54 protein-coding genes and 5 tRNA genes (1 of these 59 running past the window's edge) are annotated in these 56,255 nt (G+C 70.9%); 36 read left to right on the forward strand and 23 right to left on the reverse strand.

Translation table 11 applies throughout. From position 1 onward, the window contains the following. Together IG54_RS40430 and IG54_RS0122685 are read left to right on the forward strand one after the other, a co-directional pair. The coding region (locus IG54_RS40430; RefSeq protein ID WP_078594384.1) for a carboxyl transferase domain-containing protein at positions 1-151 on the forward strand (151 nt) is incomplete at its 5' end. Between the two features lie 21 nt (positions 152-172). Next, positions 173-367: an acyl-CoA carboxylase subunit epsilon gene (locus tag IG54_RS0122685; RefSeq protein WP_030787407.1), complete on the forward strand. Its 195-nt coding sequence runs from the start codon at positions 173-175 to the stop codon at positions 365-367. Between the two features lie 96 nt (positions 368-463). Here IG54_RS0122685 and IG54_RS0122690 read toward each other — a convergent pair whose 3' ends face one another. Further along, positions 464-1,348, reverse strand: coding sequence for a LysR family transcriptional regulator (locus IG54_RS0122690; RefSeq protein ID WP_030787410.1), 885 nt, complete (start codon positions 1,346-1,348; stop codon positions 464-466). 103 nt (positions 1,349-1,451) lie between these two features. On the opposite strand from IG54_RS0122690, the gene IG54_RS0122695 reads away from it, so the two are divergent. Continuing rightward, entirely contained in the window at positions 1,452-1,841 is a 390-nt protein-coding gene (locus tag IG54_RS0122695; RefSeq protein ID WP_051819809.1) for a tautomerase family protein, read from the forward strand. Between the two features lie 89 nt (positions 1,842-1,930). Here the strand turns inward: IG54_RS0122695 and IG54_RS0122700 are convergent, their stop codons facing one another. The 8 genes from IG54_RS0122700 to IG54_RS0122735 form a co-directional block, all read right to left on the reverse strand. After that, the gene (locus IG54_RS0122700) at positions 1,931-2,515 is read right to left on the reverse strand and encodes a GTP-binding protein (protein ID WP_030361923.1); all 585 of its coding nucleotides are present in this window, start codon (positions 2,513-2,515) and stop codon (positions 1,931-1,933) included. Next, positions 2,496-3,083: a DUF742 domain-containing protein gene (locus IG54_RS39685; RefSeq protein WP_063756250.1), complete on the reverse strand. Its 588-nt coding sequence runs from the start codon at positions 3,081-3,083 to the stop codon at positions 2,496-2,498. Before IG54_RS39685 ends, IG54_RS0122700 begins: the two co-directional genes overlap by 20 nt. Positions 3,084-3,178: 95 nt before the next feature. Then, positions 3,179-3,592, reverse strand: a complete 414-nt coding sequence (locus IG54_RS0122710; RefSeq protein WP_030787419.1) for a roadblock/LC7 domain-containing protein — start codon at positions 3,590-3,592, stop codon at positions 3,179-3,181. Positions 3,593-3,602: 10 nt separating this feature from the next. Next, positions 3,603-6,806 (reverse strand): nitrate- and nitrite sensing domain-containing protein, encoded by a 3,204-nt coding sequence (locus tag IG54_RS0122715; RefSeq protein ID WP_030787422.1) that lies wholly within the window; start codon positions 6,804-6,806, stop codon positions 3,603-3,605. A gap of 339 nt (positions 6,807-7,145) precedes the next feature. After that, entirely contained in the window at positions 7,146-7,736 is a 591-nt protein-coding gene (locus IG54_RS0122720; RefSeq protein ID WP_030787425.1) for a GTP-binding protein, read from the reverse strand. Continuing rightward, positions 7,717-8,118, reverse strand: a complete 402-nt coding sequence (locus IG54_RS0122725) for a DUF742 domain-containing protein (protein ID WP_030787427.1) — start codon at positions 8,116-8,118, stop codon at positions 7,717-7,719. Before IG54_RS0122725 ends, IG54_RS0122720 begins: the two co-directional genes overlap by 20 nt. 140 nt (positions 8,119-8,258) lie before the next feature. Continuing rightward, the gene (locus tag IG54_RS0122730; protein WP_030787430.1) at positions 8,259-8,672 is read right to left on the reverse strand and encodes a roadblock/LC7 domain-containing protein; all 414 of its coding nucleotides are present in this window, start codon (positions 8,670-8,672) and stop codon (positions 8,259-8,261) included. A 9-nt stretch (positions 8,673-8,681) separates the two neighbouring features. Further along, on the reverse strand, positions 8,682-12,656 hold the full coding sequence (locus tag IG54_RS0122735) for a nitrate- and nitrite sensing domain-containing protein (protein WP_030787433.1): 3,975 nt from the start codon (positions 12,654-12,656) through the stop codon (positions 8,682-8,684). 575 nt (positions 12,657-13,231) lie between these two features. On the opposite strand from IG54_RS0122735, the gene IG54_RS0122740 reads away from it, so the two are divergent. The 8 genes from IG54_RS0122740 (at position 13,232) to IG54_RS0122775 (ending at position 16,619) form a co-directional block, all read left to right on the forward strand. Next, positions 13,232-13,432: a hypothetical protein gene (locus IG54_RS0122740; RefSeq protein WP_030787436.1), complete on the forward strand. Its 201-nt coding sequence runs from the start codon at positions 13,232-13,234 to the stop codon at positions 13,430-13,432. A gap of 160 nt (positions 13,433-13,592) precedes the next feature. Further along, entirely contained in the window at positions 13,593-14,390 is a 798-nt protein-coding gene (locus IG54_RS0122745) for a fumarylacetoacetate hydrolase family protein (protein ID WP_030787439.1), read from the forward strand. Next, entirely contained in the window at positions 14,383-15,858 is a 1,476-nt protein-coding gene (gltX, locus tag IG54_RS0122750) for a glutamate--tRNA ligase (RefSeq protein ID WP_030787442.1), read from the forward strand. The genes IG54_RS0122745 and gltX overlap by 8 nt, the downstream gene beginning before the upstream one ends. Positions 15,859-16,095: 237 nt before the next feature. Next, positions 16,096-16,167, forward strand: a tRNA-Gln gene (locus IG54_RS0122755). 41 nt (positions 16,168-16,208) lie between these two features. Then, positions 16,209-16,281 (forward strand) — tRNA-Glu (locus tag IG54_RS0122760). A 62-nt stretch (positions 16,282-16,343) separates the two neighbouring features. Next, a tRNA-Glu gene (locus IG54_RS0122765) sits at positions 16,344-16,416 on the forward strand. A 31-nt stretch (positions 16,417-16,447) separates the two neighbouring features. Then, positions 16,448-16,519 (forward strand) — tRNA-Gln (locus IG54_RS0122770). A 27-nt stretch (positions 16,520-16,546) separates the two neighbouring features. Next, a tRNA-Glu gene (locus tag IG54_RS0122775) sits at positions 16,547-16,619 on the forward strand. A gap of 41 nt (positions 16,620-16,660) precedes the next feature. On the opposite strand, the gene IG54_RS0122780 is transcribed toward IG54_RS0122775, so the two are convergent. Next, positions 16,661-17,326, reverse strand: coding sequence for a MerR family transcriptional regulator (locus IG54_RS0122780; RefSeq protein ID WP_030787445.1), 666 nt, complete (start codon positions 17,324-17,326; stop codon positions 16,661-16,663). Positions 17,327-17,442: 116 nt separating this feature from the next. Between IG54_RS0122780 and IG54_RS0122785 the strand changes: the two genes are divergently transcribed. After that, complete coding sequence (locus IG54_RS0122785; RefSeq protein WP_030787448.1) at positions 17,443-17,928, forward strand: DUF4188 domain-containing protein; 486 nt, start codon at positions 17,443-17,445, stop codon at positions 17,926-17,928. Between the two features lie 67 nt (positions 17,929-17,995). On the opposite strand, the gene ndgR is transcribed toward IG54_RS0122785, so the two are convergent. Beyond that, positions 17,996-18,712, reverse strand: a complete 717-nt coding sequence (gene ndgR / locus IG54_RS0122790; protein ID WP_030787455.1) for an IclR family transcriptional regulator NdgR — start codon at positions 18,710-18,712, stop codon at positions 17,996-17,998. Positions 18,713-18,893: 181 nt separating this feature from the next. Here ndgR and leuC point away from each other — a divergent pair, with 181 nt between their 5' ends. The 4 genes from leuC to IG54_RS0122810 all read left to right on the forward strand — a co-directional run bounded on the left by leuC (position 18,894) and on the right by IG54_RS0122810 (position 22,242). Next, a complete protein-coding gene (gene leuC / locus IG54_RS0122795; protein WP_030787457.1) occupies positions 18,894-20,318 on the forward strand; it encodes a 3-isopropylmalate dehydratase large subunit in 1,425 nt (474 codons plus the stop codon). 5 nt (positions 20,319-20,323) lie between these two features. After that, positions 20,324-20,917: a 3-isopropylmalate dehydratase small subunit gene (gene leuD, locus IG54_RS0122800; protein WP_030787462.1), complete on the forward strand. Its 594-nt coding sequence runs from the start codon at positions 20,324-20,326 to the stop codon at positions 20,915-20,917. A 248-nt stretch (positions 20,918-21,165) separates the two neighbouring features. Further along, the gene (locus IG54_RS0122805) at positions 21,166-21,402 is read left to right on the forward strand and encodes a hypothetical protein (protein WP_030787464.1); all 237 of its coding nucleotides are present in this window, start codon (positions 21,166-21,168) and stop codon (positions 21,400-21,402) included. A 162-nt stretch (positions 21,403-21,564) separates the two neighbouring features. Next, the gene (locus IG54_RS0122810) at positions 21,565-22,242 is read left to right on the forward strand and encodes an HU family DNA-binding protein (protein WP_030787466.1); all 678 of its coding nucleotides are present in this window, start codon (positions 21,565-21,567) and stop codon (positions 22,240-22,242) included. Positions 22,243-22,378: 136 nt separating this feature from the next. Here IG54_RS0122810 and IG54_RS42995 read toward each other — a convergent pair whose 3' ends face one another. Further along, complete coding sequence (locus IG54_RS42995; RefSeq protein ID WP_030787468.1) at positions 22,379-22,582, reverse strand: hypothetical protein; 204 nt, start codon at positions 22,580-22,582, stop codon at positions 22,379-22,381. A 13-nt stretch (positions 22,583-22,595) separates the two neighbouring features. Continuing rightward, on the reverse strand, positions 22,596-23,231 hold the full coding sequence (gene cofC, locus IG54_RS43000; protein ID WP_030787470.1) for a 2-phospho-L-lactate guanylyltransferase: 636 nt from the start codon (positions 23,229-23,231) through the stop codon (positions 22,596-22,598). 142 nt (positions 23,232-23,373) lie between these two features. Between cofC and IG54_RS0122825 the strand changes: the two genes are divergently transcribed. Genes IG54_RS0122825 through IG54_RS0122835 form a run of 3 tightly spaced genes read left to right on the forward strand, consistent with a single transcriptional unit; the run spans position 23,374 to position 26,433 of the window. Continuing rightward, positions 23,374-24,192: a lysophospholipid acyltransferase family protein gene (locus IG54_RS0122825; RefSeq protein ID WP_030787474.1), complete on the forward strand. Its 819-nt coding sequence runs from the start codon at positions 23,374-23,376 to the stop codon at positions 24,190-24,192. Next, on the forward strand, positions 24,189-25,217 hold the full coding sequence (locus tag IG54_RS0122830) for an NAD(P)H-dependent glycerol-3-phosphate dehydrogenase (RefSeq protein WP_267883661.1): 1,029 nt from the start codon (positions 24,189-24,191) through the stop codon (positions 25,215-25,217). Before IG54_RS0122825 ends, IG54_RS0122830 begins: the two co-directional genes overlap by 4 nt. 34 nt (positions 25,218-25,251) lie before the next feature. Next, the gene (locus tag IG54_RS0122835; RefSeq protein ID WP_030787482.1) at positions 25,252-26,433 is read left to right on the forward strand and encodes a D-alanine--D-alanine ligase family protein; all 1,182 of its coding nucleotides are present in this window, start codon (positions 25,252-25,254) and stop codon (positions 26,431-26,433) included. A gap of 15 nt (positions 26,434-26,448) precedes the next feature. Here the strand turns inward: IG54_RS0122835 and IG54_RS0122840 are convergent, their stop codons facing one another. Both IG54_RS0122840 and IG54_RS0122845 read right to left on the reverse strand, forming a co-directional pair. Then, on the reverse strand, positions 26,449-26,946 hold the full coding sequence (locus IG54_RS0122840) for a DUF3515 domain-containing protein (protein ID WP_030787484.1): 498 nt from the start codon (positions 26,944-26,946) through the stop codon (positions 26,449-26,451). Positions 26,947-26,966: 20 nt separating this feature from the next. Then, positions 26,967-27,200, reverse strand: a complete 234-nt coding sequence (locus IG54_RS0122845) for an Lrp/AsnC family transcriptional regulator (RefSeq protein ID WP_030787487.1) — start codon at positions 27,198-27,200, stop codon at positions 26,967-26,969. A 209-nt stretch (positions 27,201-27,409) separates the two neighbouring features. Here IG54_RS0122845 and IG54_RS0122850 point away from each other — a divergent pair, with 209 nt between their 5' ends. Together IG54_RS0122850 and thiD are read left to right on the forward strand one after the other, a co-directional pair. Further along, positions 27,410-28,402, forward strand: a complete 993-nt coding sequence (locus IG54_RS0122850; protein ID WP_037897577.1) for a thiamine-phosphate kinase — start codon at positions 27,410-27,412, stop codon at positions 28,400-28,402. Next, a complete protein-coding gene (thiD, locus tag IG54_RS0122855) occupies positions 28,399-29,193 on the forward strand; it encodes a bifunctional hydroxymethylpyrimidine kinase/phosphomethylpyrimidine kinase (RefSeq protein WP_030787493.1) in 795 nt (264 codons plus the stop codon). Before IG54_RS0122850 ends, thiD begins: the two co-directional genes overlap by 4 nt. On the opposite strand, the gene IG54_RS0122860 is transcribed toward thiD, so the two are convergent. The 3 genes from IG54_RS0122860 to rpmB all read right to left on the reverse strand — a co-directional run bounded on the left by IG54_RS0122860 (position 29,166) and on the right by rpmB (position 33,786). Next, a complete protein-coding gene (locus IG54_RS0122860) occupies positions 29,166-30,434 on the reverse strand; it encodes an FAD-dependent monooxygenase (RefSeq protein ID WP_030787496.1) in 1,269 nt (422 codons plus the stop codon). The genes thiD and IG54_RS0122860 overlap by 28 nt on opposite strands. Before the next feature lie 35 nt (positions 30,435-30,469). Next, a complete protein-coding gene (locus IG54_RS0122865) occupies positions 30,470-33,496 on the reverse strand; it encodes a BTAD domain-containing putative transcriptional regulator (RefSeq protein WP_030787499.1) in 3,027 nt (1,008 codons plus the stop codon). A 104-nt stretch (positions 33,497-33,600) separates the two neighbouring features. After that, on the reverse strand, positions 33,601-33,786 hold the full coding sequence (rpmB, locus tag IG54_RS0122870; RefSeq protein ID WP_016642993.1) for a 50S ribosomal protein L28: 186 nt from the start codon (positions 33,784-33,786) through the stop codon (positions 33,601-33,603). A 239-nt stretch (positions 33,787-34,025) separates the two neighbouring features. Here rpmB and IG54_RS0122875 point away from each other — a divergent pair, with 239 nt between their 5' ends. From IG54_RS0122875 to mutM, 9 genes are all read left to right on the forward strand, one after another. After that, positions 34,026-35,717, forward strand: coding sequence for a DAK2 domain-containing protein (locus IG54_RS0122875; RefSeq protein ID WP_030787502.1), 1,692 nt, complete (start codon positions 34,026-34,028; stop codon positions 35,715-35,717). Between the two features lie 57 nt (positions 35,718-35,774). After that, a complete protein-coding gene (gene recG / locus IG54_RS0122880) occupies positions 35,775-37,982 on the forward strand; it encodes an ATP-dependent DNA helicase RecG (protein ID WP_030787505.1) in 2,208 nt (735 codons plus the stop codon). 52 nt (positions 37,983-38,034) lie between these two features. After that, complete coding sequence (rsmD, locus tag IG54_RS0122885) at positions 38,035-38,628, forward strand: 16S rRNA (guanine(966)-N(2))-methyltransferase RsmD (RefSeq protein WP_030787510.1); 594 nt, start codon at positions 38,035-38,037, stop codon at positions 38,626-38,628. Between the two features lie 26 nt (positions 38,629-38,654). Next, positions 38,655-39,134 (forward strand): pantetheine-phosphate adenylyltransferase, encoded by a 480-nt coding sequence (gene coaD / locus IG54_RS0122890; protein ID WP_199809577.1) that lies wholly within the window; start codon positions 38,655-38,657, stop codon positions 39,132-39,134. Positions 39,135-39,245: 111 nt separating this feature from the next. Beyond that, complete coding sequence (locus tag IG54_RS0122895) at positions 39,246-40,316, forward strand: hypothetical protein (protein ID WP_030787517.1); 1,071 nt, start codon at positions 39,246-39,248, stop codon at positions 40,314-40,316. Positions 40,317-40,450: 134 nt separating this feature from the next. Next, positions 40,451-41,131 (forward strand): YceD family protein, encoded by a 681-nt coding sequence (locus IG54_RS0122900; protein WP_030787519.1) that lies wholly within the window; start codon positions 40,451-40,453, stop codon positions 41,129-41,131. Between the two features lie 2 nt (positions 41,132-41,133). Beyond that, the gene (gene rpmF / locus IG54_RS0122905; protein WP_026165248.1) at positions 41,134-41,307 is read left to right on the forward strand and encodes a 50S ribosomal protein L32; all 174 of its coding nucleotides are present in this window, start codon (positions 41,134-41,136) and stop codon (positions 41,305-41,307) included. Positions 41,308-41,314: 7 nt separating this feature from the next. Beyond that, a complete protein-coding gene (gene rnc / locus IG54_RS0122910) occupies positions 41,315-42,136 on the forward strand; it encodes a ribonuclease III (protein WP_051819815.1) in 822 nt (273 codons plus the stop codon). A gap of 66 nt (positions 42,137-42,202) precedes the next feature. After that, entirely contained in the window at positions 42,203-43,063 is an 861-nt protein-coding gene (gene mutM, locus IG54_RS0122915; protein ID WP_030787531.1) for a bifunctional DNA-formamidopyrimidine glycosylase/DNA-(apurinic or apyrimidinic site) lyase, read from the forward strand. On the opposite strand, the gene IG54_RS0122920 is transcribed toward mutM, so the two are convergent. Continuing rightward, positions 43,036-43,416, reverse strand: coding sequence for a winged helix-turn-helix transcriptional regulator (locus IG54_RS0122920; RefSeq protein ID WP_030787534.1), 381 nt, complete (start codon positions 43,414-43,416; stop codon positions 43,036-43,038). The two genes, mutM and IG54_RS0122920, sit on opposite strands and share 28 nt — an antisense overlap. Positions 43,417-43,475: 59 nt before the next feature. Then, positions 43,476-44,378: a CAP domain-containing protein gene (locus tag IG54_RS0122925; RefSeq protein WP_030787536.1), complete on the reverse strand. Its 903-nt coding sequence runs from the start codon at positions 44,376-44,378 to the stop codon at positions 43,476-43,478. A gap of 151 nt (positions 44,379-44,529) precedes the next feature. On the opposite strand from IG54_RS0122925, the gene IG54_RS0122930 reads away from it, so the two are divergent. The 4 genes from IG54_RS0122930 to IG54_RS0122945 all read left to right on the forward strand — a co-directional run bounded on the left by IG54_RS0122930 (position 44,530) and on the right by IG54_RS0122945 (position 50,861). After that, positions 44,530-44,811: an acylphosphatase gene (locus IG54_RS0122930; protein WP_030787541.1), complete on the forward strand. Its 282-nt coding sequence runs from the start codon at positions 44,530-44,532 to the stop codon at positions 44,809-44,811. A 406-nt stretch (positions 44,812-45,217) separates the two neighbouring features. Further along, on the forward strand, positions 45,218-45,421 hold the full coding sequence (locus tag IG54_RS0122935) for a hypothetical protein (protein WP_030787543.1): 204 nt from the start codon (positions 45,218-45,220) through the stop codon (positions 45,419-45,421). 239 nt (positions 45,422-45,660) lie between these two features. Then, complete coding sequence (smc, locus tag IG54_RS0122940) at positions 45,661-49,227, forward strand: chromosome segregation protein SMC (RefSeq protein ID WP_030787546.1); 3,567 nt, start codon at positions 45,661-45,663, stop codon at positions 49,225-49,227. Positions 49,228-49,436: 209 nt separating this feature from the next. Beyond that, positions 49,437-50,861, forward strand: a complete 1,425-nt coding sequence (locus IG54_RS0122945) for a sugar porter family MFS transporter (RefSeq protein ID WP_030787549.1) — start codon at positions 49,437-49,439, stop codon at positions 50,859-50,861. Between the two features lie 53 nt (positions 50,862-50,914). Here IG54_RS0122945 and IG54_RS0122950 read toward each other — a convergent pair whose 3' ends face one another. Together IG54_RS0122950 and IG54_RS0122955 are read right to left on the reverse strand one after the other, a co-directional pair. Continuing rightward, positions 50,915-51,898, reverse strand: coding sequence for an LLM class flavin-dependent oxidoreductase (locus IG54_RS0122950; RefSeq protein WP_030787552.1), 984 nt, complete (start codon positions 51,896-51,898; stop codon positions 50,915-50,917). A gap of 141 nt (positions 51,899-52,039) precedes the next feature. Further along, the gene (locus tag IG54_RS0122955; RefSeq protein ID WP_030787554.1) at positions 52,040-53,494 is read right to left on the reverse strand and encodes a cytosine permease; all 1,455 of its coding nucleotides are present in this window, start codon (positions 53,492-53,494) and stop codon (positions 52,040-52,042) included. 198 nt (positions 53,495-53,692) lie between these two features. Here IG54_RS0122955 and ftsY point away from each other — a divergent pair, with 198 nt between their 5' ends. After that, positions 53,693-54,928: a signal recognition particle-docking protein FtsY gene (ftsY, locus tag IG54_RS0122960; RefSeq protein ID WP_030787557.1), complete on the forward strand. Its 1,236-nt coding sequence runs from the start codon at positions 53,693-53,695 to the stop codon at positions 54,926-54,928. A 148-nt stretch (positions 54,929-55,076) separates the two neighbouring features. Here ftsY and IG54_RS0122965 read toward each other — a convergent pair whose 3' ends face one another. After that, positions 55,077-55,739, reverse strand: coding sequence for a bifunctional DNA primase/polymerase (locus tag IG54_RS0122965; protein WP_030787560.1), 663 nt, complete (start codon positions 55,737-55,739; stop codon positions 55,077-55,079). Positions 55,740-56,178: 439 nt separating this feature from the next. Here IG54_RS0122965 and IG54_RS0122970 point away from each other — a divergent pair, with 439 nt between their 5' ends. Continuing rightward, a protein-coding gene (locus IG54_RS0122970) for a hypothetical protein (protein ID WP_030787563.1) crosses the window boundary here: on the forward strand, positions 56,179-56,255 show its start. 1,396 nt of this gene lie beyond the right edge of the window; 77 of the gene's 1,473 nt are visible here — the first part of the coding sequence; it begins with the start codon at positions 56,179-56,181; its stop codon lies beyond the right edge, outside the window.

The raw sequence follows: 56,255 nt of genomic DNA on the forward strand, positions 1-56,255 counted from the left end.
GATGCACCCCTACTACGCCGCCGAACGCGGCCTGGTCGACGACGTCATCGACCCCGCCGAGACCCGCGAGACCCTCATCAACTCCCTCGCGATGCTCGCCAACAAGCACGCCGACCTGCCCTCGCGCAAGCACGGCAACCCTCCGCAGTAGCCCACAAGGAGCACGCTACAGATGACTCCCCCCGACATTCGCGTAGAAAAGGGCCACGCCGAGCCCGAGGAAGTCGCGGCCATCACCGCGATCCTGCTGGCCCGCGCCGCCGCCCGGCCCGCCGCCGCCCCGGCCCGCCGGGGCCGCGACAAGGCCGGCTGGCGCCGCCTGGAGCGCACCCCGGGCTTCCGCGCCCCGCACAGCTGGCAGGGCTGAGACCCACTGCTTCGCCAAGGCCCCGCTCTCCTTCGGGAGGGCGGGGCCTTACGCGTCAGGGCCCCGGGGCCCCCACCGCGGAGCACCCGGCGCCGGTCACGACGGCGCGAGGACGCCTCCTGCCAGATACGCGGCGGCCGACTCCGCCAGCGGCCGCACCGCCGGATGCCAGGGCCGCGCGCGCGGGCCGCTCAGGACCAGGCGGCGCGCGGCCGGCGGTGTCACCGGCAGCAGGGTCAGGTCGGGCGGGATCAGCGAGCGGGAGGCCTCGGACAGGACCGTCACGCCCAGGCCGGCCTGCACCATGCTGATCAGGGTGGCCAGGTCCCGCACCCGCCGCGCGGGGGTCATGCGCGCCCCGGCCAGGCGGTGCAGCTCCCGCACCCGGGCCTCACAGCCCCCGGGCGAGATCAGGAACGCGTCGTCCTCCAGGTCGCGGACGTCGACGGCCGCCTCGCCCGCGAGCGGGTGGTCGCGGGGGAGTAGCGCGCGATAGCCGTCCAGGGCGAGCTGGACGCCCGGGCCGGGCGGCGGATCGACGAGGACGGCGGCGTCGGCCGTCCCGTCCTCCAACCAGCCCGCGACCTCGGCGCTGTCGCCCTCGAAGAGCCGCACGGTGATCCGCGGCCGGTCCTCGCGCCAGTGCCGCAGCAGCCCCGGCAGGAGGCCCTGGCAGACCGTCGGGGTCGAGGCGAGCCGCACAGTGCCCGCCAGGGCCCCGGCGGCGTCGGCCGCGACCTCCTCCAGCGAGCGGACCGCCGACAACGCGGTACGGGCGTACGGCAGCACGCTCTCCCCGAGCACGGTGGCCCGCACCGGGGAGGTCCGGATCAACAGTGGGCCGCCCAGCTCGCGTTCGAGGGAGGCCACGGCGTGCGAGACCGCGGACTGGCTCATGCCGAGCCCGTCGGCCGCCGCGCTGAAACCACCCGCGTCCACGACGGCGAGAAAGGCCCTGAGCTGCGGGAAGTTCACGGTCATGCGGCGGCCTCATACGTCTATGACAGAGATGCGTTGGATCAATCGTGCCGACGGGGGCGAGGCTTTCCCCAGGCAAGCGAATGCGACCGCACCAAGGAGAGCCATGCCGCACATCAGGGCCACCGTCACCGACCCCGACCTGCCCGCCGACGTCCGCCGCGGCCTCGCCGAGGGCCTGACCGCGCTGGCCGTCTCGGCCCTCGGCAAGTCGAGCGCGCGCACCATCGTGCACCTCGACCTGCTCCCCGCCGACCGCTACTACGTCGGAGGGAAGCCGCTGACCGGCGCCGCCCGCGACGCGCACATCGAGGTCAGCATCACGGCCGGCACCAACAGCGCCGCCCAGAAGGCGGCCTTCATCACCGGGGCGGCCGCGCTCCTCACGGACCTCCTCGGCCCGCTCGCCCGAGGCGGCGTCGCCCTGCACGAACTGCACCCCGAGAGCTACGGCTACCAGGGCGTCACCCAGTTCGACCACTACAGCCGGAACTGACAGCGGCCCGCACGCCGAAGCGTGCGGGCCCTCATCCGCGTACAGGCAATCGCGTACAGGCAACCGCGTACAGGCAACAAAGGAGAGCGTTAACGGAGCCGCGCCATCAGGGCGTGCTCGACCAGCGTGATCAGCGCGCTCTTCGCGTCCGCACGGTGTCGCGCGTCGGTGGTGATGATCGGCGTGTCCGGGCCGATCTGGAGCGCCTCGCGGACCTCGTCGGGCGTGTACGGCTGGTGGCCGTCGAAGCCGTTGAGGGCGATCACGAAGGGCAGCCCGGAGTTCTCGAAGTAGTCGACGGCGGGGAAGCAGTCGGCGAGCCGCCTCGTGTCGACCAGGACGACCGCGCCGATGGCGCCACGGACCAGGTCGTCCCACATGAACCAGAAGCGGTCCTGACCGGGCGTACCGAAGAGGTACAGGATCAGGTCCTGGTCCAGGGTGATGCGACCGAAGTCCATGGCCACCGTCGTGGTGGTCTTGTCTCCGGTGTGGGTGAGGTCGTCGATGCCCGCGGACGCGGACGTCATGACGGCCTCGGTGCGCAGCGGGTTGATCTCAGAGACCGCCCCGACGAACGTGGTCTTGCCCACGCCGAAGCCGCCCGCCACCACGATTTTCGCGCTGGTGGTGGAGCGGGCTGTTGCTCCGCCGCTAGAGCTTGCGAAGTCCACTGAGCACCCTTTCGAGCAGTGTCACGTCTGGCTGGCCGCCGGCGGACTCGTCGCCGCCGGGCTGGTGGATGGCGACGAGTCCGGCCTCCGCCAGGTCGGCTACGAGGATTCGGGCGACGCCGAGGGGGATGGAGAGCAGTGCCGAGATCTCAGCGACTGACTTGATCTCGCGGCACAGGTTGCAGATCCGCTGATGCTCGGGCAACTGGCCCTGCAACTGGTGCGGTTGCGCGGTGGTGTGCACCAGCGCCTCGATGGCGAGCTGGTAGCGCGGCCTGGTGCGGCCGCCCGTCATGGCGTACGGGCGCACCAGCGGGTTGTGCGCCGACCCGGCGGGCGACGGCTGCGGGGCGCGCCGCTGGGACTGTACGGGCTGGACGCGGGGCGCCTGCGCCGGTGTGCCCTGGTCGTAGGGGCGCGGGCCCGGCTGCTGGGGCTGCGCGTACGGCTGGCGGCGGTGGCTCGGCGCGGAGGGGAAGTTGTACCGGTTCGCGCCGTCGTGCTGACCACCCTGGCCATGACCAGGGGACCAGTTCGCCGATGACGAACCGTCTGGGGGTGTTGCCACGTTGCTTCCTCCTCCAACTGTGCCGGGCACCATCACTGTGGAGCCGCGTCCCGAAACCTTACGGGCACGGGACGCGAAATCGCACCGTCTGTCTGTTAGTTGAGAAGGCTCCCCTGGAGCTCCGCGCGCAGGTCCGGCGTGAGAACGGTGCCCGCGCGGTCGACGAGAAGTGCCATCTCGTACCCAATGAGACCGATGTCCGCATCCGGGTGGGCGAGTACGGCGAGCGAGGAGCCGTCGGAGATGGACATGATGAAGAGAAATCCTCGCTCCATCTCCACAACGGTCTGGGTCACGGAGCCGCCCTCGAAGATCCGGGAGGCCCCGGCCGTGAGGGAGGTCAGTCCCGAGGCGACGGCCGCGAGCTGGTCGGCACGGTCGCGCGGGAAGCCTTCGGACATCGCCAGAAGGAGTCCGTCGGCGGAGACCACCACCGTGTGGGACACCCCGGGGGTGTTGTCCACGAAGTTGGTGATCAACCAGTTCAGGTTCTGCGCCGCCTGGCTCATCGGGCTCACACTAACGCTCCTGGTTGTAGGTGCTATCAGGGCTGAAGCCCTGGCCATTCGTGTCACTGCTGTTGTTGCGGCCCCGCTGGACGCCACGGCGCAGGTTGCTCAGCCTGCCCCGCACTTCCTCGGGGTCGCGGGAGACCTGGGGGCCGCCCTGTGGGGTCTGTTCCGCGGTGCCCTCGACCAGATTGGCCTTGGGCACCCGCCGCGGGAGCCCGGACGGGGTGACCCCGCCCGCCTTCGGCTCCTTGAGCCGCTCGGCCCGCTGCCAGCGCTCGTCGTTGGACGAACGCCAGTCGGGACCGTCCTGGCCGCCCTGGCTCTCGTTGACGGCGGGGACGTTCCCGTTCCCGCTCGAAGCCGAGGAGCCCCGGCGGGGGAGACCCGCGTCGGTCATGTCGTGCACGACGGACGGAGTCGGTCCGGGACGGTCGAAGCCTACGCGCTCGGCGTCCCCTGCGGGGGCCACCGGAGCGGATTCCGCTTGCTGCTCGTACTCGGGCTGATAGCCGTCACCGCTGGGCCAGTCGTCCTGGCGGGACCGCTCCGGATAGGAGATCTGGGGGTCCTGGTAGCCGTCCTGCGCCGGGTAGTACTGCTCGTCGTAGGCGGGGGCCTGCGGCTCGTCGTACGCGGGGGCCTGCTGCTCGCCTGCGTAACCGCCCTCGGCGTACTGTCCGTTGCCGTACGGGTCGGTGGCGTACTGCTCCTCGGCGTACTGCCCGTCGGTGTACTGCCCGTCGGCGGCCCGCCCGTTCTCGTAGGCGGGCTGCTGCCCCTGGTCGTACGAGACCTGCTGCTGCTCGTCGTAGGCGGGCGCGTGCTGGTCGTACGAGGCCTGCTGCGGGGCCTGCCGGCCCTGCTGCGGGTCGACCTCGTCGCGGAAGAGCGGGCGGTTGCCGCCCGGCTGCTGGGAGGCCTGGGCCTCCAGCGCGGCGCGGCGCTCCTCGCGCATCAGCGAGCGGCCCACCGGGTCGAGACCCTGCGCCTCGGCGCCGTCACCGTGGTAGCGGCTGTCGTCGAAGCCCAGCTCCGCGGCCGTGCGCAGCGGCTCGGCCTCCAGGACCTGCTGCTCCGGAATGATCGAGGAGACGGTGAACTCGGGGTCCTGCGCGTGCTGTTCGCCACCGCCACCGTGCGTGATCCCGTCCGGCAGCATGACCAGCGAGGTCGTGCCCGCCTGCTCGCCCGAGGGGCGCAGCTGGACGCGGATGCCGTGCCGGTCGGCGAGGCGCCCGACCACGAACAGGCCCATGCGCTGGGAGATCGCGGCGTCCACGGTCGGCGGGTTGGCCAGCTTGTGGTTGATGTCCGCGAAGTCCTCGGCGGTGAGGCCGATGCCCTTGTCGTGGATCTCGACCATGACGCGGCCGTCGGGAAGGCGGGTCGCGGTGACGCGGACCTTGGTCTGCGGCGAGGAGAACGTGGTGGCGTTCTCCAGCAGCTCGGCGAGCAGGTGCACGAGGTCGGTCACGGCCAGGCCGTGGATCTCGGCCTCGGGGACGCCGGACAGCTCGATGCGCTCGTACTGCTCCACCTCGGAGGAGGCGGCGCGCAGGACGTCGACCAGCGGGACCGGCTGGTCCCAGCGGCGGCCGGGCTCCTCGCCGGAGAGGACCAGGAGGTTCTCGCCGTTGCGGCGCATACGGGTCGCCAGGTGGTCCAGGCGGAAGAGCGACTCCAGCTGGTCCGGGTCGGCCTCGTTGTTCTCCAGGTCCGTGATCAGGGTCAGCTGGCCCTCGATCAGCGACTGGTTGCGGCGCGAGAGGTTGGTGAAGATCGCGTTGATGTTGCCCCGCAGCAGGGCCTGCTCGGCGGCGAGCCGCACGGCCTCCCGGTGCACCTGGTCGAAGGCGCGGGCGACCTCGCCGATCTCGTCCGTGGAGGTGATCGGGATCGGCTGGACGCGGGTGTCGACGCGGCCCGGGTCGGTGCGCGAGAGCTGGTCGACGAGCATCGGCAGGCGCTGCTCGGCGATGCCGAAGGCGGCGGTGCGCAGCTGGCGCATCGAGCGGGACATCTGGCGGGCCATCATCCCGGCCAGGATGAAGGCGGCGAGCAGCGCGACGACCACGATGGCGCCGGTGATGTACGCGTTCTGCTGGGCGTCCGCCGCGATGTCGGACGCCTCGTCCACGGCCTTGTCGGCGAGGTCCGACTCGATCGTGCGGTAGGCGTCGAACTTGGCGCTGGTGGTGTCCCACCAGGCCTGCCGGGTGATGCCCTTGTCGGCGAGAGCGACCCGCACGCTCGGCTGCGTGTTCTCCATGGTGGCGATGGCCGCGACCATCTGGTCCTGCGTGGGCGGCGGGTTGGCCTGCTTCTCGGCGGCCGCGGCCAGCTTCTTCTTCGCCTCCTCCAGCTTGGCGACATCCTGGGGGGTGCCACCGCCGGTGTACTCCTCGATGGCGATGCGCTCCAGGTAGGCGTACGAGGAGAACGAGGTGCGCTGGAGGGTGAAGGAGCCGGTGCCGGGGCCCGGCTTGACGAGCAGGTGCGTGCCGATGGACCGCTCCAGCGACAGCGCGGCCTTGGAGAGCGAGATCGCGTAGACGGTACGGCCGTAGCTGGTGATGTTGCCGGTGCCCAGACCGAGTTCGTTGGCGAACTCCATCAGGGGGTGCTGGATGGCGACGTAGCCCTCTTCGGTCTTCACACCGGGGAGCTTGGTGGTGTACGCGGCCGCACGCAGCGGGGCCAGTTTCGGCTCGACCTTGCGGAAGGCCTCGAGACGACGGGTGAGGCCTTCCTTGTCCGGCACGTCCTCGGCGGCGTCCTTGAACGCGGCGGCGGCCCGGTCGGTGGCCTTGCGGGCCTTGACGACGGCCGGGGCGCTGCGCTTGCCGGACAGCAGCGGGGCGGCCGTGAGGTCGCGCTCCTCGATGAGGCGGTTGCCGTAGTCGAGGGAGGCCCGCACCAGGCGGGCGGTGCTCTCGGCGTCCTGGGCCTCGTTCCAGGTGTCGATGGAGCCCTTCACCTGGAAGCCGCCCATGACCAGGCCGACGAGCACGGGTATGAGCAGGATCGCGTTCAGCCTGGTCGGTACACGCCAGTTGCGGGGGGACATGCGTCCGCCGGAGGGGGCCGGGGGTTCGTTGCCGGGAGCGGCGCTCACGTCAACGGGGGACGCCGCTGTGCGCGGCGGCGGGGTGAAGTTGCCCCGCGCGTCCCCGGTGGGGGGTGCCGCGGGGCTCGTCTTGCTTCGCCTCACTCGACCAACAACCTCTCGGCGGCGGCACTCACGTCGTGCCGCTGTCGTCTCCAAGGCCCGTGCTACTGGGCAGTTCAGCGCATTCCAGCACGTCAGGCACCGCTCTTCCAAACAGTGGGAAGCGGAAGTTCCGAGTGGTGTAAGCCTCAGATAAAACGGTCAAAAAGAGCGAGCCCCGCCAAAAGGCGGGGCTCTTGTGAGCACAGCGACACCAGGCGACCGCGACGCGTGGCGGTCACCGGGCAATTCTCTGTCGAAACGTTATGAACACGGCGCGCGCTCGTGTCAAAGGACACAGGACACTCCGTACGGTCTACGACAACTGCCGTATACACCTGCCTACTTGAGACGTGCCATAAGTGCGTGTTCGACCAGCGTGATCAAGCCACTCTTTGCGTCTGCACGGTGTCGCGCGTCGGTGGTGATGATCGGCGTACCCGGACCGATCTGGAGCGCCTCGCGGACCTCGTCGGGCGTGTACGGCTGGTGGCCGTCGAAGCCGTTGAGGGCGATGACGAACGGCAGCCCGCTGTTCTCGAAGTAGTCGACGGCCGGAAAACAGTCGGCCAGGCGCCGGGTGTCCACGAGCACGACCGCGCCGATCGCGCCCCGCACGAGGTCGTCCCACATGAACCAGAAGCGGTCCTGACCGGGCGTACCGAATAGGTACAGGATCAGGTCCTGGTCCAGCGTGATGCGGCCGAAGTCCATCGCGACGGTGGTCGTCGTCTTGTCCCCGGTGTGGGTCAGGTCGTCGATGCCCGCGGACGCGGACGTCATGACGGCCTCGGTGCGCAGCGGGTTGATCTCCGAGACGGCCCCGACGAACGTGGTCTTGCCCACGCCGAAGCCGCCCGCCACCACGATCTTGGCGGAGGTGGTGGAACGGCCCGAGCCCGAGCCCGAGCCGTTAGAGCTTGCGAAGTCCACTGAGCACCCTTTCGAGCAGTGTCACGTCAGGCTGGCCGCCGGCGGACTCGTCGCCGCCGGGCTGGTGGATGGCGACGAGACCGGCCTCGGCCAGGTCCGCCACGAGGATCCGCGCCACACCGAGCGGCATCGAAAGCAGCGCCGAGACCTCGGCCACCGACTTGACCTCGCGGCACAGGTGGCAGATCCGCTGGTGCTCGGGGAGCAGCCCCATCAGCTGGGCCGGATCGGCCGTGGTGCTCACCAGCGCCTCGATGGCGAGCTGGTAGCGGGGCCGGGTCCGGCCGCCGGTCATCGCATAGGGACGCACCAGCGGCTGGTCGCCCTCCATTCCGTACGAGGGATCGCCGTACGGGTTGTGAGAGGCGGTGGGCGGGGTCATGGATCCTCCGGGCGGGACAGCAGGTCATCTGCGTGTGCCGTCTGACAGAGCCGGTGGGGGCGTAAGGCGGCCGGACGGTTGGTCAGTACGTTCGGTCGGTGGGGCGGCCGAAGGGGCGAAAGCAGGCGGAGCCGCGTCGGCTAGTGGAGCAGGCTGCCCTGCAACTCGGCGCGCAGGTCCGGGGTGAGGACCGCCCCCGCGCGGTCGACGAGCAGCGCCATCTCGTACCCGACGAGGCCGATGTCGCACTCGGGGTGCGCGAGTACGGCCAGCGACGAGCCGTCGGAGACGGACATGATGAAGAGGAACCCCCGCTCCATCTCCACCACGGTCTGGGTGACGGTGCCGCCCTCGAAGATCCGGGAGGCCCCGGCCGTGAGGGAGGTCAGACCCGAGGCCACGGCGGCGAGCTGGTCGGCCCGGTCGCGCGGAAAGCCCTCGGACATGGCCAGAAGGAGGCCGTCGGCGGAGACCACGACCGTGTGGGACACCCCGGGGGTGTTGTCCACGAAGTTGGTGATCAACCAGTTCAGATTCTGTGCGGCCTGGCTCATCGGACTCAACTAACGCTCCTGCTGGTGAGTGGGGCGAGGGAAACTGCCGGTCTGGCCGGTACCGGCCTGGCGACCCTGCTGAATGCCCCGACGGAGATTCGTCAGCCGGCCGCGTACCTCTTCGGGCGCACGCGAGACCTGCGGACCTGTGGTGTCCTGCTGCTGCTGGGCCGTGCCCGCGACCAGATTGGCCCGCGGGACGCGGCGCGGCAGTCCGGATGTGGTGACGCCGCCCGCGGTGGGCTGGCGGACACGCTCGGCCTGGCGGCCCAGCTCGTCGTTCGGGGAGGAACGCCAGCCCGCGGGGGCGCCGGTGCCCGCGCCGCTCTGGCCGCTGCCGGTCCCGGCCGCGGGTGCGGCGGGCGGGGCCTGCCGCGGACCGCGCGAGGGCAGCGGGCGCTGCGGGTCCTGAGCCTGCGGCGCCTGCCGCTGGGCGGGCTCGCCGGAGTGGCCGCCGGGCCGGTGGCCGTGCGGGGCCTGCTGCTGGCCCTGCTGCTCCTGCTGGCGGCTCTGCTGCTCGGCCTGCGCCCGCTGGTCCTGCTGCTGCTGGAACCAGTTGGTCTCCAGCGTGTCGTACAGCGGAGTACGCCCGTCACCGGGTCCGGCGGCGGGCAGCAGGTCCTCGGGCTGCGAGGAGCCGGGCAGCTGGTGGTCGGCCTGCGGCTGCTGGGGGAGACCCTGCTGCGGCCCCGACTGCGCAAGCCCCTGCTGGGGGGTGCCCTGGCCGCGGCGCGGCGCCGGCGGACGCGGCACGGTGTAGTCGGGCATGTCCCGACCGCCCTGCTGTGCGAGGCCGTTGCCGTGATCCTGCTGCTGGTTCTGCTGCTGGCTCCGCGGCTGGTTCTGCTCGCGGCCCTGCGGCTGGTCCTGCTGCTTGTTCCGCTGCGGGGCCTGACGGCCCTGCTGGGCGTCGTTCTGGCCGCCGAAGACGTCCGAGCGGACGAACTGGCCCGTGCCCTGGTCCTGCGGCGCGGGAGTGCCGGGCGGCGGCGCGTCGAAGTCCGGGCGGGGGAACTCCGCGGTCGAGCCGGGTCCCTGCCGGTCGTCGGCGGCCGCGGTCGGCTGCGGGAACTGGCCGGTGGCCTCGTGCTCCTCGTGGCCGCGCGGGGCGTCGAAGGGCTCGCGCGACACCTGCGGCTGCGCGTTCTCGTCGCTCCAGCTGGGCACGCGCGGCTGCGGGTTGCCCCCGGGCAGCTCGGCGCGCGGTCCGCCACGAGGCGGCAGCTGAGGCCTGCGCCCCTGGTCACCGGCGCCGGCCGGCGGCTTCATGGCGTTCGTACGCTGCTGGGGGACCGGAGGCTGCTGGACCGCGCCGCCACGGCCGCCCTGCGGCGCTTGCGGCGCCTGAGGCTGCTGGCGCTGCGGCTGCCGGTCCTGCTGTCCGGGCTGACCGTGCCGGCCCGGCTGACCCGGCTGGCCCTGCTGCCCCGGCTGGCCCTGCTGTCCGGGCTGACCCTGCGCACCGGCCGGCGGACGCTGCTGTCCCGTATCCCGGGAGGGCAGCGCGGCCCGCGGACCCGAACCGGCGACCTGCTGGCGCGGCGCACCGGCACCCGGCCGGCCCGCTCCACCGGGACCACCGGCGCCGGGCGCACCCGCGCCCGGCCCACTGCCGAGCGCCGGACCGCCACGACCACCGGCCGGGCCGGAACCCGTGCCGAGTGCGGGGCCGTTGCTGCCCGCGCCGACCCCGCGGCGCGCGGCCGCGGCACCGGCTGCGGCGGCTGCCGCGGCGGGACCACCGGTCGGGCCGGGGCCGCCGGGCTTGCCGGGAGCCTTCTTGCCGCCCTGGGCGACATCGACGGGCAGCATGACCAGCGCGGTCGTACCACCGGAGTCGGACGGGCGGAGCTGGATGCGGATGCCGTGGCGCTGCGAGAGACGGCCGACCACGAACAGACCCATGCGGCGGGAGACGGAGACGTCCACGGTGGGCGGCGATGCGAGCCGCTCGTTGATCGCGGCGAGGTCCTCGGGGGAGAGGCCGATGCCGGTGTCGTGGATCTCGATCAGCACGCGGCCATCGGGCAGCGCGTGACCGGTGACCTTCACCTTGGTCTGCGGCGAGGAGAACGAGGTGGCGTTCTCCAGCAGCTCGGCGAGGAGGTGCACGAGGTCGTTGACGACGCGTCCCGCGACCTCGGTGGCGGGCACGGCGGACAGCTCGATCCGCTCGTACTGCTCCACCTCGGAGGCGGCGGCACGCAGCACGTCGACGAGCGGCACGGGCCGCGTCCAGCGGCGGCCCGGCTCCTCACCGGCGAGGACGAGGAGGTTCTCGCCGTTACGGCGCATGCGGGTCGCGAGGTGGTCGAGCTTGAAGAGCGAGGAGAGCTGGTCGGGGTCGGCCTCGCGGGACTCCAGCTCGGAGATGAGCGAGAGCTGGCGCTGGATAAGACCCTGGGAGCGGCGCGAGAGGTTGGTGAACATCGCGTTGACGTTGCCCCGCAGAAGGGCCTGCTCGGCGGCGAGGCGGACGGCCTCGCGGTGCACGTCGTCGAAGGCCGCGGCCACCTGGCCGATCTCGTCCCGGGAGTGCACACCGACGGACTCGACGGAGGTGTCGACGTCCTGCGGGTCCGACTCCGAGAGCTGCTTGACCAGCTCGGGCAGGCGGTCCTGGGCGACCTTGGTCGCGGTGTCCTGGAGCCGGCGCAGCGAGCGGATCATGGAGCGGGCCACGACGAACGCGCCGACGAGCGAGACGCCGAGCACGAGCAGGATCAGCGCACCGTTGAGGATGGCCGACTGCTCCGACTCGTTGCGCAGCTCGCGGGCCTTCTGCTCCATCTCGCCGAGCAGCGTCAGCTCGATCTTCGACATCGCGTCGATCTTGGTGGTGTCGGCGTCGACCCAGTCCCGGTAGGACTTCTTGTCCTGGAGCTTGATGCCGCCCTCCTGCTCGAGGACGCGCTTGGCGTACTCGTCGGCGGCCTTGATCGCGGCGTTGCCCCCGTCGAGGGGCTTGGTCAGCTCGTCCGGGTTGCCCGCGTAGATCTTGCTGAACGTCTGGGTGGCCGCCTGCTCCTTGTCGTAGGCGCTGAGGCCGAAGGTGCGGTCGGTCTCGGAGATCTTGCCGTACTCGCTGTCGTTCGCGGGCAGGGCGGCGGCGATGATCGCTCGCTGCACCGACGCGTACTCCTTGGCCGAGGAGAAGGCGGCCAGGGCGCGCGTGCGCTGGATCATGTCCGGGTTGCTGGTCGCCTGCGCCATGTCGGTCGACAGCGCGAGCAGCTGCTCGACGAGCTGGCTGTAGGCCTCGACGGTCTGCGAGGTCGAGGCGCCGGGCTTGTAGGCGTCCTTGCGGACCTTGTTGATGTTCTGGAGCTGCTGGGTGATCTGGACCGCGCTGTGCCGGACGCCGAGGAAGCCCTTCTCGCCGTCCGTGTCGTTCAGGTCCTGGGTGCCCTGGATGAAGTCGCGGTAGATCCGGTCGGTCTTGGCGCGGGCGCCCTTGACCGTGTAGTCCGTCGCCGTCGCCCCGTGCGCGAGCGGGCCCGCCGACTTGTCGCGCTCCTCCTGGAGCGCCACGGCCAGCGCGGTGGCCTGCTTGGTGATGTCCGTGAGCAGCTTCATGTTGTCGAGCTGCTCGATCTCGTCCATGGACGAGTTGATACGGAGTGCGCCGAGCGAGGTCGCGGTGATCACGGGGAGCGCGAGGAGCGAGACCAGGCGGGTGGAGATGCGCCAGTTGCGCAGGGCTATTCGTGAGCCGGGGCCGGTGGGCGAGCCGGAGCCGGACGCACCCTTGCCCTTGCCCTTGCCCTTGTTCTTGCCCTTGTCCTGGGCGGTCGCCGGGCCGCTGCCCGTCACACCCTGGCGCGCGGCGCCGGCGGTGTCGCCGGGCGCACCGGGGCCCGGCTTCTGGGCGTGCTGGGGCGAGGAGCCGCGGTCGCCGCCGCGCTCCGGCTCCGCCGCGGCATCCCCTCGGCCGCGACCGGCCTGGGGAGACCCCTTGCCATCCCTCTTGAAACGTCCCTGCACTAGCGTCGCAACCTCTGGACCAGGCGTCCTGCCGCTTAACGGCGGGACGGTGTCGGCGTCGTGGGGCGTCAAGCGCCCCATGGGTGGTCGTTGAGTGACCGGCGCTGCTCCCCCTCCCCGCCGCCACTCGGCGCTGCGTTGCGCCCCTGCGCGCCGGTTCGATCCCGCGGCGGTCCCGGGAATTCCAGCACAGTGCAGGATCTCCAACAAGGCCCGTGTGTCGCACCCGGACGCCGGTGACACGGCGTGAGTGGAGGGTCACGAGACGTAGAAAGTGATCTAGCGGAAACCGGACGTATCCGCTCAAAGCTGCTACGGGGAGGGGGTGTCCCAGTCTTCATGATCAGGAGCGGAATGGTGCCTTCAGTGGCGCAATGTCCGTTTCCAAGTAGTGGAGAGGGGGCCTGATTTGACCTTTTTGCCCGGTCCTTCGTGAGCAAACTCACATGAAGATCATGGCCTCTTCCGGACTTTGGCCGGGAATTGGATGTTTAGCCTGACGCTTTACAGGGATGGCGAATCCGACAAGCCGCGTCCGTCAGACGACGCCTCAACCGACAGGGTCCGAACAGCAGATGAAGACTGTGAAGCCGACGATGTTCCGCAACATAGCCAACCCGCGCCGCACCACTCTCGCGCATCTCGAGGACGCCGCCGATGTCCAGCGCGCGGCCGACCTGCCGGAGCACGCCGTCGACCTGCCGACCCAGACCGCCAACCCGAAGCGCACGATCCTGATGACCGCCCCGGAGACGTTCGTCCCGTCCGGCGCCTGAGATCCCCGGGGGACCACAGCCCGTCCGGCGTTTGAGGACGAGCCGCGAAGCGGCGATCTGCCGAGGTGAAACGCGGGGCCCGTGAAGAGAGCGACCGCCGGCCGCAGGCCATCGCGTTAGCCTGGGGTGTCATACCGCAACCACCTCAAGAGGCTAGAGCGTGCGCATCGCCAGGTTCTCCATCGACGGCAACGTCGGCTACGGCGCAGTCGAGGGGGAGAGCGCCCCCGGCAAGGAGGGCGAGCTCGTCCTCGACATCATCAAGGGCATCCCGTACGCCGACTTCGAGCTGTCCGGCACCAAGGTCCCGCTGAGCAAGGTCCGCCTGCTGCCGCCGGTGCTCCCGAACAAGATCGTGGCCTTCGGCCGCAACTACGACGAGCACTCGGCGGAGCTGGGCAACGAGACGCCGGACGTGCCGTTCGCCTTCCTCAAGCCCTCCACCTCACTGGTCGGCAGCGGCGACGCCATCACCTACCCCGCCTTCTCCGAAGAGCTGCACCACGAGGCCGAGCTGGCCGTGGTCATCGGCCGCATGTGCCGCGAGGTCCCCCGCGAGCGGGTCAAGGACGTCATCTTCGGCTACACCTGCGCGAACGACGTCACCGCGCGCGACGTGCAGCGCCGCGAGAAGCAGTGGGCCCGCGCCAAGGGCTTCGACAGCGCCTGCCCGCTCGGCCCCTGGGTGGAGACGGACCTGGATCTGGCGGCCGCGAACGACCTCACCATCCAGTGCACGGTCAACGGCCAGCAGCGCCAGCTCGGCCGCACCAGCGAGATGGTCCACTCCATCGAGGACCTGATCGTCAACATCTCCGAGGCCATGACGCTGCTCCCCGGCGACGTCATCCTCACGGGCACCCCGGCAGGCGTCGGGCCCCTCAACGTCGGCGACGAGGTCGCCGTCACCATCGAAGGCATCGGCACTCTCACCAACAAGGTGATCAAGCGTGGCTAACGCGAACGTCCGCGTACGTTTCTGTCCCTCGCCGACCGGCAACCCCCACGTGGGTCTGGTCCGCACCGCCCTGTTCAACTGGGCCTACGCCCGGCACAACGGCGGCACCCTGGTCTTCCGCATCGAGGACACCGACGCGGCGCGCGACTCCGAGGAGTCGTACCAGCAGCTGCTCGACTCGATGCGCTGGCTGGGCTTCGACTGGGACGAGGGCCCCGAGGTCGGCGGCCCGCACGCGCCCTACCGCCAGTCGCAGCGCATGGACATCTACAAGGACGTGGCGGCCAAGCTCCTCGACGGCGGCTACGCCTACCCGTGCTACTGCACCACCGAGGAGCTGGACTCCCGCCGCGAGGCCGCCCGCGCCGCAGGCAAGCCCTCCGGCTACGACGGCCACTGCCGGGACCTCACCGACGAGCAGAAGCAGGCGTACGAGGCCGAGGGCCGCAGTCACATCGTCCGCTTCCGGATGCCCGACGAGGCCACCACCTTCACCGACCTGGTCCGCGGCGAGATCACCGTCCAGGCGGAGAACGTCACGGACTACGGCATCGTGCGCGCCAACGGCGCCCCGCTGTACACCCTGGTCAACCCGGTCGACGACGCCCTGATGGAGATCACCCACGTCCTGCGCGGCGAGGACCTGCTCTCCTCCACGCCCCGGCAGATCGCCCTCTACAAGGCGCTGATCGAGCTGGGCATCGCCCAGCGGATCCCCGAGTTCGGCCACCTGCCGTACGTGATGGGCGAGGGCAACAAGAAGCTCTCCAAGCGCGACCCGCAGTCGTCCCTGAACATCTACCGCGAGCGCGGCTTCCTCCCCGAGGGCCTGCTGAACTACCTCTCGCTCCTGGGCTGGTCGTTCTCCGCGGACCAGGACATCTTCTCGATGTCCGACATGGTGGCGAAGTTCGACGTGGCGGACGTGAACCCGAACCCGGCCCGCTTCGACCTGAAGAAGGCCGAGGCGATCAACGCCGACCACATCCGCATGCTGGACGTGAAGACCTTCGCCGAGGCCTGCGAGCCCTGGCTGAGGGCCCCGCACGCCAACTGGGCGCCCGAGGACTTCGACGAGGCCGCCTGGCAGGCCATCGCGCCGCACGCGCAGACCCGCCTGAAGGTCCTCTCGGAGATCACCGAGAACGTGGACTTCCTGTTCCTGCCGGAGCCGGTCTTCGACGAGCCCTCCTGGACGAAGGCCATGAAGGAGGGCTCAGACGCCCTCCTGCGCACGGCCCGCGCCAAGCTGGAGGCCGCCGACTGGACCTCCCCGGAGTCCCTCAAGGAGGCCGTCCTGGCCGCCGGCGAGGAGCACGGCCTCAAGCTCGGCAAGGCCCAGGCCCCGGTCCGTGTCGCCGTCACCGGCCGCACCATCGGCCTGCCCCTCTTCGAGTCCCTGGAGATCCTGGGCAAGGACAAGGCCCTGACCCGCATCGACGCGGCCCTGGCGAAGCTGACCGCCTGATCCGCCGGTACGCCCGCGAAGGGCCCGGAAGCCAACACGGCTCCCGGGCCCTTCGCATACCGTCGAGGCCATGCGCCCGCGACCGTTTCGAGGCCAGCGCGACGCTGCGGGCGGATACCCGTTTTGGAGCGCCGTCCACCTTCGGGTAATGTTCTTTCTGCGCCGCCCGAGAGGGCCGAAAGGTCCGGCAGGGAAGCGCACATCAGAACAAAATCCCCGTAGGGGGTTGCGGTTTGATGGCCTATGGTGTAATTGGCAGCACGACGGTTTCTGGTTCCGTTAGTCTAGGTTCGAGTCCTGGTAGGCCAGCTCGCAGAGCTCATCTGCAAAATGTGGATCATATCCACGAAGCCCCCGTTGTGTAGCGGCCTAGCACGCTGCCCTCTCAAGGCAGTAGCGCCGGTTCGAATCCGGTCGGGGGTACAGATCCTTCCCACGGGAACAGAGCGGGTCGCACCCACTGTTTCTGATGCAGGATCGCTAGGGCCCCCGTTGTGTAGCGGCCTAGCACGCCGCCCTCTCAAGGCGGTAGCGCCGGTTCGAATCCGGTCGGGGGTACTGAAGGTCAGGACTCTGGTCTAGACCACATTGGGCTATGGTGTAATTGGCAGCACGACGGTTTCTGGTTCCGTTAGTTTAGGTTCGAGTCCTGGTAGCCCAGCTGGATCACGCGAAGAGCAAGATCCTCGCCCCCGTTGTGTAGCGGCCTAGCACGCCGCCCTCTCAAGGCGGTAGCGCCGGTTCGAATCCGGTCGGGGGTACAGAAACGGCAAGGGGCCTTCCCATCGGGAGGGCCCCTTCGTCATTCCTCCGTACTCCGTTGCCCGTAGCGGCGGTTGGACTCCTCCGACTGTGCGATCCGGCGCAGTCCGAGCAGTACCGGCTCGTACAGCACCGTGAGCGCCACGGCCGCCTCCAGCTGCTCGTCGGGGGAGTCGAACCGCTCGATCAAGTCCAGGTCGGCGACGGCCAGTTGCCGAGCGGCATGGGCGTAGGGCGCCAAGTCGTCCACGGCGCAGGGATATCCGAGCCGCGCCATCGTGGCGACCGCCGTCACCAGCATCCGATAGGCCGGCGACTCGTCGCCGTACTCCTGCGCGAACTCCCAGTCCAGGCGCGACAGAAGCGCGTCCACCGTGCGGCGCGCCGCCTCCTGGGACTCCCGCGCGGACTCGTCCTCGGCGGGCTCCGGGCCGTGCGGCAGAGCCCATACCGCCGTACCCAGACGGGAGTTGTGGTCCAGGGACTCGTCCTCCAGGGCGGTCAGGACCTCGCGCGCGGAGGCGATCGGCACCCGGCCCACCTGGATCAGCGCCCGCACGAGCCGCAGCCGCTTCAGGTGCGCGTCGTCGTACTCGGCCTGGGTGGCCGTCACGCGGCGGCCCGGCGGGAGCAGTCCCTCGCGCAAGTAGTACTTGATCGTGGCCGTGGGGACCCCGCTGCGCCGGCTCAGCTCGGCCAGTCTCATCGATGCGCGCCTCTCTTGCGTTTCCCTTGCGCCCCTCATTGGAGAGTGGCAGTATCCAATCATGGATAGCGGGGCTATCCAATGTTCGGCCAGGGCTCTACGAAGGGGGAATCGTCATGGGTGACAAGCCGATCGAAGGGCGTATGACCGCCGAGGGGACGGGTGAGGTGGTCGTCTTCCACATCGGGATGCGTATCAACAACTTCTTCGCCGTGCGCAGCTGGTGGCCCGTCTTCCGGGCCATGCCGCGCATGCTGAAGGAGCTGTCGAAGGACCCGGAGAGCGGGATGCTGGCGTTCCGGCTGCTGATCGGCGCACCGCGCGTGGTGTACGTGGTCCAGTACTGGGAGTCGAAGGAGAAGCTGCTCGCCTACTCCGCGGCCCAGGACAAGGCGCACCGGCCCGCGTGGGCGGCCTTCAACCGGCGTATCCGGGAAGGCAGGGGGAAGGTCGGCTTCTGGCACGAGGCGTACGTCGTGCCGGCCGGCGCCCATGAGGCGGTGTACGTCAACATGCCGGAGTTCGGGCTGGGGAAGGCCACCGGCGTCATCCCGGTGGGCCGACGCGGGGATCGGGCGGCCGATCGCCTCGCCACGGCCTGAGGGTTCGCGGGAGTGTCCGCTCGGAGGGGTCGCCGCGGCGTTGGGGCGGCCCCTTCGGCGTCGTACGTCAGCTGGAGCGGCGCAGGGCCTCGGAGAGGCGTCCGGCCGCGTCGATGACCGCCTGCGCGTGCATGCGGCCCGGGTGGCGGGTCAGGCGCTCGATCGGTCCGGAGACCGAGACGGCGGCGACCACGCGGTTGGAGGGGCCCCGCACGGGCGCGGAGACGGACGCGACGCCCGGCTCGCGCTCGCCGATCGACTGGGCCCAGCCACGGCGGCGTACCCCCGAAAGGGCCGTCGCCGTGAAGCGGGCGCCCTGGAGGCCGCGGTGCAGGCGCTCCGGCTCCTCCCAGGCCATCAGGATCTGCGCGGAGGAGCCCGCCTTCATCGTGAGCGTCGAGCCCACCGGGACGGTGTCCCGCAGGCCCGAGAGGCGCTCCGCCGCCGCCACGCAGATGCGCATGTCGCCCTGGCGGCGATAGAGCTGCGCGCTCTCGCCCGTCACATCGCGCAGATGCGTGAGGACCGGGCCCGCCGTGGCGAGCAGACGGTCCTCGCCCGCCGCCGCCGCGAGTTCCGCGAGGCGCGGGCCGAGGATGAAACGGCCCTGCATGTCCCGCGCCACCATCCGGTGGTGTTCCAGTGCCACGGCCAGTCGGTGGGCCGTGGGTCGTGCGAGTCCGGTGGCCGCGACCAACCCCGCGAGGGTGGCCGGACCGGACTCCAGGGCGCTCAGGACGAGAGCCGCCTTGTCGAGAACGCCGACGCCGCTAGAGTTGTCCATGCGTCGATACTCGCGTCTCACTCTGTGAAACGCAAGTTCAATTTTCCGTGGAACACGCCACTCTGTACGAGCGAACCGCAGACCAACGGATTTCGCGGTCCACGTGCGGCACGAGGGGTACGCGCGTCGACGAACAGATTCTCTAGTTGGGCCGGCGAAGCGGCCGGTCGGAGGGAAAGCGATGGGTAGGACACTCGCGGAGAAGGTCTGGGACGACCACGTCGTCCGGCGCGCCGAGGGCGAGCCCGACCTCCTCTACATCGATCTGCACCTGCTGCACGAGGTGACCAGCCCCCAGGCCTTCGACGGCCTCCGCCAGGCCGGGCGCCAGGTGCGGCGCCTCGACCTCACCATCGCCACCGAGGATCACAACACCCCGACCCTCGACATCGACAAGCCCATCGCCGACCCGGTCTCGCGGGCCCAGCTGGAGACGCTGCGCAAGAACTGCGCGGACTTCGGCGTGCGCCTGCACCCGCTGGGCGACGTCGAGCAGGGTGTCGTCCACGTAGTGGGACCGCAGCTGGGACTGACGCAGCCCGGCACCACCGTGGTGTGCGGCGACTCGCACACCTCCACGCACGGCGCGTTCGGCGCGCTGGCGTTCGGCATCGGTACTTCGCAGGTCGAGCACGTACTCGCCACCCAGACGCTGCCGATGGCCCGCCCCAAGACCATGGCCATCACCGTCGACGGCGAACTGCCCGACGACGTCACGGCCAAGGACCTGATCCTTGCCATCATCGCGAGGATCGGCACCGGCGGCGGCCAGGGCTACGTCCTGGAGTACCGCGGCCCGGCCATCGAGAAGCTCTCGATGGAGGCCCGCATGACCATCTGCAACATGTCCATCGAGGCGGGCGCCCGCGCGGGCATGATCGCCCCGGACAAGACCACCTTCGACTACCTCGAGGGCCGCGACCACGCCCCTCGCGGCGAGGACTGGGACGCCGCGGTGGCGTACTGGAAGACCCTGCGGACGGACGACGACGCGGTCTTCGACGCCGAGGTCTACATCGACGCCACCACGCTCGCGCCGTTCGTCACCTGGGGCACCAACCCGGGCCAGGGCGCACCGCTTTCGGCACAGGTCCCCGACCCGGCTTCGTACGAAGACGCTTCGGAGCGCCACGCCGCCGAAAAGGCCCTGGAGTACATGGGGTTGACCGCGGGGCAGCCGCTGCGGGACATCAAGGTCGACACCGTCTTCGTAGGTTCCTGCACCAACGGCCGCATCGAGGACCTGCGCGCGGCCGCCGCCATCGTCGAGGGCCGCAAAGTCGCCGACGGCGTACGGATGCTGGTCGTCCCCGGCTCGGTCCGGGTCGCCCTCCAGGCCGTCGAGGAGGGCCTGGACAAGGTCTTCGTCGCCGCCGGTGCCGAATGGCGTCACGCGGGCTGCTCGATGTGCCTGGGCATGAACCCCGACCAACTGGCGCCCGGCGAGCGCTCCGCGTCCACGTCCAACCGCAACTTCGAGGGCAGGCAGGGCAAGGGCGGCCGCACCCACCTGGTCTCCCCGCAGGTCGCCGCCGCCACCGCGGTCACCGGCCATCTGGCCTCGCCCGCCGACCTGTCCGACGCCCCCGTGACCGCCGGAGTCTGAGAACCATGGAAGCATTCACCACGCACACCGGCCGGGCCGTCCCGCTGCGCCGCAGCAACGTGGACACCGACCAGATCATCCCCGCCCACTGGCTGAAGAAGGTCACCAGGGACGGCTTCGAGGACGGGCTCTTCGAGGCCTGGCGCAAGGACCCGGAGTTCGTGCTCAACAAGCCCGAGCGCCAGGGCGCCACTGTCCTGGTCGCCGGACCGGACTTCGGCACCGGCTCCTCGCGCGAGCACGCCGTGTGGGCCCTCCAGAACTTCGGCTTCAAGGCCGTCGTCTCGTCCCGCTTCGCCGACATCTTCCGCGGCAACTCGCTGAAGAACGGCCTGCTCACCGTGGTACTCGACCAGCAGGTCGTGGATGCGCTGTGGGAGCTGACCGAGAACGACCCGCAGGCGGAGGTCACCGTGGACCTCCGGGACCGCCAGGTCCGGGCGCAGGGCATCACCGCCGACTTCGAACTCGACGAGAACGCCCGCTGGCGGCTCCTGAACGGCCTGGACGACATCAGCATCACGCTGCGGAACGAGCCGGACATCGCCGCGTACGAGTCCGAGCGCGCCGCCTACAAGCCGCGGACCGTGCGGGTCTGACACCTCGCAACACCTCGCAACACCCCTGATGTACCCCCAATCGTGGACGGTTGGGGGTACATCCGTGTCTGCCCCCCAAAGGGGGCCGATGGCCTGAACGGGTGGTCTCAACTCCCTTGTTCCGGACGGAAGAAGAGGCCGGAAATCCCCTTGTACTCGGCCCGAGCGGGTACCCTCATGAGGGCACCGGATGGCGGTAGTTACCCCCTGCGGAGGCGACAACTCGCCCCAGATGGCACAATCGGTGCATGGGACGCGACAGCCAACTCGAGCTCTACGGCCTCGTCGCGGCCCAACTGAAGGAAGCGCACTCACGGGTGCGTGCACTGCAAGTCCCGGAGGGCGTACGGATGGCGCTGACCCGGAAGCTGCTGGTCATTACGGCCGCGGCCAAACACGATCTCGCCGATGCGGCAAGGCGTCTGGAGCGTTTGATGGCCTCCCTCGACGAAGCTGACGAGGGCCGATTCCCCGAAGACACCTGAGCCTCAAGCCTCAACGGGCCTTCGAGGAACTCCGAGATGGTCCAGTTCGTTGCGGCACAAGGGTGATTAGCCCGTTTCGTGTTTGATTTGCGGTATATATCTGCCTAACGTGCGAAAAAGCCGGAGTATTTCGCTCCCGGCAATGTCTCCGAAGGGGAAGACGTGAACAAGGCGCAGCTCGTAGAAGCGATTGCCGACAAGGTGGGCGGCCGCCAGCAGGCCGCCGACGCCGTCGACGCGGTACTCGACGCCATCGTCCGTGCCGTGGTCAGCGGGGACCGTGTTTCGGTCACCGGCTTCGGCTCGTTCGAGAAGGTCGACCGCCCGGCCCGTTACGCCCGCAACCCGCAGACGGGCGAGCGCGTGCGGGTCAAGAAGACCTCCGTTCCGCGCTTCCGCGCCGGTCAGGGCTTCAAGGACCTGGTGAGCGGCTCGAAGAAGCTGCCCAAGAACGACGTCGCGGTCAAGAAGGCGCCCAAGGGCAGCCTGACCGGCGGTGCTTCCGCGACGGTCAAGAAGGCGGCGGCCAAGAAGGCCACCACCAAGAAGGCGGCCGCGAAGAAGACCACCGCCGCCAAGAAGACCACCGCCAAGAAGACCACGGCGACGGCGAAGAAGGCCACGGCGAAGAAGACCACCGCCAAGAAGGCCACGTCGACGGCGACGGCGAAGAAGGCCACCGCCAAGAAGACCACCGCCAAGAAGGCCACGCCCGCCAAGAAGGCCACGGCGAAGAAGACCACGGCGCCGGCGAAGAAGGCCACGGCCAAGAAGGCGCCCGCCAAGAAGTCCACGGCGCGCAAGACGACCGCCAAGAAGGCCACCGCCCGCAAGAAGTAGGGGCACAGGGCACTCACGCGCCGGGCCGGACTCCCACGGGGGAGCCCGGCCCGCGTCGTGTCCGACCGGCGCCACGCGCGGCCGTCCCTCAGGTGCCTCGGTGCCCAGGTGCCTCAGGCCCCGGCGCTCAGGTGCCTCAGAACGTCTGGAGCGTCACCAGGGTGATGCGGCGCGCCTCGCCCTCCCCGTCGACCTCGATCCGCACCCGCTGGCCGGGCCGCAGCAGCCGCAGCCCGCCCGCGTCGAACGCGGGGGCCTCGAAGGGCACGGGGGTGCCGTCGTCGAGCAGCACGCTGCCGCTGCGGGTCTCGGAGTCGTACGTGTACGCGGTCGCCTGCATGGGGGCAGCGTACTCAGTCGGCGATGAGCAGGGGGGCGGCGGCCTTTGCGGTATGCGGACCCACACCCAGTGCGAGGGCGGCGCGCAGGTCTTCTCCGGTATCCACGTCCTGGCGTACGGAATCGATGCCGTCGAGCGGGAGTTCCACGGCCCCGGACGCCGCGTGGCGGGCCCGGGACGCCGCGCCGAATGCGGGGAGCAATTCCGTTCCCGCCGACGCGGTCAGCAGCGTCGTACCGATTCCGGCGGCGTCCGGCAGAAATGCCCGGGAGAAATGGGCGGCACGATCAAGGGCCCGGGCCAATTCCATGGGGCGCAACGCGGGCAGATCGGCGTTCAGGGCGGCGACGGGCGCGGCGGGGCGCCCGTCGCGTACGGCCGCCGTTCCGTGCCGCAGGGCGGCGTTCAGGCCTTCTCCCGGCTCGTCGGGGACGATACGGGCGCCCAGCGCCGCCAGCTCACGACCCGCCAGGGCGTCGTCCGTGACGACCGCCACATCCCGTACCGCCGGGCACGCCACCGCGGCGGCCACGGTGTCCTGCGCGAATGCCAGGGCCAGGCCCGGGCGCAGGCCGTCGCCCGCGGTGGCGGTAAGCCTGCTCTTGGCGCGCGACAGCGATTTCAGAGGTATGACCAGGGTCCACTGCACGGGCGCTCCGTCCTTGTCGTCGCGCCCATTGTGACCTGCTGGGGGGCCTTGATACCTGGGCGGGCGTACGGTGTTCTCGACAGACCGGCAGCCTGGGGCGACACTTGTGCGGCCGACCAGGCTCATGGAGGAAGGTGTTTGCGTGTCCCGCCGCAGAATCGGCTTCTGGTACCGCCTCGCGGCGGTCATCGCAAAACCGCCGCTGGTGGTTCTGTTCAAGCGGGACTGGCGTGGAATGGAACACATTCCGGCCCACGAAGGATTCATCACTGCGGTGAATCACAACTCGCATATCGACCCGTTGTCGTACGCACACTTCCAGTACAACACCGGCCGGGTGCCGCGTTTCCTGGCAAAGGACGGCCTTTTCAAGGACGGCTTTGTCGGCAGGGTCATGAAGGGCACGGGCCAGATCCCGGTCTACCGCGAGACGACGAACGCGCTCGACGCCTTCCGCGCCGCTGTCGCCGCCATCGAGCGGGGCGAGTGCGTCGCCTTCTACCCCGAGGGCACCCTCACCAGGGACCCCGACATGTGGCCGATGACGGCCAAGTCCGGTGCCGCGCGGGTCGCTCTGGAGACCAAGTGCCCGGTGATCCCGGTGGCCCAGTGGGGCGCCAACCTCGCCCTGCCGCCGTACAGCAAGAAGCCCTCCCTCTTCCCGCGCAAGACCCTTCAGGTGAAGGCCGGGGCACCCGTCGACCTGTCGCGCTTCTACGACAAGGAGCCGACGCCCGAGGTGCTCCGCGAGGCGACCGAGGCCATCATGGCCGCGATCACCGAACTCCTTGAGGAGATCCGGGGCGAGAAGGCCCCCGACGTGCCGTACGACCCGCGCAGGGCACGGCTGGAGCAGCGCCGCAAGGCCGAGGCCCGCAAGGCGCAGCGGAGCACGGCACAGGGCACACCACCGGGCACACCACAGGACACCCCGCAGAACACCTCGGAGGACAGCAAGTGACGAACCCCGTGAACGCGGCAGCCCCGGTGAAGGCCGCCGTCTTCGGAACGGGCTCCTGGGGTACGGCCTTCGGCATGGTGCTCGCCGACGCGGGGTGCGACGTCACCCTGTGGGGCCGCCGCGCCGAACTCGCCGACGCGGTCAACTCCACGCGGACCAACCCGGACTACCTCCCCGGCGTCGAGCTCCCGGAGAACCTGAGGGCCACCACGGACGCCGCCGAGGCCGCCGCGGGCGCCGACTTCACCGTCCTCGCCGTGCCCTCGCAGACGCTGCGCGGGAACCTCGCCGAGTGGGCGCCGCTGCTGGCCCCCGAGACCGTCCTCGTCTCCCTCATGAAGGGCGTCGAGCTGGGCTCCGCGATGCGGATGAGTGAGGTCATCACGGACGTCACGAAGGTCCCGGCCGACCGCGTCGCCGTCGTCACCGGACCCAACCTCGCCCGTGAGATCGCCGCGCGCCGGCCCGCTGCCGCGGTGGTCGCCTGCGAGGACGAGGCCGTCGCCCAGCGCTTGCAGAAGGCCTGCCACACGCCGTACTTCCGCCCGTACACCAACACCGACGTCGTCGGCTGCGAGCTGGGCGGCGCCGTCAAGAACGTCATCGGGCTCGCCGTCGGCATCGCGGACGGCATGGGCCTCGGCGACAACGCCAAGGGCTCGCTCATCACGCGCGGCCTGGCCGAGACCACTCGCCTCGGGCTCGCCATGGGCGCCGACCCGCTGACCTTCTCCGGTCTCGCGGGCCTCGGTGACCTCGTGGCCACCTGCTCCTCGCCGCTGTCGCGCAACCACACCTTCGGCACCAACCTCGGCAAGGGCATGACGCTGGAGGAGACCATCGCGGTCACCAAGCAGACCGCCGAGGGCGTCAAGTCCTGTGAGTCCGTGCTGGATCTGGCCCGCAGGCACGGCGTCGACATGCCGATCACGGAGACCGTCGTCGGCATCGTGCACGACGGCACGCCTCCGGTGGTGGCTCTCAAGGAGTTGATGTCGCGCAGCGCCAAGCCCGAGCGTCGCTGACTGTTTTTCGGGCAGCGGGTACGCTCAACGCGATATGAGCAGCGAGAACCTCCCCCAGAGCCCTGAGCCGCGCCCCGAGTCGAGCGGTGCGCAGCCGCTCCGCAAGCCGCGTGTGGCCGTCGTCTTCGGCGGCCGCAGCTCGGAGCACGGCATCTCCGTGGTGACGGCCGGCGCCATCCTGAGCGCCCTGGACCGCACCAAGTACGACGTCCTGCCCATCGGCATCACCACCGACGGCCGTTGGGCGCTCACGGCGGACGAGCCCGAGCGGATGGCCATCACCGACCGCAAGATGCCGAACGTCGCCGAACTCGCCGACTCCGTGGAGGGCGGCGTCGTGCTGCCGCTCGACCCCGGCAACCGCGAGGTCGTCTACAGCGAGCCGGGCTCCGTGCCCAAGGCGCTCGGCGACGTCGACGTCGTCTTCCCGATGCTGCACGGTCCCTACGGAGAGGACGGCACCCTCCAGGGGCTGCTCGAACTCTCCGGTGTGCCCTACGTGGGCTCGGGTGTCCTCTCCTCGGCCGTCGGCCAGGACAAGGACTACATGAAGCGGATCTTCACGTCCTTCGGACTGAACGTCGGCCCCTACCTGGTGATCCGCCCGCGCGAGTGGAGCCAGGACGAGGCGGGCGCCCGCCGGCGCATCGCGGACTTCGCGGGCGAGCACGGCTGGCCGCTGTTCATCAAGCCCGCGCGCGCGGGCTCCTCGATCGGCATCACGAAGGTCGACTCCTTCGAGGGCCTCGACGAGGCGATCGCCGAGGCGCAGCGCCACGACCCGAAGATCCTCGTCGAGGCGCTGCTGCGCGGCCGCGAGATCGAGTGCGGCGTCCTGGAGTTCGAGGACGGCCCCCGGGCGAGCGTCCCGGCCGAGATCCCGCCGGTGCAGACGCACGACTACTACGACTTCGACGCCAAGTACATCGACTCGACCCCCGGCATCGTGCCCGCGCCGCTGACGCCCGAGCAGACCGCGGAGATCCAGCGGCTCGCGGTCGAGGCGTTCGAGGCGGCGTCCTGCGAGGGCCTGGTGCGCGCGGACTTCTTCCTCACGGAGGACGGCCGGTTCGTGATCAACGAGATCAACACGATGCCGGGCTTCACGCCCATCTCGATGTACCCGCAGATGTGGGAGAAGAGCGGCGTCGGCTACGCGGAGCTGGTGGACCGCCTCATCCAGGCGGCGCTGAACCGCTCCACGGGCCTGCGCTGACGCACCCCTACGGGCTCAGGCGATGCCCTTCGGGATCGTCTTCTTGATGGGGGCGGCGAAGTCCGTGAGCGGGCCGAGGCCGTCCCCCGTCCGCTCCTCGGGGAGCGTCACCTCGACGTAGGCCAGCCGCGCCCCCGTGGTGAACGTGTACGACCCGTCGTCGCGCTTCTGGAGGAGCCAGGCGACGCCGTTCACCCGCACGCCGTTCTGCCCGGCGTAGGCGGGGTCGATCATCTCCGGGGGCCGGGCCACGCCGCAGCGCAGTATGATCGCCGGGTCTCCCCACCCGGCGGTCAGTTCGGACTTCGGCCCGGGGTCGGTGCGCGCCAGCCCGTCGATCTCCTTCGGGAGCTGTGCGTGCAGGTCCCGGCAGAGCCTCGCGGCCTTCGCGTCCGGGGACGGAACCGCCACTGACGCCTCGTCGTCCGTAGCTGAGCAAGCCGCCGTCGTGATCGACATGGCGAGGGCGGCCGTTCCTGCGAGGCAGCGGCGCCGGAGACGAAGGGTGTTCACCGGGCCAGGGTAGACGGGGGCTACAAGTGCACGACCGGGCAGGTCAGGGTTCTGGTGATGCCGTCCACTTGCTGGACCTTGGCGACCACCATGCGGCCGAGCGCGTCCACCGTGTCCGCCTGCGCGCGCACGATGACATCGTAGGGGCCGGTCACGTCCTCGGCCTGGATCACCCCCGGGATCTTGCCGATCAGCTCGGCGACGGTCGACGCCTTGCCGACCTCGGTCTGGATCAGGATGTACGCCTGTACCACGGAACCTCCAGGGCGGCCACGAGGATCATGTGGGGAGAAGGGACGCCACGGTACCGCGTCGCCGCGCGCCACGGGGAGACCCGGGCGGGCTGTGGCGCGCACATCGTGGCGGACGGACAGCAGACGTCGACGGTCACGTCGACCGTACCGACGACAGTGACGGCTCGCGACCGGGGACCGGTCGGCGTGAAAGGGCATGGTGAGACTCGGTGAAGGGAACCGTGGGCGAGTTGGGGGAGTTCGGGCTCATCAGAGAGCTCACCTCGCGGCTCACCTCCACTCCGGCCGTACGGCTCGGCCCTGGCGACGACGCCGCGGTCGTGTCCGCTCCGGACCGCAGGGTCGTGGCGAGCACCGACATCCTCCTGGAGGGGCGGCACTTCCGCCGCGACTGGTCCACCGCCTACGACGTGGGCCGCAAGGCCGCCGCGCAGAACCTCGCCGACATCGCGGCCATGGGGGCCGTGCCGACCGCGCTCCTGCTCGGCCTCGTGGTGCCCGCCGAGCTGCCCGCCAGCTGGCCCACCGAGCTGATGGACGGCCTCAGGGACGAGTGCCAGGTCGCCGGCGCGGCCGTGGTGGGCGGCGATGTCGTCCGCGGCGACACCATCACCGTCGCGATCACCGCGCTCGGTGATCTGCGCAACCACGAGCCGGTCACGCGCGCGGGCGCCCAGCCGGGCGACGTCGTCGCCGTCACTGGCTGGCTGGGCTGGTCCGCCGCCGGGCACGCGGTGCTCTCCCGCGGCTTCCGCTCGCCGCGCGCCTTCGTGGAGGCCCACCGCAGGCCCGAGCCGCCCTACCACGCGGGCCCGGCCGCCGCCGGGCTCGGCGCGACCTCCATGACGGACGTCAGTGACGGGCTCATCGCCGACCTCGGGCACATCGCCGAGTCGAGCAAGGTGCGCATCGACATCCGCTCCGGGAGCGTCGACGTGCCCTCCCAGATGAACGACATCGGCCAGGCCGTCGGCGTCGACCCCCTCCAGTGGGTGCTCAACGGCGGTGAGGACCACGCGATCGTGGCGACGTTCCCGCCCGACGTGAAGCTGCCCGCCCGCTGGAAGGTCATCGGCGAGGTCCTCAACCCCTCGGCCCTGCCCCAGGTGACCGTGGACGGCGCGCCCTGGACCAGCAAGGGCTGGGACCACTTCGGGGACAACGCCGACCCGGGCGACGCGGGCCCCGGGGTGAGCGAGTGACCGCGCCGCCGCGGGTGCTCACCGTCGCCGGATCCGACTCCGGGGGCGGGGCGGGCATCCAGGCCGACCTGAAGACGATGCTCGCCCTCGGCACGCACGGCATGAGCGTCGTCACGGCCGTCACCGCCCAGAACTCCCTGGGCGTGCAGGGCTTTTGGGCGCTTCCGGCCCAGGCGGTGCGGGATCAGTACCGCAGCGTCGTCGACGACATCGGCGTACAGGCCGTGAAGACCGGCATGCTCGCGTCGGCCGAACTGGTCGAGACCGTCGCCGACTTGCTCGCGGGCACGGACGCGCCCGCCGTCGTCGACCCGGTCGGCGTCTCCAAGCACGGCGACTCGCTGCTCGCGGCGTCCGCCCTGGACTCCGTACGGACGAGGCTGCTGCCGGTGGCGACGGTCGCCACACCCAATCTCGACGAGGTCACCCAGCTCACCGGCATCGAGGTCACCTCTCAGGACGAAATGCGCCGCGCGGCCGCCGCCGTCCTCGCGTACGGCCCGAAGTGGGTGCTCATCAAGGGCGGCCACTTGCGGGGTGACGCCGTGGACCTGCTCACCGACGGCTCCGAGGAGTACGTGCTGCGCGCCCCGCGCCACGACAACCGCCACACGCACGGCACCGGCTGCACCCTCGCGAGCGCGATCGCGGCGCAGCTGGCGAAGGGGCAGAGCGTGCCGGGGGCGGTGGCGGCGGCCAAGGAGTACGTGACCGGGGCGATCGCCGCCGGGTTCGCACTCGGCGGCGGGATCGGCCCGGTCGATCACGGCTGGCGGTTCAGGGAGGCGTAGGCGGCGGAGGGCTCAAGGACGTACTCCTTGAGCGCGAGGTCGCTCGCGGCCTTCTCCGTCAGCCTCTTGAAGAAGCCCGCGAGCAGGCGGGAGCCGAGCAGCCGGTAGACGCGGTCGCGGCTGCGGATCTTCTTCTCCGAGGGCGGGGCCAGGAAGGGGCCCGCGTTGCCCGAGATCTTCTGGCAGCCCGTGGCGTAGTCGCGGATCTCCGCCTCGTACGCGGCGAAACCGGCCCGGTGGTCGCCGCGCGCGGCCGCCAGCTCCCCGGCCAGGACGTACGCGCCGACCAGCGCCGTGCCCGTGCCCATGCCGCCCATCGTGGCGCCGTACCCGGCGTCCCCCAGGAGCACCACACGCCCCCTGGAGAGCCGGTCGACGTGGATCTGCGCGATGGCGTCGAAATACAGCTCCTCGGCGCTCTCAAGGGCTTCCAGGGCCCGCGCCGCGTGCGTCCAGCCCAGGCCCGCGAACCTCTGGGCGAGGATCCTCTTCTGCTCGGCGGTGTCGTGGCGGTCGTAGTCGAGCCGCTCGGACCCGAAGACCAGGGCCGCGCCCGCCCGCTCGGGGTCGCCGTCATAGTTGCTGATCATGAGGGTGCGGCCGGGCTCGCTGTAGATGCGGGCGGTGCGGTCGAGCCCGAGGTGGTTGGGGATCTGGAAGCCGGCCACGTAGTAGCCGAGGAACCGCAGGTACGGCGCCTCGTCGCCGAAGACCAGACGGCGGGTGTTCGAGTGCAGTCCGTCTGCGCCGACGACGAGGTCGAAGCGGCGGGGCGCGCCGTGGTCGAAGGTCACGTCGATGCCTGCGGAGTCCTCGCTCAGGGAGGCGATGGAGTCTCCGAAGACGTACTCCACGTGGTCCCGGGTGCGCTCGTACAGGATCGTGGAGAGATCGCCGCGGAAGATCTCCACATCGCCGCTCATCAGGAACGCGGGCAGATCCACCCGCTCCTTGCCGTCGGCCTCGACGAGGGTCTGTCGGCCCATGTGCGTCTGGCGGCGGTGGACCTCGCCCCAGATGCCCATCCGCCGGAGCACGGTGCGGTGCACGTCGCCACGGAAGTCGACGGCGAAGCCGCCCTCGCGCAGGGCGGGCGCCTTCTCCAGGACGGTGACGCGCGCTCCGTAGCGGGAGAGCCACAGGGCCAGAGCCGGGCCCGCGACGCTGGCGCCGGAGATCAGGACGTTCAGATGGGCGAGGCTGTGGGCGGGGGTCCGTGTGGTGTGCGTCGCTGTCGTCATGCCAGGAAGCTTCGAGGCCGCCGCTGACCGTCCGCCTACCGTTCGCTTACCGCCTCCCGCACCGCCGCTGACCGCAGCTCCCGGCCCTGTCCGAAGGCTTTGTCGTACGCCTCCGGAGACAGCCGCTCGCGCGCGGACCGCTCTACGGGTACGACGTCGGGGTCGCCGGCGATCAGCGTGCCGCGCAGGCCGTGGGCGGCACCGAGGAGCCTGGCGGCGTCCTCCGGGCCGGCCGCGACGGCCGCCAGCGCCTCGGCGACCTCGGCCAGTTCACCGGTGCCCGAGGCGAGGCCGCGGGCCTGCCCGAGCCAGTCGGCGGCCTCCTCCGGGCGGGACTCGGCGAGCGCGGTACGGCCGAGGCCCACCAGGATCCGCACACTCTGCCCCAGGCTGAACCAGTTGGCGGCGCACGCCTCCAGAGCCGCTTCGTAGTGCTCACGCGCGCGTGCCGTGTCCCCGGACAGCCGCGCCACGTCCCCGAGGCCGCGCCGCGCGGTCGCCACCTTGTCGGGCACGCCCGTGGCGCGGGCGAGGGCGGCGGAGCGCGTGTAGTGCGCGGCGGCCGCCTCGAAGTCACCGGCGTGCAGCAGGACCGTGCCGCGCTGGTGCAGCAGATCGGCGGTCTCCTCGGGCGCCGCCAACTCGCCTACGTGCGTAAGGCCTTCGTCCAGGCGCCGAAGAGCCAGATCGCGCTCGCCACGCCAGTCGGCGAACATCCCCAGCGGATCCAGGCAGTTGGCCATGCCCCAGCGGTCACCGGTCGTACGGAAGCCCGCGAGAGCGCGGGTGAACGCCGCTTCGGACGCGTCGGCGCGGCCCGCGAACAGTTCCTGGAAGCCCTGCCCGAGGTCGAGGAGGGCCACCCCCCAGGGGTGGTCGCCGACCTGGGACCGCACCCGGTCCTCCATGGCGCGCGCGGGCCCGCCCGCCACCGACCAGAGCACTACCAGGTACGGCAGCCGCAAAGGCCCCGCAAGCGCCGCCAGCAGACCGTCCGCGCGCGCGAGGCGGTCCGGTTCCGCGGGGTCGGCGCCGTCACCGGCGATCGTGTTGATCACACACAGGACGTACTCCTCGCCGAGCCCCTCCGGAGGTTCGGAGCCCACCGCGTCGAGCAGGTCGCGGGCCAGGACCGTGCGCTCTCCGTAGAGGCCGCGCAGCCGCCAGAACCAGGAGAGCGCCGCCATCATCCGCAGCCCGCCCCGCGGGTCGGCGCGGGTCAGGTGGCGCAGCGCGGCGTCCAGATTGCCGCGCTCGGCAGCGAGCCTCGCCAGCCACGGCAGCTGCTCGCGCCCGCGCAGCCGCGGTTCGGCGCGCTCGGCGAGGTCCAGGAAGTACCTGGCGTGAGCATCCCGTAGCCGGTCCTCCTCGCCCGCGTCGGACAGCTGCCGGGCACAGAACGCGTGAATGGTCCGCAGCATGCCGTACCGCCCGTCGGCCACGTCCAGGAACGACTTCTCCGCGAGCGAGGCGAGCAGGTCCTCCGGATACGGGACCCCGCAGACGGCCTGCACGGCCTCCGGGGTGGCGCCTTGGGAGAACACCGTGAGCCGCCGGGCCAGCTCCCGCTCCTCGTCGTCGAGCAGCTCCCAGCTCCACTCGACGACCGCGTGCAGGGTGCGGTGCCGGGGCGCCTTCGTGCGGTCGCCCCGCGAGAGCAGCCGGAAGCGGTCGCCGAGGCGGGCGGCCAGCTCGTCCAGGGTGAGGGTGCGCAGCCGGGCGGCGGCCAGCTCGATGGCGAGCGGGAGCCCGTCGAGGGCCGCGCAGATCTCCCCGACGAGCCGTACGCCGTCCCCGTCGGCGGGGCTTTCCAGGTCGGGCCGTACGGCGGCCGCCCGGTCCGCGAAGAGCCGCGCCGCGGGCTCGGCGGCCAGCGGCGGCACCGCCCACAGGACCTCGCCGGTGATCCCGAGCCCCTCCCGGCTGGTGGCAAGGACACGCACCCCGGGGCAGGCCCCGAGCAGGAGCGCGGCGACCCGGGCCGCCTCGTCGATCAGGTGCTCGCAATTGTCCAGGACGAGCAGCAGCTCACGGCCGTGCAGGGCGGACAGCAGCCGCTCGGTGGTGTCACCGCCCGCCGCGCGGAAACCGTCGCGCACCCCGAGCGCGGAGAGGATCGCGTACGTCACCTGGGCCCCGTCGGCCAGCGGGGCCAGCTCTACGTAGCAGACGTCGGGCAGCGCCCTGGCGGCCTCGATGGCCAGCCGCGTCTTGCCCGCGCCGCCCGGTCCGGTCAGCGTCACGAGCCGCGCCCCGGTCAGCAGGGCGCCGATCCGCGTCAGCTCGTCGGCCCGCCCGATGAACCGGGTCAGCTGCGCGGGCACACCCCGCTGCCGGGCCGGCTCCTGGCCCTGGAGCAGCTCCAGGTGGAGCGCGGACAGCTCGGCGGAGGGGTCGGCGCCCAGCTCGTCGGCGAGGACGCGGCGCGCGTCCTCGTAGGCGGTGAGCGCCTCCGCGGTCCGCCCCGACGCGTGGAGCGCCCGCATCAGCTGGGCGTGCAGCCGCTCGCTCAGCGGGTGCCCGGCGATCAGCTCCCGCAGCTCCGGCACGAGGCCGTGGCCGCCGCCCAGCGCGAGATCCGCCTCGACGCGGTCCTGTACGGCGGCCAGCCGCAGCTCGTCGAGGCGGGCCACGAGACCGAGGGCGTCCGGAAGATCGGCGACGGCGGGCCCCCGCCACAGGCCGAGCGCTTCCCCCAGGAGAGCGGCGGCGCCGCGAGGGTCCCCGGAGCCGAGCGCGCGGCGCCCCTCACGGGAGAGCCGCTCGAAGCGGTGGAGGTCGACGTCCTCGGGGGAGACGGCGAGGCGGTAGCCCGGCGGGACGGCCTCGATCTCAAGACCCAGACGCCTGCGCAGCCGGGAGATCTGCGACTGAAGGGCGTTCGACGCGCCTGTCGGCGGCTCGTCCCCGTAGAGCCCATGGATCAGCCGCTCCCGGGAGACGGCACGGCCCGCGTCCAGGAGCAGCAGGGTCAGCAGCGCGCGGGGGCGCGGCCCGCCGGGGTCCACGGGGAGGCCGTCGCGGGAGCGGATGTCGAGGGGGCCGAGGATGCCGAAGCGCACCGCCGGATTCTGCCAGGCGCCCACGCGCGCGGGCATACGAAAAAGCCGGCTCCCCCGAAGGGGAACCGGCTGATTCAGCAACCAGCTAGGTGGCCGCGCTGACGTCAGCGCGAGACCTTGCCGGCCTTGATGCACGAGGTGCAGGCGTTGAGCCGCTTCGGCGTCCCGCTCACCACGGCACGCACACGCTGGATGTTCGGGTTCCAGCGACGGGGCGTACGGCGGTGCGAGTGCGAGATGTTGTTGCCGAAGCCCGGCCCCTTGCCGCAGACGTCGCAGTTGGCAGCCACGGGTCACTCCAAAGACTTCAGATGCACTTACGGTTAATCCCGGCATGCCGAGATCAGTGCAATGATCGAAGTGGCGTTGCCAGGAGGAATGTCCCGATGAGTATCGGGCAACCGGAGCAGCATACAACGACTGCTTCGGTACAACGAAACTACCATGACTCGCCCGGCCCCCGCCCCGGGCCCCGTGTTCACCCCGGGTCTACGCTGCGTCCATTCCGGATGGTCAAGGAGGCGAACAGGTGCCGCAGAACCTCGACGCGGTCGCGGTGCGCGCCTGGTGCCGACTGGCTCTGGACGCCCTCGGCAGGGCCCGCGAGGAGATCGACTCCATCAACGTCTACCCGGTCGCGGACGGGGACACCGGAACGAACCTCTACCTGACCGTGGAGGCGGCCTCCCAGGCCGTCGACGCGGCCTTCACCGGGCACGACCCGGCCCTCCCCTCACTGGCGCAGACCGTGCGCGCGATGGCGCACGGGGCGCTCATCGGGGCCCGCGGGAACTCGGGCACGATCCTTTCGCAGCTCCTGCGGGGCATGGCTCAGGTCCTCGGCGGCCCCGATGGCTCTGTCGACTCCGGCCGCGAGAGTGCCAGTGAGGCTGCCAGTAAGGCTGCCAGTGAGGCAGATCACGCCGACGGACGGACCCTGGAGCGGGCACTGCGACGGGCCGCGGAGTCCGCGTACGAGGCGGTCGCGCACCCGGTCGAAGGCACCGTCCTGACGGTGGCCACCGCGGCGGCAGCGGCGGCAGAGGAGGCCGGGGACGCCGACTGCGGGACGGTGGCCAGGGCCGCGTACGACGGCGCCTGCGCGGCTCTCGACGCGACGCCCGGGCAGCTCGCGGTCCTCGGGCGCGCGGGGGTGGTGGACGCGGGCGGACGCGGCCTCGTCGCGGTGCTCGGGGCGCTCGTGGGGGCCCTGTCCGGCGAGACGGTGTCCCGCAAGCCCTCCGACAACAGCCACGCGCGCGTGGAGGACGCCGAGTGCGAGGACCTGCCGGCGGAGAGCGGCGGGCCCGCCTTCGAGGTGATCTACCTCCTGGAGGCCGACGACAGCGCGGTCGCCCGGCTGCGGGCCCGGCTCGACCGGCTGGGCGACTCGCTCGTCGTGGTCGGCGGCGACGGGCTCTGGAACGTCCACGTCCACGTCGACGACGCGGGAGCCGCCGTCGAGGCGGGCGTCGAGGCGGGCAGGCCGCACCGCATCCGCATCACCCACTTCGGAGCGGGCGACGCGCACACCACCGCGCAGCCTCCCCGCGAACGTACGCAGAGAGGCATCGTCGCCGTCGTGCCCGGAGAAGGCCTCGCCGAGCTGTACGCCGAGGCCGGGGCGACCACCGTCCCCACGCGCGTGGGGGAGCCGCCCGCGAGCGGCGAGCTGGTCGACGCCATCCGGCGGGCGCACGCGCGCGAAGTGGTGCTCCTGCCCAACGACGCCGAGCTGCGCCACACCGCCGCCGCCGCGGCGGAACAGGCCAGGACGGAAGGCGTGCGCGTCGCCCTGATCCCCACCCGCTCCGCGGTCCAGGGCATCGCGGCCCTCGCCGTGCACGCGCCGGACCGCCGCTTCGACGAGGACGTCGTCGCCATGACCTCGGCGGCCGGCGCGACCCGCTACGGCGAACTGGCCGTCGCCGAGCGCCAGTCGTGGACCATGGCGGGCATCTGCCAGGCCGGCGACGTCCTCGGCCTCATCGACGGCGACGTCGCGGTGATCGGCTCGGAGGTCGCCCACACCGCCACCTCGGTCCTCGACCGCATGCTCTCGGCGGGCGGCGAGATGGTCACGCTCGTACTCGGCGAGTCCGTGCCCGACGCCGTCGCCGGGCGGCTGGAGAAGCACGTACGCGAGACGTATCTCGCCGTCGACACGGTCGTCTACCGCGGCGGCCGCCAGGCGGCGCTGATGCTGATCGGCGTGGAGTAGCCCCGCTGACCAGCGGTTCGGGGGACCTGCGGCGGATTGTCAGTGGCGTGGTGTGCAATGGATCTCGTGCCTGCGCTCGAAGAACCCCTGAAGAAAGTGGTCGGTCCCGCCACCGCGAAGGTGATGGCCGAGCACCTCGACCTGCACACGGTCGGCGACCTCCTGCACCACTACCCCCGGCGGTATGCCGAGCGGGGCGAGCTGACCCGCCTCGCCGACCTCCCCCTGGACGAGCACGTCACGGTGGTCGCCCAGGTCGCGAGCGCGCGCCTGCACACCTTCGCGTCGTCCAAGGCGCCCCGCGGCCAGGGCCAGCGCCTCGAAGTCACCATCACCGACGGCAGCGGCGAGCTGCGCCTGGTCTTCTTCGGCCGCGGCGTCCACAAGCCGCACACGGACCTGCTGCCCGGCACCCGCGCGATGTTCGCGGGCAAGGTCTCCGTCTTCAACCACCGCCTCCAGCTCGCCCATCCCGCGTACGAACTGCTGCGGGGCGGCGACCCGGACGCGGTGGACAGTTGGGCGGGCGCGCTCATCCCGATCTACCCGGCCTGCAAGCAGCTGGAGTCCTGGAAGATCGCCAAGTCCGTCGAGACGGTCCTGCCCAGCGCCCAGGAGGCCCTCGACCCGCTGCCGCCCGCCCTCAGGGAGGGCCGCGCCCTGATCCCGCTCCCCGAAGCGCTTCTGAAGATCCACCGGCCGCACTCCAAGGCGGACATCGCCACCGCCCGCGACCGCCTGAAGTGGGACGAGGCGTTCGTCCTCCAAGTAGCCCTGGCCAGGCGGCGGTACGCGGACGCGCAACTGCCCGCCGTCGCCCGCAGGCCCAAGGACGGCGGCCTCCTCGACGCCTTCGACGCCAAGCTGCCCTTCACCCTCACCGAGGGCCAGCAGAAGGTCTCCAAGGAGATCTTCGACGACCTCGCGACCGAGCACCCGATGCACCGGCTCCTCCAGGGCGAGGTCGGATCGGGAAAGACGATGGTGGCCCTGCGCGCCATGCTCGCCGTCGTGGACGCGGGCGGGCAGGCCGCCATGCTGGCGCCCACCGAAGTCCTCGCCCAGCAGCACCACCGCTCGATCGTCGAGATGATGGGCGAGCTGGCCGAGGGCGGGATGCTCGGCGGCGCGGAGCAGGCCACCAAGGTCACGCTGCTCACCGGCTCCATGGGCACCGCCGCGCGCCGCCAGGCCCTGCTCGACCTGGTCACCGGCGAGGCCGGCATCGTCATCGGCACCCACGCGCTGATCGAGGACAAGGTGCAGTTCCACGACCTCGGCCTGGTCGTCGTGGACGAGCAGCACCGCTTCGGCGTGGAGCAGCGCGACGCCCTGCGCGGCAAGGGCAAGCAGCCCCCGCACCTGCTGGTCATGACGGCCACGCCCATTCCCCGCACGGTGGCGATGACGGTCTTCGGAGACCTGGAGACCTCCGTCCTGGACCAGCTCCCCGCCGGGCGCTCGCCGATCGCCAGCCATGTCGTGCCCGCCCAGGACAAGCCCCACTTCCTCGCCCGCGCGTGGGAGCGCGTGCGCGAAGAGGTGGAGAAGGGCCACCAGGCGTACGTGGTCTGCCCGCGCATCGGCGACGAGGAGGAGGACCCCAAGAAGGCCAAGGGGAAGACGGAGGAAGAGGCCGCCGCCGAGAAGCGGCCCCCGCTCGCCGTCCTCGACGTCGCCGAGCAGCTCGCCCGGGGACCCCTGAGCGGCCTGCGGGTCGAGGTCCTGCACGGCCGCATGCAGCCCGACGACAAGGACGCCGTGATGCGCCGCTTCGCCGCCGGCGAGACCCAGGTCCTGGTCGCCACGACGGTCATCGAGGTCGGGGTGAACGTCCCGAACGCCACCGCCATGGTCATCATGGACGCCGACCGCTTCGGCGTCTCCCAGCTGCACCAGCTGCGCGGCCGCGTCGGCCGGGGCTCGGCCCCCGGGCTGTGCCTGCTGGTCACCGACATGCCCGAGGCGAGCCCCGCCCGCGCCCGCCTGGGCGCCGTCGCCTCCACCCTCGACGGCTTCGAGCTGTCCCGCATCGACCTGGAGCAGCGCCGCGAGGGCGATGTGCTCGGCCAGGCCCAGTCGGGGGTGCGCTCCTCCCTGCGCATGCTCGCGGTCATCGAGGACGAGGAGATCATCGCCGCCGCCCGCGAGGAGGCCGTCACGGTCGTCGCCAAGGACCCCGCCCTGGAGCACCTGCCGGAGCTGCGCACCGCCCTGGACGCCCTGCTCGACGCCGAGCGCGAGCAGTACCTCGACAAGGGCTGACGCCCCGTACGCCATATCGTGGAGGGACCACCGCCCAAGCAGAAGGACTCAGATGACCCGCGTGATCGCCGGTGCGGCCGGCGGACGGCGCCTCGCCGTCCCGCCAGGGAACGGCACCCGCCCCACGTCCGACCGCGCGCGCGAGGGCCTCTTCTCCACCTGGCAGGCCCTCCAGGGCACGCTCGACGGGGCGCGCGTGCTCGATCTGTACGCGGGCTCCGGCGCCGTGGGCCTCGAAGCGCTCTCCCGGGGCGCCGCGCACACCCTGCTCGTCGAGGCGGACGCCAGGGCCGCCCGCACCATCAGGGAGAACGTGAAGGCGGTCGCCCTGCCCGGCGCCGAGGTACGGGCGGGCAAAGCCGCCCAGATCGTCCAGCAGGGGGCGCCCACCGCGCCGTACGACCTGGTCTTCCTCGATCCGCCGTACGCCGTCAGCGATGACGATCTTCGGGAGATACTGCTCACACTCCGCTCGGAGGGCTGGCTCACCGAGGATGCGCTCGTCACCGTTGAACGCAGTACAAGAGGCGGAGAATTCGGCTGGCCGGAGGGTTTCGAGCCCCTCAGGTCCCGTCGCTACGGCGAGGGAACGTTTTGGTACGGTCGCGCCGCCTCTACGTGCGACGACTCAGTGATCGCGCCATGACCGGACCGGAGAGCGAGGGACTCACGTTGCGCCGCGCCGTCTGTCCGGGGTCTTTCGACCCCATCACCAATGGACACCTCGACATCATCGCCCGCGCCTCCAAGCTGTACGACGTCGTGCACGTCGGGGTGATGATCAACCAGTCGAAGAAGGGCCTGTTCGAGATCGAGGAGCGGATCGACCTGATCCGCCAGGTCACGGCCGACTTCGGCAACGTGGAGGTCGAGTCCTTCCGCGGCCTCCTCGTCGACTTCTGCAAGCAGCGCGACATCCCGGCCATCGTCAAGGGCCTGCGCGCGGTCAGCGACTTCGACTACGAACTCCAGATGGCCCAGATGAACAACGGCCTCTCGGGCGTCGAGACGCTGTTCATCCCGACCAATCCCACCTACAGCTTCCTCTCCTCCTCGCTGGTCAAGGAGGTCGCCGCCTGGGGCGGCGACGTCGCCCACCTGCTGCCGCCGGTGGTCCACGAGGCACTCGTCGAACGCCTGGGCAAGAAGTGACCTTTCAGCCGATCCGCTGACAGCCCGTCATCCGGTGTCGGGCGGGCGCCCGTCGGCCTTACAGTCGTCCCGTCCGTCTCCCAACCAGCTGTAGAGAGTGGCGAGCACACGGTGGACGTGCAGAAGAAGATCGACGAGATCGTCCAGGCGGTCGGCAGCGCCCGGTCCATGCCCATGTCGGCCTCGTGCGTGGTCAACCGCGCCGATCTGCTCTCGATGCTCGAAGAGGTGCGCCAGGCCCTGCCCGGCTCCCTCGCACAGGCCCAGGAGCTGATCGGCGGCCGCGAGCAGCTGGTCGAGCAGGCCCGCCAGGAGGCCGAGCGGATCATCGAGTCCGCGCACGCCGAGCGCGGCTCCCTGATCTCCGACACGGAGGTGGCCCGCCGCTCCCAGGGCGAGGCCGAGCGCATCCTCGCCGAGGCCCGCCAGGCCGCCGAGGAGGTCCGTATCGAGGCCGACGACTACGTGGACAGCAAGCTCGCCAACTTCGAGGTCGTCCTCACCAAGACCCTCGGCTCGGTCGGCCGCGGCCGCGAGAAGCTCCTCGGCACCGGCCCTGGTCTCGATGAGAACGGGTACGAGGACGAGGACGCCCCCGAGCGCAGCCACGACCCCGAGACGCTCCGCCGCAACGCCGACGCGTACGTGGACGCCAAGCTCGGCGCCTTCGAGGCGGTCCTCGCCAAGACCCTGGAGGCGGTCGGCCGCGGCCGCCAGACCCTGCACGGCCGCGCCCCGGCCGACGAGCTGGGCGCCCTCGGCGATGCCGCCGCCCCGCAGGGGCACACCACCGACGCGGAGTACCTCGCGGACCTCGCGGGACCGGCCGCCGCCCCGGCGCCCCCGCAGCAGCCGCCGCAGGCCCCGCCGGTCCCGGCCCAGCAGCCCGCGTACGCGCAGCAGCAGCCCCAGCAGCCCCAGCACCAGCCCGACCCGTACGGGTACCAGCAGCAGGACCAGTACGCCTACCAGCAGCCGTACGGCCAGCAGGACCCCTACGCGTACCAGCACCAGGACCAGCACCAGTACGGGTACGCCCAGCAGAGCTACGAGCAGCCCCAGCAGTCGCAGGAGCCGCAGCAGCCCCCGTACGAGGCGCCCGCGGTGCTGGAGGAGGCCAGCCTCTTCGACACGACCATGATCAGCGCCGAGCAGCTGCGCCGGTACGAGCAGGGGCGCTGAGGGCGGGCCAGGACCGGATTGGGCCGAGAGCGAAAGGTCAAGTATCCTGGCTCTTCGGTCGCGCATACGTCCGCGACTTCGGCTGCCCACCCAGGCCTCGCATCTGGGGCACGGGATGAGGCGGCCCCCTCCTTATGGACTTCCAGGATTCGAAAGCAGGAAAAGCCCTGAGTGCTCGCCTTGACCACCGCAACCCTCTCGTGTTCGACACGCACGAGCTGGGTCGGCGTCCCGGTGCGCTGCAACGGCTGACCCGTGAGATCGAGGCGCCCGGTCCGCCGAGCCCCTTCGGTATCGAAGGGGTCATCGGAGTGCCGCAGGGCGCCCCGGTCCAGCTGGAGATCCGCCTTGAGTCGGTCATGGAAGGGGTGCTTGTCACAGGCACCGCCCGTGCATCGGCCGAGGGGGAGTGCGTAAGGTGTCTGGAGCCGCTAGAGCTGGAGCTCGACGCGGATTTCCAGGAGATGTTCTCGTACCCTGACGCCGACGACCGGGGCCGCACCGCGGAGCCGGCCGACGACGCCGAGGAAGACGAGAGCAGGCTCTTTCTCGAGGACGGCATGTTCGACCTCGAGCCTGTGCTGCGTGATGCGGTGGTGCTCGCACTGCCGATGCAGCCGGTGTGCCAGGACGACTGTCCGGGCTTGTGCTCCCAGTGCGGGGTGCGGCTCGCGGACGACCCGGACCACCACCATGACGCCGTCGACATTCGTTGGGCGGCATTGCAGGGACTCGCCGGGACCATCCAGGACGGCGAGAAGGACGAGATGAGCGGCGCTGGCGAAGCGGGCGTCGACGAGAAGCAGGAGAAGTAGCCGTGGCTGTTCCGAAGCGGAAGATGTCGCGCAGCAACACGCGCCACCGCCGGTCGCAGTGGAAGGCTGCGGTCCCCACCCTGGTTTCGTGTGAGCGTTGCCAGGAGCCCAAGCAGCAGCACATCGCGTGCCCGAGCTGCGGCACCTACAACAAGCGCCAGGTCCTCGAGGTCTGAGCGGCTGGTGAGAGGCACCGTGTCTAGCCCCAAGAAGGCGGAAGACGCCAAGAAATTGGCGGAGACAACGGCCTCGTCCCACACGCTTCTGGAAGGGCGGCTCGGGTACAAGCTCGAGTCCGCCCTTCTGGTGCGTGCGCTGACCCACCGTTCGTACGCGTACGAGAACGGCGGCCTGCCGACGAATGAGCGTCTGGAGTTCCTCGGGGACTCCGTGCTCGGTCTCGTCGTCACGGACACGCTGTACCGCACCCACCCCGACCTGCCCGAAGGCCAGCTGGCCAAGTTGCGGGCCGCGGTGGTCAATTCGCGTGCGCTGGCGGAGGTCAGCCGCGGCCTCGAACTCGGCTCCTTCATCCGGCTCGGCCGGGGCGAAGAGGGCACGGGTGGCCGGGACAAGGCATCCATCCTCGCCGACACCCTGGAAGCGGTGATCGGCGCGGTCTATCTGGACCAGGGTCTGGACGCGGCGGGTGAGCTGGTACACCGGCTCTTCGACCCGCTGATCGAAAAGTCCTCGAACCTGGGCGCGGGCCTGGACTGGAAGACCAGTCTCCAGGAGCTGACCGCGACGGAGGGCCTCGGCGTGCCCGAGTACCTCGTCACGGAGAGCGGCCCCGACCACGAGAAGACCTTTACTGCTGCCGCCCGCGTCGGAGGCGTCTCGTACGGCACCGGCACCGGCCGCAGCAAGAAGGAAGCGGAGCAGCAGGCCGCCGAGTCCGCATGGCGTGCGATTCGCGCCGCGGCGGACGAGCGGGCGAAGGCGGCGCAGGCCGCTGTAGCTGCCGCGCAGCCCGAGGGGAACGCCGACACCCCCTCGGTCTGACGGCCGCCTATCCTTTGATGCCGGTCGCCCCCTCCCGGGGCGGCCGGCATCGTGCTGGAGGAGACCATGCCTGAGTTGCCCGAAGTCGAAGTCGTCCGGCGTGGCCTGGAGCGCTGGGTCAGCGGGCGGGTCGTCGCCGATGTGCGGGTGCTGCATCCGCGTGCCGTACGGCGCCACCTCGCGGGCGGTGAGGACTTCGGCGCCCGGCTGAAGGGGCACCGGATCGGGCTCGCCCAGCGGCGCGGCAAGTATCTGTGGCTGCCGCTCGCCGACTCCGGGCAGTCGATCCTCGCCCACCTCGGCATGAGCGGCCAGCTCCTGGTGCAGCCGCACGACGCGCCGGACGAGAAGCATCTGCGGATCCGCGTCGGCTTCGACGACGTCCAGAGCACCGAGCTGCGCTTCGTGGACCAGCGGACCTTCGGCGGACTCTCGCTGCACGACAACACCGCCGACGGCCTTCCGGACGTGATCGCGCACATCGCGCGCGACCCCCTCGACGACGCCTTCGACGACGACGCCTTCCATCTCGCGCTGCGCCGCCGCCGTACGACGATCAAGCGGGCCCTGCTCGACCAGTCGCTGATCAGCGGCGTCGGCAACATCTACGCGGACGAGGCGCTCTGGCGCGCACGGCTGCACTACGAGCGGCCCACCGCCACCTTCACCCGCCCGCGCACGGCCGAACTCCTCGGCCACGTACGGGACGTGATGAACGCGGCGCTCGCCGTCGGGGGCACCAGCTTCGACAGCCTCTACGTCAATGTGAACGGCGAATCAGGTTATTTCGAGCGGTCGTTGGACGCCTACGGCCGCGAGGACCAGCCCTGCCGCCGCTGCGGCACGGCGATCCGCCGCCGCCCCTGGATGAACAGGTCCAGCTACTTCTGCCCGCGCTGTCAGAGGCCGCCGCGCGTGGCGTCGTAGCGCTCCCGCGCCTGGAGGACTTCGTCCTGGCGGCCCTCCACGCAGCGGATCAAGGCAAGCAGGCGCTCGGCGATCTCCCGCCCCAGCGCGGTGAGTTGATAGTCCACGCGCGGCGGGTTGGTCGGCTGGGCGTCGCGCAGCACCAGGCCGTCGCGCTCCAGCGCGTGCAGGGTCTGGGAGAGCATCTTCTCGCTCACGCCGTCGACGCGGCGACGCAGTTCGTTGAAACGGAACGTGCCGTCGTACAGCGCCCCGAGCGTGAGCGCGCCCCAGCGTCCCGTGACGTGCTCCAGCGTGCTGCGCGAGGGGCACTGCCGGGAGAACACGTCGTACGCCAGGTCAGAGGAATCCATGCGGAAACCCTACTCTTCCACAGCGCTTACCACGAGTTAGCGCTGTGGAGGAGAAGGTGTCAGAAGCCGAAGTCCTGCGTCCACCACGGGCCGCCCGGCGCGAAGTGCGCGCCGACGCCCAGGGTTTTGTAGTCGCAGTTGAGGATGTTGGCGCGGTGGCCGGGGCTGCTCATCCAGGCGTCCATCACCGACTGGGCGTCGGCCTGGCCGCGGGCGATGTTCTCGCCGCCCAGGTCCGTGATGCCGGCCTTCTCGGCGCGGTCCCACGGAGTCGCGCCGTCCGGATCGGTGTGGGCGAAGAAGCCGCGCTCGGCCATGTCCACGCTGAAGCGGCCCGCCAGTGCGGCGAGCCTGCTGTCGGCGGTCAGCGGGCGGCAGCCGACCTTGGCCCGCTCTTCGTTGACCAGCGTGAGCACCGCGGCCTCGGCCGCGCTCTCGCCGGACGGTGCCTGCGGGCTCGCCGGGGGAGCCTTGGGCTTCTCCTCGGGCGCACGGGAAGGAGGCGGCGCCGGCTTCTCGGCGCTTTCGCCGTCGTCCTTCCCCTTTTCCTCCGGCTTCGGCGCCGGGGGCGACGGCTTCTGGGAGGGCGTCCTCGACGGCTTCGGGGCGGCCTTGGAAGGGGTGGGCTCCGGAGCCTCGGAGCGGCCGGTGCCACGGCTCGGCGAGGGCTCGGGGCGGTCGGCGTCAGCGCCCGCGCCGCCCTGGGCGTCCACCCCGGCGGGGGCGCTCGCGGACTGGACCGTGCCGGGCTCGCCGCCACTGTCGAGGCGGTAGCCGTCACTGCCGGGCAGCACACCCGACGCGACCGCGACGGCGCCCATCGCGACGGCGGCGGAGACACCGAGCAGACCCGTGCGCACCGGAGCGGAGGCCCGGCTCCTGCGGCGGTGCGACACCGTCCCCGGATGGTTCTCGGGGGTCGCGGCGGCCCGCCCGGCACCGGAGCGTCGGTGGCGTCCCATCTCCTGGCCTTTCGTTCTCCACGATCTTTATGATCAACGTTTATGATCATGTGACTCACCCGTATGAGTGAGGCTTATCGAGTCGCGACTGTACGCGATGGCCTATGGGGGCGAAGTGCTCCCAGGGCAATTGGCCGGTTAGCGTGCACCCATGAACGAAGACGTACGACTCACCGCCTGGGTGCGCGGACGCGTGCAGGCTGTGGGTTTCCGCTGGTTCACCCGGGCCAAGGCGCTGGAGATCGGCGGCCTGAGTGGTTTTGCTCTCAATCTGGAGGACGGCCGCGTGCAAGTGGTCGCCGAAGGGCCCCGGGCCGGCTGCCAGGCGCTGCTCGACTGGCTTCGCGAGGGCGACACACCCGGACGCGTCGACGGGGTCACCGAGATCTGGGACACACCACGTGGCATATACGAGAGCTTCGCCATTCGCTGACGGTGACCCGGTCGGACGTCACCAGACGGGTACGGCGACGGCTCGGTCCGGTGTCCCAGGCAACTGCCCGAGGCAGAAAAGACCTGGTGGTTGCCAAGAACGGCTTGTCGTGGCAGGCTCCCCAGGTAAGGATGATCTCCACGCCCCCAGGGCCCCGCAGGAGAAGCAGCGCCGCCCGTTCCCAGGCCGCGCGCCCCCGGGTCGCCCGCCAATGCGGGGCGTGATCGTGTTGACCGTCAAACTTTTTGGTGAGACTCTGGAAGCCCCGCGCACCTTAGCTGTTTGGCATGTGAGAACGGCCAGCAAGACCAGCAAAACAAAGAGTGCCAGACACCGCGGGTGCGATTCCCTCACGACCCACACCGCACCGCTTCGGTCGGTCACTCATTGTGGAGGACCATCCATCATGGCAAAGGCGCTTCTCGGTTACGTCGGCGGCAGCGACCCGCGACTCCTCGCCGAGATGCGACGGCTCCAGCAGCGCGTCCAGGACCTGGAATCCGAGCTGGTTCGGATCCAGCAGGAGAACGACGCGCTCGCGGCTGCCGCTTCTCACGAATCGCTCATGGAGAGCATCGACGTACCCCAGGCGGAGCCTGCGCTCACCTGACCACCCTTGATGAAGCACACACCAGGGCCTTCCTTTAAAGGCGCCTCGTAATAAGCACGTGGTCAGGCTGTCCTGTCAGCCGCTGTCTCCAGATCTGCAAGGGACGCTTCGGCGTCCCTTCTTTCTTGCTCTCGCCCCGCTTACTCCCCCGTACTCGCACGTACGCCGCTTCCTTTACCGTCTGATGTGCCCTGCACCTTCATCGGTGAAACGGTCAGTGAAAGGTAGAGTCCGACGGCGTGCATCTCAAGGCCCTGACCCTGCGCGGATTCAAGTCCTTCGCGTCGGCCACGACACTGAAGTTCGAACCCGGCATCACCTGCGTCGTCGGCCCGAACGGCTCCGGCAAGTCCAATGTCGTGGACGCGCTCAGCTGGGTCATGGGGGAGCAGGGCGCCAAGTCGCTGCGCGGCGGCAAGATGGAGGACGTCATCTTCGCCGGCACCACCGGGCGGCCCCCGCTCGGCCGCGCCGAGGTCTCCCTCACCATCGACAACTCCGACGGCGCGCTCCCCATCGAGTACGCCGAGGTCACCATCACGCGGATCATGTTCCGCAACGGCGGCAGCGAGTACCAGATCAACGGCGACACCTGCCGCCTCCTCGACATCCAGGAACTGCTCTCCGACTCCGGCATCGGCCGCGAGATGCACGTCATCGTCGGCCAGGGCCAGCTCGACGGCGTACTGCACGCCGATCCGATGGGACGCCGTGCCTTCATCGAGGAGGCGGCGGGCGTTCTCAAGCACCGCAAGCGCAAAGAGAAGGCGCTGCGCAAGCTCGACGCGATGCGGGCCAATCTGGCGCGCGTCCAGGACCTCACCGACGAACTGCGCCGCCAGCTGAAGCCGCTCGGACGGCAGGCCGCCGTGGCACGCAGGGCCGCCGTCATCCAGGCCGACCTGCGCGACGCCCGCCTGCGCCTGCTCGCCCACGACCTCGTACGGCTGCGCGAGGCACTGAACGCGGAGGTCGCCGACGAGGCCGCCCTCAAGGAGCGCAAGGACCGCGCCGAGGCCGAGCTGAGGGCCGCCCAGCAACGCGAGGCGCGGCTGGAGGACGAGGTACGACGCCTCACCCCGCGCCTGCAACGGGCCCAGCAGACCTGGTACGAGCTGTCGCAGCTCGCCGAGCGGGTGCGCGGCACCGTCTCCCTGGCCGACGCCCGCGTCAAGAGCGCCACCGCCGCGCCCCCCGAGGAGCGGCGCGGACGCGATCCCGAGGACATGGAGCGCGAGGCCGCGCGCATCCGGGAGCAGGAGGCCGAGCTGGCGGCCGCGCTGGAGGCCGCCGAGCACGCGCTGGACGACACGATCGCCCACCGGGCCGAGCTGGAGCGCCAGCTGGCGGTCGAGGAGCGCCGACTCAAGGACGTGGCGCGGGCCATCGCCGACCGGCGTGAAGGGCTGGCTCGCCTCGGCGGCCAGGTGAACGCGGCCCGTTCGCGTGCCGCCTCCGCCCAGGCGGAGATCGAACGGCTCGCCCTCGCCCGCGACGAGGCCACTGAGCGCGCGGTCGCCGCGCAGGAGGAGTACGAGCAGCTCAAGGCCGAGGTCGACGGGCTCGACACGGACGACGCGCTGCTGGGCGAGCGGCACGACGCGGCCAAGCGGGACCTCGCACAGGCCGAGGCCGCGCTCACCGCGGCACGGGAGGCGGCCACCGCCGCCGAGCGCAGGCGGGCCGCGGTCGCCGCCCGGCACGACGCGCTCGCCCTCGGACTGCGGCGCAAGGACGGCACCGGGGCGCTGCTGGGCGCCGGGGATCAGCTGACGGGACTCCTCGGCCCCGCCGCGGGTCTGCTCACCGTCGCACCCGGCTACGAGGTGCCGGTCGCGGCCGCGCTCGGCGCCGCCGCCGACGCGATCGCCGTGAACGGGCCGAGCACGGCCGCCGAGGCGATCCGGCGCCTGCGCAAACAGGACGCGGGCCGTGCGGCGCTGCTGCTCGGCGGCGCCCCGGACGACCTACAGCCGAAGCGCGCCGAGGGTCCGCCCCACGCCGCGGATCTCGTGCGGGGGCCCGATGAGCTGATGCCCGCCGTGCGGCGGTTGCTGCGCGGGATCGTCGTCGTAGGCACGCTGGAGGACGCGGAGGCCCTCGTCTACGCCCACCCGGAGCTGACCGCCGTCACCGCGGAGGGCGATCTGCTCGGGGCGCACTTCGCGCAGGGCGGGTCCGCCGGCGCGCCCAGCCTGCTGGAGGTGCAGGCCTCCGTCGACGAGGCCGCGGCCGAACTGGCCGAACTGGCCGTCACCTGCGAGGAGTTGGCCAAGGAGCAGGAGCGGGCGGGGGAGCGGCGCAAGGAATGCGCCGCGCTCGTAGAGGAGTTGGGGGAGCAGCGCAGGGCCGCCGACCGCGAGAAGTCGTCCGTGGCGCAGCAGTTGGGGCGGCTGGCGGGGCAGGCGCGGGGTGCCTCGGGCGAGGCCGAGCGGTCCGCGGCCGCCGCGGCCAAGGCGCAGGAGGCGCTGGACCGGGCGGTCGAGGAGGCCGAGGAGCTGGCCGAGCGGCTCGCCGTGGCGGAGGAGGCAGCTCCCGCCGGGGAAAGAGGGGAGGAGGAGCCCGACACCTCGGTGCGCGACCGACTCGCCGCCGACGGGGCCAACGCCCGCCAGACCGAGATGGAGGCCAGGCTCCAGGCACGTACGCACGAGGAACGGGTGAAGGGGCTCGCGGGGCGGGCCGACTCCCTGGACCGGGCCGCGCGCGCCGAACGTGAGGCACGCGCGCGTGCCGAGCGGCGCGCGGCGCGGCTGCGCCACGAGGCGGCCGTCGCCGAGGCCGTCGCCTCCGGTGGGCGGCAGCTGCTCGCGCATGTCGAGGTCTCCCTCGTACGCGCCGGTGAGGAGCGCACCGCGGCCGAGCGCGCCAAGGAGGTGCGGGAGCGGGAGCTGGCCGCCGAGCGCAACCGGGGCCGCGATCTGAAGGCGGAACTCGACAAGCTGACGGATTCGGTCCACCGCGGTGAGGTACTCGGTGCCGAGAAGCGGCTGCGGATCGAGCAGCTGGAGGCCAGGGCGCTGGAGGAACTCGGTGTGGAACCGGCGGGGCTCGTGGCCGACTACGGCCCCGACCAGCCCGTGCCGCCCTCGCCCCCCGCCGAGGGTGAGGAGCTGCCCGAGGACCCGGAGCACCCGCGCAACAGGCCGGTGCCGTTCGTCCGCGCCGAGCAGGAGAAGCGGCTCAAGTCGGCCGAACGGGCGTATCAGCAGCTCGGGAAGGTGAACCCGCTGGCCCTTGAGGAGTTCGCGGCGCTGGAGGAACGGCACAAGTTCCTCAGCGAGCAGCTGGAAGACCTGAAGAAGACGCGGGCCGACCTGCTCCAGGTGATCAAGGAGGTCGACGAACGCGTCGAGCAGGTCTTCACCGAGGCCTACCGGGACACGGCCCGGGAGTTCGAGGGCGTCTTCTCGCGGCTGTTCCCCGGCGGCGAGGGGCGGCTCATCCTGACCGATCCCGACAACATGCTCGCCACGGGTGTGGACGTCGAGGCCCGGCCGCCGGGCAAGAAGGTCAAGCGGCTCTCGCTCCTCTCGGGCGGCGAGCGGTCGCTGACGGCCGTCGCGCTGCTCGTCTCGATCTTCAAGGCGCGGCCCAGTCCGTTCTACGTGATGGACGAGGTCGAGGCGGCGCTCGACGACACCAACCTCCAGCGGCTCATCCGCATCATGCAGGAGCTTCAGGAGGCCTCGCAGCTCATCGTGATCACGCACCAGAAGCGCACGATGGAGGTCGCGGACGCGCTGTACGGCGTCTCGATGCAGGGCGACGGCGTCTCCAAGGTCATCAGCCAGCGGCTCCGCTAGCCCCTCGCTTCGACGCTTCAAGACTTGAACGAAATCACTCTTGGTGCGCCTCAAAATACGCACCCGCCCCCCTATTGACTTCGAAACTTGAAGGCATAGTCTCTGCAACGTTGCTTTTACCTTCAGGTGGTGGGCGGCGTGAAGTTGTGCGCCACTTGAAGAGCTCGCCCCCACCCCCGGCAGTGCAGCCGGTGGCCCGAGGAGTACACGTGACCAGCACATCGCAGGCGCCACAGTCCGGAGCCAGAGAGGCCCACCCGGACCATCTCGGCCATGTCATCTTCATTACGGCGGCCGCCGCGATGGGTGGCTTCCTCTTCGGCTACGACAGCTCGGTGATCAATGGCGCGACCGTCGCCATCCAGCACCGCTTCGACGTCGACGCCGACACGCTCGGCTGGATCATCGCCACCGCGCTCCTCGGCTGTGCTGTGGGTGCCGCCGTCGCCGGACGCGTCGCCGACCGCATCGGCCGCATCCGCTGTATGCAGATCGCCGCCGTGCTCTTCGCGGCGAGCGCCGTCGGCTCGGCCCTGCCCTTCGCGGCCTGGGACCTCACGATGTGGCGCCTGATCGGCGGCGTCGGCATCGGCATGGCCTCGGTGATCGGCCCGGCCTACATCGCCGAGGTCGCGCCGCCCGCCTACCGCGGGCGCCTCGCCTCGTTCCAGCAGGCCGCGATCGTCATCGGCATCGCGGTCTCCCAGCTGGTCAACTGGGGCATCCTGAACATGGCCGACGGCGACCAGCGCGGCAAGCTGGCGGGCCTGGAGGCCTGGCAGTGGATGCTCGGCGTCATGGTCGTCCCCGCGCTGCTCTACGGCCTGCTGTCCTTCATCATCCCGGAGTCGCCGCGCTTCCTGGTCTCGGCCGGCCGTGACGCCGAGGCCAAGAAGGTCCTCGGCGAGGTCGAGGGCCACACCATCGACCTGGACGCGCGCGTCGCCGAGATCGAGCACGGCCTGCACCGGGAGCACAAGCCGTCCTTCAAGGACCTGCTGGGCAAGGTCGGCTTCCTGCCGATCGTCTGGATCGGCATCGGCCTCTCGGTCTTCCAGCAGCTCGTCGGCATCAACGTGATCTTCTACTACTCGAACCAGCTGTGGCAGTCGATCGGCAAGGACCCCGCCAGCTCGTTCCTGTACTCGTTCGAGACCTCGATCGTGAACATCATCGGCACGGTCATCGCGATGATCTTCGTCGACCGCATCGGCCGCAAGCCGCTGGCCATCATCGGCTCCGCGGGCATGGCCGCCGCGCTGTTCACGATGGCCTGGGCGTTCTCGTACAAGACCGGCTCCGGTGACAACGTCTCGCTGCCCAACGCGCAGGGCCTGACCGCGATCATCGCCGCCAACGCCTTCGTGCTCTTCTTCGCCCTGTCCTGGGGCGTGGTGGTCTGGGTGCTGCTCGGCGAGATCTTCCCCAACCGGATCCGCGCCGCCGCGCTCGGTGTGGCCGCCTCCGCGCAGTGGCTCGCCAACTTCGCGATCACCAAGACCTTCCCGAGCATGGCCGAGTGGTCCCTGACCGGCTCGTACATCATCTACGGCGCCTTCGCCGCGATCTCGATCCCCTTCGTCATGAAGTTCGTCAAGGAGACGAAGGGCAAGGCCCTGGAGGAGATGGGCTAACACCCCGCTGCCCCCTCCTCATCAGGAAGCTGCCCCGGCTCAAGGACTCGTGCTCACTTGTCCTTCAGCCGGGGCAGTACGTTTTCGCAGAAGTGGTGCAGGCTGCGCCAGCCCTCGTCGACGGGCATCCCGCCGACCAGCGGGTGCAGGATCAGGTTGCCGGTGTCGCCCTTCGCGTACGTCACACACTCCTCGGGCGTCAGGACGCGGTAGACGCCCTCCGCGCGCAGCTCCTCGACGGTGGTGGCCGCCGACTTCACGGCTGAGCGGATGTCTTTGGACTGCCAGGACGCGTAGGTGCGGGCCTCGTGCAGGAAGTGCTCGCCGTGCTCGGCCCAGGTGCGGTCGGGGTCGTCGGCGATGTGCAGCAGGGGCGTCTCGGCGGCGGGCATCATCGTCCAGCCCTCGGTGCCGTGCTCCGCGAGCTGCTCCCGGTAGTAGGCCTCCAGGTCGGGCAGGTGCGCGCTCGGGAAGAACGGCAGGCCGAGCCGTGCCGCGCGCCGTGCCGCCGCCTTCGACGATCCGCCGACCAGCAGCATCGGATGCGGCTGGGTGAAGGGGCGCGGGGTGACGCGCACCGTGCGGTCGCGGTAGGCGAAGGGCTCGCCCGTCCAGGCCTTGAGCAGCGTCTCCAGAAGCTCGTCCTGGAGCTTGCCGCGGCTCTTGAAGTCGACGCCCGCCCGCTCGTACTCCTCGGGCCGGTAGCCGATCCCCGCCACGGTGACCAGGCGGCCGCCGCTCAGCAGGTCGAGTACGGCGATGTCCTCGGCGAGCCGGATCGGGTCGTGCAGCGGGCCGATGACCGCGGACACCGTCACCGCGATGCGCCGCGTCGCGCCGAAGACGGCGCCCGCGAAGGCGAGGGGCGAGGGCAGCCAGTTGTTCTCGACGCCGTGGTGCTCCTCGGTCTGGATGGTGGAGATGCCGCGGTCGTCCGCGTACGCGGCCATCTCCAGCGCGGTCCTGTAGCGCTCACTGAGCGAGGCGGGCGTCCCCGCGGGATCGACGAGGTTGAACCGTACGACTGTGGCGGGCATGGGAAACGTCCCCCTTCACCGTGCGTGGGCGGCGAAGGGGGACGTTAGCTGACGTGATGTCACAAGGGTAGCCTCGTACGGAAGTTGGCGCGGATCAGGCGCCTTGCCCGGCACGTCGTCGGGCGCTTTTCCGGCTCCGGCTCAGGCGGAGACCAGCTCGCTCTCGCCCTCGCCGCCCGTGGCCGCCGCGTCCTTCTCGACGAGCGGGGTCCTCGGCAGGAGCGCGTAGAGCGCGGCGGCGATCAGGATCGTGGCCAGCCAGCCCAGGCCGTGGCGGCCGATCCAGGACGTGGCGAGCGGGCCGCTGAACCAGTCGACCTTGGTGAAGAGCAGGCCCACGATCAGGGCGACCGCCCACGCCGTCATGGCCTGCCAGGCGAAGCCGGCCTTGTACCAGTAGGCGCTGGTGCGCTTGGTGTCCATCAGGGCCTCGCCGTCGTACGTCGTGCGGCGCAGCATGTCGATGCCGAAGACGCCGATCCAGGCGGAGAACGCGACCGCGAGCAGCGTGAGGAAGGAGATGAACGAGCCCATGAAGCTCGTCGCCACGTTCATCAGGATGTAGCCGAAGATCAGGCTGATGACGGCGTTCACGCTGACCGCCCACGCGCGCGGGACCTTGATGCCGAGCGTCATGGCGGTGAAGCCCGCGGAGTACATCGACATCGAGTTGATCAGCAGCATGCCGACCAGGGCCATGATCAGGTACGGCACCGCGATCCACGTCGGGAGCAGCGAGCCGAGGAAGGAGACCGGGTCCTGCGCGGTGGAGAGCTTCGGCGCGGAGACCGCCATGACGGCGCCCATCAGGACCATCGGGACGACCACGATGGCGGCCCCGCCGACCGCGTGGCCCACCAGCGGCTTGTTCGAGGCGTTCCGCGGGAGGTAGCGGGTGAAGTCGGGGCCGGTGGGGACCCAGCTGATGCCGCCCGCGGCGATCGTGCCGACGCCCGCGACCATCATCGCGGTGGAGCCCGCGGGCTGGTCGAAGACGGCGGACCAGTCGGCCTCGGCGATGAGGTAGATCAGCACGAGCACGCTGAACGCGCCGAAGGCGTACGTCGACCACGTGCTACAGATGTGCAGGATCTTGCGGCCCAGGCCGCTGATCAGGAACGTACAGGCGACGAAGGCGACGAGCGTGACGACGGTCAGCCAGGTGCTCGACTCCACGCCGAAGCAGATGTCAAGGACCGTGATGATCGCGTAGGCGCCCGTGACGGCATTGATCGTCTCCCAGCCCCAGCGGGCGACCCAGATCAGTGCGCCGGGGAAGAGGTTGCCGCGCTGGCCGAAGACCGCGCGCGAGAGCGTCATGCCCGGGGAGCCGCCGCGCTTGCCGGAGATGGAGATCAGGCCGACCATGCCGTAGCTCAGCAGGGGGGAGACGAGCGCGACGACCAGGACCTGCCAGAAGTTCAGGCCGTTGGAGACGATCAGGCCCGCGCCCATGGTGAGCAGAAGGACGCTGATGTTCGCCGCTACCCAGGTGGGGAACAGCTCGCGGGTGCGGCCCGTGCGCTCGGCGTCCGGAACGGGCTCAAGGCCGCGTGTCTCGAGGGCGCCTTCGGATTCGGCGGTGGTGCTGCTCATGGGGGTGGGTCCGTGCCTCTCGCTCGGCTCGCATCGTCGCGATCCGTCGGTGGGGGTAATCGCGATGGACTCTACGCGCGTTGATGCGGGGACATCCATCGTACTTTAATCCGAGTAGTGGCTTCTAGGGGCATATGTTCTTTGGAGGAAGACACAAGCTGGGCCTCTCGCGGGGCCATGGCGGATACTGGGTGGGTTATGGAAATCGTCATCCTTGCTGTAGTCATCGCCGTGGTCGTGATCGGCGCGCTCGGCGGGCTCGTGGTCGGCAGCCGCAAGAAGAAGCAGCTGCCCCCGCAGGCCCCGTCCAGCACGCCCACCATCACCGCCCCTTCCGCCGAACCGCAGGTCGGCGACGAGGCCGAGACGCCGCGCGACGAACCGCGCCGCACGATCGAGGAGGTGAAACTCCCGCTCGTCGAGCCCTCGGCGTCGGCCCCGGTGGTCGTCGAGGAACCGGTCGTCGAGGAACCGGCCGCGCCGGAGATCGAGACCCCTGAGCCCACCGCCGGCCGCCTGGTCCGGCTGCGCGCCCGGCTCTCCCGCTCGCAGAACGCGCTCGGCAAGGGACTGCTCACGCTGCTGTCCCGCGAGCACCTCGACGAGGACACCTGGGAGGAGATCGAGGACACACTGCTGACCGCTGACGTCGGCGTCGCGCCCACCCAGGAGCTGGTGGAGCGGCTGCGCGAGCGCGTACGCGTGCTCGGCACCCGCACGCCGGACGAGCTGCGCACGCTGCTGCGCGAGGAACTCATCGCGCTGCTCGGCACGGGCGCGGGCACGGACTTCGACCGCACCGTGAAGACCGAGTCGGGCCTGGAGACCCCGGGCATCGTGATGGTCGTCGGGGTCAACGGCACCGGCAAGACCACCACCACCGGCAAGCTCGCGCGCGTCCTCGTCGCCGACGGCCGCTCCGTCGTCCTCGGCGCCGCCGACACCTTCCGTGCCGCCGCCGCCGACCAGTTGCAGACCTGGGGCGAGCGCGTCGGTGCCCGCACGGTCCGCGGCCCCGAGGGCGGCGACCCCGCCTCGATCGCCTTCGACGCCGTCAAGGAGGGCATCGCCGAGGGCGCGGACGTCGTGCTCATCGACACCGCGGGCCGCCTGCACACCAAGACGGGCCTGATGGACGAGCTGGGCAAGGTCAAGCGCGTCGTCGAGAAGCACGCCCCGCTGGACGAGGTGCTGCTCGTCCTGGACGCCACGACCGGGCAGAACGGCCTGGTGCAGGCGCGGGTCTTCGCCGAGGTCGTCGACATCACCGGCATCGTCCTCACCAAGCTCGACGGCACCGCCAAGGGCGGCATCGTCGTCGCCGTCCAGCGCGAACTGGGCGTGCCGGTCAAGCTCGTGGGCCTCGGCGAGGGCGCGGACGACCTGGCGCCGTTCGAGCCCGAGGCGTTCGTGGACGCGCTGATCGGCGAGTAGGCCCGCCGGGAGTCAGGTGCGGTGCGTCGGCTGTAGCCGGCCTGTGTCTCTGCGGGTGCGTCGTGGCTGGTCGCGCCGTTCCCCGCGCCCCTTCGGGGCGCAACATCAGGGCCTCCTCGTATGGCGCACTGCGAGGGGGCCCTCCGGTCTACGCCGGGGAGCGGTGTGCCACGTACGCCAGCGTCCCGAGCAGGAGCCGCGCCTGGGGCGGGGTCGTCGCCGAGTCGAGCGCGGGGGAGCGCAGCCAGCGGACCGGGCCGAGGCCGCCGCGGTCGGACGGCGGCGCCGTGATGTGGTCGCCGGGGCCCAGGCCGTGCAGGTCGAGGGCGGCGTCGTCCCAGCCCATGCGGTAGAGCAGCCGGGGGAGTTCGGTCGCGGCGCCGGGAGCGACTAAGAACTGCGCCCGGCCGTCGGGCGTGACCGTCACCGGGCCGAGCGGCAGCCCCATCCGCTCCAGACGGACCAGCGCGCGCCGCCCCGCCGTCTCGGCCACCTCGATCACGTCGAAGGCCCGGCCCACCGGCAGCAGCACGGCCGCACCGGGGAACTCGGCCCAGGCGGCCGCCACTTCGTCGAGCGTGGCCCCGGCCGGGACCTCCGGGGCGAAGCCGAGCGGGTGCGCGCCGGGGGCGTCGCAGTCCGTGGCGCCGCAGGAGCAGGCGCCGTCCAGGGCGCGGGCGCCGGGCACCGCGTCCCAGCCCCACAGGCCGGTGTACTCCGCCACCGCCGTACAGTCCGACGGGCGGCCGCGCCGCCGTGATCCGGTCCGGAGCTTGTCGTTCCCCCGGGTGCCGCCGATCGTGAAGCCCATGCCCCCTCCAACGGGTCGAGCGTGCCGCGGTTACGTGAGGGAATCGGAACGTGACCCTCTGCTCTTGAGGCGGCGCTTGGAGGATTCACGGGTGGTGCGCCCGGTGATGTGCGCCCCGGCGTGCTCCGTTCCGCCCCTTTCGGCCGTCCCGTGTCAAGTCAATCGCGTGCGGTGGAGCGGGAGTTCATTCGAAGGGGTGGCGAATGGTGGCGTTTCCGGGATCGCCCTCGCGAGAGGGGTGATCGTAGGATTACTTTCAGTACACGACCCCGGGATTTCGACCACCCGCGGGTATGCCGGAGGCAAGTCGGTTCCCTGTTCGAGGGGTGACATTCTCCGAACGGGCGGCCGCCGGAGGCGGCATTCTGTTAGGGCTTGACATGGAGAAAGCGCACGGCGTGGACGGCGCGCAGGTGTCATGACGGATGGGGGCGTTCCAGTGGGCGGCAATGGCGGAAGCGGTACGAACGCTGAGAAGCGCCCCAATGAGATGCTCACGTCGTGGTTCGTGCGCAG

The sequence above is a fragment of the Streptomyces sp. NRRL S-920 genome (assembly GCF_000717945.1).
In the GTDB taxonomy this organism is placed as follows: Bacteria; Actinomycetota; Actinomycetes; order Streptomycetales; family Streptomycetaceae; genus Streptomyces; species Streptomyces alboniger.

What these genes read in the sequence shown, in the direction of transcription:
- leuD (WP_030787462.1), top strand. Translation starts at nt 20,324, where the DNA reads ATGGAAGCATTCACCACGCACACCGGCCGGGCCGTCCCGCTGCGCCGC.
- IG54_RS0122725 (WP_030787427.1), bottom strand. Translation starts at nt 8,118, where the DNA reads ATGACCCCGCCCACCGCCTCTCACAACCCGTACGGCGATCCCTCGTAC.
- IG54_RS0122805 (WP_030787464.1), top strand. Translation starts at nt 21,166, where the DNA reads ATGGGACGCGACAGCCAACTCGAGCTCTACGGCCTCGTCGCGGCCCAA.
- IG54_RS42995 (WP_030787468.1), bottom strand. Translation starts at nt 22,582, where the DNA reads ATGCAGGCGACCGCGTACACGTACGACTCCGAGACCCGCAGCGGCAGC.
- IG54_RS0122860 (WP_030787496.1), bottom strand. Translation starts at nt 30,434, where the DNA reads ATGACGACAGCGACGCACACCACACGGACCCCCGCCCACAGCCTCGCC.
- IG54_RS0122925 (WP_030787536.1), bottom strand. Translation starts at nt 44,378, where the DNA reads ATGGGACGCCACCGACGCTCCGGTGCCGGGCGGGCCGCCGCGACCCCC.
- IG54_RS0122690 (WP_030787410.1), bottom strand. Translation starts at nt 1,348, where the DNA reads ATGACCGTGAACTTCCCGCAGCTCAGGGCCTTTCTCGCCGTCGTGGAC.
- IG54_RS0122730 (WP_030787430.1), bottom strand. Translation starts at nt 8,672, where the DNA reads ATGAGCCAGGCCGCACAGAATCTGAACTGGTTGATCACCAACTTCGTG.
- IG54_RS0122695 (WP_051819809.1), top strand. Translation starts at nt 1,452, where the DNA reads ATGCCGCACATCAGGGCCACCGTCACCGACCCCGACCTGCCCGCCGAC.
- IG54_RS0122935 (WP_030787543.1), top strand. Translation starts at nt 45,218, where the DNA reads ATGGCAAAGGCGCTTCTCGGTTACGTCGGCGGCAGCGACCCGCGACTC.
- IG54_RS0122920 (WP_030787534.1), bottom strand. Translation starts at nt 43,416, where the DNA reads ATGGATTCCTCTGACCTGGCGTACGACGTGTTCTCCCGGCAGTGCCCC.
- IG54_RS0122780 (WP_030787445.1), bottom strand. Translation starts at nt 17,326, where the DNA reads ATGAGACTGGCCGAGCTGAGCCGGCGCAGCGGGGTCCCCACGGCCACG.
- IG54_RS0122950 (WP_030787552.1), bottom strand. Translation starts at nt 51,898, where the DNA reads ATGCCCGCCACAGTCGTACGGTTCAACCTCGTCGATCCCGCGGGGACG.
- IG54_RS0122685 (WP_030787407.1), top strand. Translation starts at nt 173, where the DNA reads ATGACTCCCCCCGACATTCGCGTAGAAAAGGGCCACGCCGAGCCCGAG.
- IG54_RS0122710 (WP_030787419.1), bottom strand. Translation starts at nt 3,592, where the DNA reads ATGAGCCAGGCGGCGCAGAACCTGAACTGGTTGATCACCAACTTCGTG.
- ndgR (WP_030787455.1), bottom strand. Translation starts at nt 18,712, where the DNA reads ATGGACAACTCTAGCGGCGTCGGCGTTCTCGACAAGGCGGCTCTCGTC.
- recG (WP_030787505.1), top strand. Translation starts at nt 35,775, where the DNA reads ATGGATCTCGTGCCTGCGCTCGAAGAACCCCTGAAGAAAGTGGTCGGT.
- IG54_RS0122740 (WP_030787436.1), top strand. Translation starts at nt 13,232, where the DNA reads ATGAAGACTGTGAAGCCGACGATGTTCCGCAACATAGCCAACCCGCGC.
- IG54_RS0122930 (WP_030787541.1), top strand. Translation starts at nt 44,530, where the DNA reads ATGAACGAAGACGTACGACTCACCGCCTGGGTGCGCGGACGCGTGCAG.
- mutM (WP_030787531.1), top strand. Translation starts at nt 42,203, where the DNA reads ATGCCTGAGTTGCCCGAAGTCGAAGTCGTCCGGCGTGGCCTGGAGCGC.
- IG54_RS0122835 (WP_030787482.1), top strand. Translation starts at nt 25,252, where the DNA reads ATGAGCAGCGAGAACCTCCCCCAGAGCCCTGAGCCGCGCCCCGAGTCG.
- IG54_RS0122965 (WP_030787560.1), bottom strand. Translation starts at nt 55,739, where the DNA reads ATGGGCTTCACGATCGGCGGCACCCGGGGGAACGACAAGCTCCGGACC.
- IG54_RS0122785 (WP_030787448.1), top strand. Translation starts at nt 17,443, where the DNA reads ATGGGTGACAAGCCGATCGAAGGGCGTATGACCGCCGAGGGGACGGGT.
- leuC (WP_030787457.1), top strand. Translation starts at nt 18,894, where the DNA reads ATGGGTAGGACACTCGCGGAGAAGGTCTGGGACGACCACGTCGTCCGG.
- IG54_RS0122955 (WP_030787554.1), bottom strand. Translation starts at nt 53,494, where the DNA reads ATGAGCAGCACCACCGCCGAATCCGAAGGCGCCCTCGAGACACGCGGC.
- IG54_RS0122900 (WP_030787519.1), top strand. Translation starts at nt 40,451, where the DNA reads ATGGACTTCCAGGATTCGAAAGCAGGAAAAGCCCTGAGTGCTCGCCTT.
- ftsY (WP_030787557.1), top strand. Translation starts at nt 53,693, where the DNA reads ATGGAAATCGTCATCCTTGCTGTAGTCATCGCCGTGGTCGTGATCGGC.
- rsmD (WP_030787510.1), top strand. Translation starts at nt 38,035, where the DNA reads ATGACCCGCGTGATCGCCGGTGCGGCCGGCGGACGGCGCCTCGCCGTC.